This is a genomic window from Geitlerinema sp. PCC 9228 (assembly GCF_001870905.1).
Classification (GTDB): Bacteria; Cyanobacteriota; Cyanobacteriia; order Cyanobacteriales; family PCC-9228; genus PCC-9228.
On the sequence record NZ_LNDC01000022.1, the window covers coordinates 255 to 43379 of the forward strand.

39 protein-coding genes, 1 tRNA gene and 1 pseudogene are annotated in these 43125 nt (G+C 49.8%); 19 read left to right on the top strand and 22 right to left on the bottom strand.

The genetic code is table 11. The features are described from left to right. The 4 genes from AS151_RS22405 to ebsA all read right to left on the bottom strand — a co-directional run. Positions 1-194: hypothetical protein (locus tag AS151_RS22405; protein WP_211517488.1), on the bottom strand; the 194-nt coding region annotated here is incomplete at its 3' end. Positions 195-288: 94 nt separating this feature from the next. After that, complete coding sequence (locus AS151_RS01705; protein ID WP_071515347.1) at positions 289-792, bottom strand: DNA-processing protein DprA; 504 nt, start codon at positions 790-792, stop codon at positions 289-291. Positions 793-901: 109 nt separating this feature from the next. Beyond that, complete coding sequence (locus AS151_RS01710) at positions 902-1993, bottom strand: phosphotransacetylase family protein (RefSeq protein WP_071515348.1); 1092 nt, start codon at positions 1991-1993, stop codon at positions 902-904. A 125-nt stretch (positions 1994-2118) separates the two neighbouring features. After that, positions 2119-2499 carry a type IV pilus biogenesis protein EbsA gene (gene ebsA / locus AS151_RS01715; RefSeq protein ID WP_071515349.1) on the bottom strand — a complete coding sequence of 127 codons (381 nt, stop codon included), beginning with the start codon at positions 2497-2499 and terminating at the stop codon, positions 2119-2121. A 160-nt stretch (positions 2500-2659) separates the two neighbouring features. Here ebsA and AS151_RS01720 point away from each other — a divergent pair, with 160 nt between their 5' ends. From AS151_RS01720 to AS151_RS01730, 3 genes are all read left to right on the top strand, one after another. Continuing rightward, positions 2660-3286 (top strand): shikimate kinase, encoded by a 627-nt coding sequence (locus AS151_RS01720; protein WP_343327414.1) that lies wholly within the window; start codon positions 2660-2662, stop codon positions 3284-3286. 142 nt (positions 3287-3428) lie between these two features. Then, entirely contained in the window at positions 3429-4325 is an 897-nt protein-coding gene (gene argB / locus AS151_RS01725) for an acetylglutamate kinase (RefSeq protein ID WP_071515351.1), read from the top strand. 16 nt (positions 4326-4341) lie between these two features. Next, a complete protein-coding gene (locus AS151_RS01730) occupies positions 4342-5367 on the top strand; it encodes an alpha/beta fold hydrolase (protein WP_071515352.1) in 1026 nt (341 codons plus the stop codon). A 472-nt stretch (positions 5368-5839) separates the two neighbouring features. Here AS151_RS01730 and AS151_RS01740 read toward each other — a convergent pair whose 3' ends face one another. From AS151_RS01740 to AS151_RS01755, 4 genes are all read right to left on the bottom strand, one after another. Next, on the bottom strand, positions 5840-6301 hold the full coding sequence (locus tag AS151_RS01740; protein WP_071515354.1) for a pentapeptide repeat-containing protein: 462 nt from the start codon (positions 6299-6301) through the stop codon (positions 5840-5842). 459 nt (positions 6302-6760) lie between these two features. Further along, a complete protein-coding gene (locus tag AS151_RS01745; RefSeq protein ID WP_071515355.1) occupies positions 6761-7393 on the bottom strand; it encodes an SMI1/KNR4 family protein in 633 nt (210 codons plus the stop codon). Between the two features lie 15 nt (positions 7394-7408). Beyond that, positions 7409-8482: a hypothetical protein gene (locus AS151_RS01750; RefSeq protein ID WP_071515356.1), complete on the bottom strand. Its 1074-nt coding sequence runs from the start codon at positions 8480-8482 to the stop codon at positions 7409-7411. 123 nt (positions 8483-8605) lie between these two features. Then, positions 8606-9055 carry a hypothetical protein gene (locus tag AS151_RS01755; protein ID WP_071515357.1) on the bottom strand — a complete coding sequence of 150 codons (450 nt, stop codon included), beginning with the start codon at positions 9053-9055 and terminating at the stop codon, positions 8606-8608. A 963-nt stretch (positions 9056-10018) separates the two neighbouring features. Between AS151_RS01755 and AS151_RS01760 the strand changes: the two genes are divergently transcribed. Continuing rightward, on the top strand, positions 10019-10663 hold the full coding sequence (locus AS151_RS01760; protein ID WP_084639335.1) for a LuxR family transcriptional regulator: 645 nt from the start codon (positions 10019-10021) through the stop codon (positions 10661-10663). Between the two features lie 425 nt (positions 10664-11088). After that, on the top strand, positions 11089-12777 hold the full coding sequence (locus AS151_RS01765) for a DUF3352 domain-containing protein (RefSeq protein WP_211517489.1): 1689 nt from the start codon (positions 11089-11091) through the stop codon (positions 12775-12777). Between the two features lie 73 nt (positions 12778-12850). Here the strand turns inward: AS151_RS01765 and AS151_RS01770 are convergent, their stop codons facing one another. The 4 genes from AS151_RS01770 to AS151_RS21170 form a co-directional block, all read right to left on the bottom strand. Further along, complete coding sequence (locus AS151_RS01770) at positions 12851-13150, bottom strand: DUF3493 domain-containing protein (protein ID WP_071515359.1); 300 nt, start codon at positions 13148-13150, stop codon at positions 12851-12853. Positions 13151-13261: 111 nt separating this feature from the next. Continuing rightward, positions 13262-15055 (bottom strand): ShlB/FhaC/HecB family hemolysin secretion/activation protein, encoded by a 1794-nt coding sequence (locus AS151_RS01775; RefSeq protein WP_084639337.1) that lies wholly within the window; start codon positions 15053-15055, stop codon positions 13262-13264. A 447-nt stretch (positions 15056-15502) separates the two neighbouring features. Beyond that, a complete protein-coding gene (locus tag AS151_RS01785) occupies positions 15503-16045 on the bottom strand; it encodes a GNAT family N-acetyltransferase (RefSeq protein ID WP_071515361.1) in 543 nt (180 codons plus the stop codon). A gap of 565 nt (positions 16046-16610) precedes the next feature. Then, positions 16611-16883: a hypothetical protein gene (locus tag AS151_RS21170; protein ID WP_139240439.1), complete on the bottom strand. Its 273-nt coding sequence runs from the start codon at positions 16881-16883 to the stop codon at positions 16611-16613. 15 nt (positions 16884-16898) lie between these two features. On the opposite strand from AS151_RS21170, the gene AS151_RS01795 reads away from it, so the two are divergent. Further along, positions 16899-17615: a hypothetical protein gene (locus tag AS151_RS01795; RefSeq protein ID WP_071515385.1), complete on the top strand. Its 717-nt coding sequence runs from the start codon at positions 16899-16901 to the stop codon at positions 17613-17615. Positions 17616-17759: 144 nt separating this feature from the next. Further along, on the top strand, positions 17760-18617 hold the full coding sequence (locus AS151_RS01800; protein WP_071515363.1) for an alpha/beta hydrolase: 858 nt from the start codon (positions 17760-17762) through the stop codon (positions 18615-18617). Here the strand turns inward: AS151_RS01800 and tsaD are convergent. Then, the gene (gene tsaD, locus AS151_RS01805; protein WP_071515364.1) at positions 18580-19677 is read right to left on the bottom strand and encodes a tRNA (adenosine(37)-N6)-threonylcarbamoyltransferase complex transferase subunit TsaD; all 1098 of its coding nucleotides are present in this window, start codon (positions 19675-19677) and stop codon (positions 18580-18582) included. The genes AS151_RS01800 and tsaD overlap by 38 nt on opposite strands. A 564-nt stretch (positions 19678-20241) precedes the next feature. On the opposite strand from tsaD, the gene AS151_RS01810 reads away from it, so the two are divergent. The 7 genes from AS151_RS01810 to AS151_RS01840 all read left to right on the top strand — a co-directional run bounded on the left by AS151_RS01810 (position 20242) and on the right by AS151_RS01840 (position 27756). Further along, complete coding sequence (locus AS151_RS01810) at positions 20242-20727, top strand: Photosystem I reaction center subunit III (RefSeq protein ID WP_071515386.1); 486 nt, start codon at positions 20242-20244, stop codon at positions 20725-20727. A gap of 45 nt (positions 20728-20772) precedes the next feature. Next, the gene (locus tag AS151_RS21175; RefSeq protein ID WP_139240440.1) at positions 20773-20898 is read left to right on the top strand and encodes a Photosystem I reaction center subunit IX; all 126 of its coding nucleotides are present in this window, start codon (positions 20773-20775) and stop codon (positions 20896-20898) included. A 269-nt stretch (positions 20899-21167) separates the two neighbouring features. Next, positions 21168-22151 carry an alpha-ketoacid dehydrogenase subunit beta gene (locus AS151_RS01820; protein WP_071515366.1) on the top strand — a complete coding sequence of 328 codons (984 nt, stop codon included), beginning with the start codon at positions 21168-21170 and terminating at the stop codon, positions 22149-22151. 108 nt (positions 22152-22259) lie between these two features. Continuing rightward, positions 22260-23729, top strand: a complete 1470-nt coding sequence (secD, locus tag AS151_RS01825) for a protein translocase subunit SecD (protein ID WP_071515367.1) — start codon at positions 22260-22262, stop codon at positions 23727-23729. Between the two features lie 48 nt (positions 23730-23777). Further along, the gene (secF, locus tag AS151_RS01830; RefSeq protein ID WP_071515368.1) at positions 23778-24764 is read left to right on the top strand and encodes a protein translocase subunit SecF; all 987 of its coding nucleotides are present in this window, start codon (positions 23778-23780) and stop codon (positions 24762-24764) included. 69 nt (positions 24765-24833) lie between these two features. Further along, positions 24834-25271 (top strand): hypothetical protein, encoded by a 438-nt coding sequence (locus AS151_RS01835; protein ID WP_071515369.1) that lies wholly within the window; start codon positions 24834-24836, stop codon positions 25269-25271. A 475-nt stretch (positions 25272-25746) separates the two neighbouring features. Further along, the gene (locus AS151_RS01840; RefSeq protein WP_071515370.1) at positions 25747-27756 is read left to right on the top strand and encodes an ATP-binding protein; all 2010 of its coding nucleotides are present in this window, start codon (positions 25747-25749) and stop codon (positions 27754-27756) included. Between the two features lie 14 nt (positions 27757-27770). Here the strand turns inward: AS151_RS01840 and AS151_RS01845 are convergent, their stop codons facing one another. The 3 genes from AS151_RS01845 to AS151_RS01855 all read right to left on the bottom strand — a co-directional run bounded on the left by AS151_RS01845 (position 27771) and on the right by AS151_RS01855 (position 30049). Continuing rightward, entirely contained in the window at positions 27771-28223 is a 453-nt protein-coding gene (locus tag AS151_RS01845; protein WP_071515371.1) for a secondary thiamine-phosphate synthase enzyme YjbQ, read from the bottom strand. 44 nt (positions 28224-28267) lie between these two features. Beyond that, on the bottom strand, positions 28268-29425 hold the full coding sequence (locus AS151_RS01850; protein WP_071515372.1) for a glycosyl transferase: 1158 nt from the start codon (positions 29423-29425) through the stop codon (positions 28268-28270). A 114-nt stretch (positions 29426-29539) separates the two neighbouring features. Next, a complete protein-coding gene (locus tag AS151_RS01855) occupies positions 29540-30049 on the bottom strand; it encodes a hypothetical protein (protein ID WP_071515373.1) in 510 nt (169 codons plus the stop codon). A 47-nt stretch (positions 30050-30096) separates the two neighbouring features. On the opposite strand from AS151_RS01855, the gene AS151_RS22410 reads away from it, so the two are divergent. Both AS151_RS22410 and proB read left to right on the top strand, forming a co-directional pair. Continuing rightward, the gene (locus tag AS151_RS22410) at positions 30097-30315 is read left to right on the top strand and encodes a hypothetical protein (protein WP_211517490.1); all 219 of its coding nucleotides are present in this window, start codon (positions 30097-30099) and stop codon (positions 30313-30315) included. Positions 30316-30365: 50 nt separating this feature from the next. Next, the gene (proB, locus tag AS151_RS01860; protein WP_071515374.1) at positions 30366-31478 is read left to right on the top strand and encodes a glutamate 5-kinase; all 1113 of its coding nucleotides are present in this window, start codon (positions 30366-30368) and stop codon (positions 31476-31478) included. Between the two features lie 11 nt (positions 31479-31489). On the opposite strand, the gene AS151_RS01865 is transcribed toward proB, so the two are convergent. Beyond that, complete coding sequence (locus AS151_RS01865; protein WP_071515375.1) at positions 31490-32089, bottom strand: DUF3611 family protein; 600 nt, start codon at positions 32087-32089, stop codon at positions 31490-31492. Between the two features lie 136 nt (positions 32090-32225). On the opposite strand from AS151_RS01865, the gene AS151_RS01870 reads away from it, so the two are divergent. After that, positions 32226-32408, top strand: coding sequence for a hypothetical protein (locus AS151_RS01870; protein WP_071515376.1), 183 nt, complete (start codon positions 32226-32228; stop codon positions 32406-32408). A gap of 315 nt (positions 32409-32723) precedes the next feature. Further along, positions 32724-36962 carry a response regulator gene (locus AS151_RS01875; RefSeq protein WP_071515377.1) on the top strand — a complete coding sequence of 1413 codons (4239 nt, stop codon included), beginning with the start codon at positions 32724-32726 and terminating at the stop codon, positions 36960-36962. A gap of 576 nt (positions 36963-37538) precedes the next feature. On the opposite strand, the gene AS151_RS01880 is transcribed toward AS151_RS01875, so the two are convergent. Both AS151_RS01880 and AS151_RS01885 read right to left on the bottom strand, forming a co-directional pair. Further along, positions 37539-37611, bottom strand: a tRNA-Met gene (locus AS151_RS01880). A 189-nt stretch (positions 37612-37800) separates the two neighbouring features. After that, entirely contained in the window at positions 37801-40002 is a 2202-nt protein-coding gene (locus tag AS151_RS01885; RefSeq protein WP_071515378.1) for a peptidoglycan DD-metalloendopeptidase family protein, read from the bottom strand. Positions 40003-40321: 319 nt separating this feature from the next. On the opposite strand from AS151_RS01885, the gene AS151_RS21180 reads away from it, so the two are divergent. Then, positions 40322-40588: a hypothetical protein gene (locus AS151_RS21180; RefSeq protein WP_139240441.1), complete on the top strand. Its 267-nt coding sequence runs from the start codon at positions 40322-40324 to the stop codon at positions 40586-40588. Between the two features lie 45 nt (positions 40589-40633). On the opposite strand, the gene AS151_RS01890 is transcribed toward AS151_RS21180, so the two are convergent. From AS151_RS01890 to AS151_RS20485, 3 genes and pseudogenes are all read right to left on the bottom strand, one after another. Next, on the bottom strand, positions 40634-41101 hold the full coding sequence (locus AS151_RS01890; protein ID WP_071515379.1) for a tRNA (cytidine(34)-2'-O)-methyltransferase: 468 nt from the start codon (positions 41099-41101) through the stop codon (positions 40634-40636). Between the two features lie 163 nt (positions 41102-41264). After that, complete coding sequence (gshA, locus tag AS151_RS01895; protein ID WP_071515380.1) at positions 41265-42419, bottom strand: glutamate--cysteine ligase; 1155 nt, start codon at positions 42417-42419, stop codon at positions 41265-41267. Between the two features lie 232 nt (positions 42420-42651). Beyond that, a pseudogene (locus AS151_RS20485) lies at positions 42652-43125 on the bottom strand (TCP-1/cpn60 chaperonin family protein); the annotation flags it as partial.

The window sequence follows — 43125 nt, forward strand, 5'->3', positions numbered from 1 at the left end:
ACGGAGTCTGCTACGAGACCAAGGCTGGACGAACCGAACGCAATCAACACGAATGTCGATTTTTGTCCAGTGATTAGGTTAGTCGGGAATTTTCCTAAATGCGCCAATACCATTTTCTGCACAACCATACGGAAATTCTGGCGGAAAAATCTCAGTAGCAGCCACCATCGGAGTTGGGATTGAATGGCAGCCAAGTCGGGAATAGGCGATTCCGGTTCCCCAAACGGGGGCACGGCAAAATGAGAAAAACTGGCACACTTACCAGCAACTGCGAGATTGCTTGATTCCCTAGTCGAAATAAAAGAGGGTGACCACTTTTCTTTGTTCTTCCGCCTCGCGGCAAGTTTGCAACAGCGTGCGGCTGTCGTGAAAAGCAAAGCAAATCAGTTGCTGGCAGCGCGAAATAATTTCTTTATTACACAAAGAACTCGCTTCTGCCAACGAAAGTTGGTCGTTGGCGGGGTTTTCCACCAAATGCATCACCTTGGCAATTTGCTTGCGCGATTCTGCTGATTGACGGTCGAGGCTTTGGGGCAAAATCACCGTCAGCATGTTGGGATCGGCTCGCATGGCCCCTCGAATAGCTGCCGCATTGGTTCCTGTGGCACCCGAGGTGACAATGCGATTCCCCGCTAGAACCAGCGCGTAACTCATCATTTCGATGAGATGTTGGTGGGTAATGGGAACGTGGCGCGAACCCAACAAAGCGATTCTTTTGGAACCAGTTTGTTGGATCGTGGCCAGTTCCTGGGCGAGTTCGTCTATTTTAGGCAGGTCGATAGATTGACTCAAGGGCCGCCAAAATTTTGCTCAGAACAACCCATTTATTGTAACAGACACCTGGCGCAGAAAGTAACCGCTATGACTCGATTGTACCAAGCAATCTGCGTTTGGGTCGCCTTTAGATGCTAGTGGTGACCTGCAACAGGGTATTCAGGTCGAAATGTTTTGCGATGAGATGGCAGATGCATTCTACCTTGGCAGCGTTGCGCAGGCGCAGGCGCTCGAAGGCTCGTTCCAGATAGGAAACCGTTTGTAAAGTATCGTAGGCTACAGACAAAACGGGCACTTCCACATCTTCGGCCCGGCGCAGTACCATATCGGAGGGTTGAATGTTGCCGGTGAGAATCAAGCAGTGGGTAGAAGCTTCCAAAGCAGCGAGATGCAAATCCATGCGATCGCCACCAGTAACAATGGCCATGTTATGACCGGCATGGAAATACCGCATGGCCAAATTGACCCCCATAGCACCAATTTGCTGGCTTTCCACCAACAAATCCAAACGTTCTTCACAGCAGAGAACTTTAGCGTGCAATTGGTAGACCAACTCACCAACGCTGATGCTGCGCAAAACTCGGTGGCGGGGCAGCATGCCCAAAACTGGAATTTGATGGTTTTCTAAAAACGGCTTGATGGAATCTTGCACCAAATCCATCGCCTCTGTGGGAATATCGTTGATACAAACCCCAATTAAGCGATCGCCAAGTTGCTGGGAAGCCTGCAGCAAAGCTTCCACCGTATGCAAAGGTTGAAAGCGGGTCACCAATAACACCGGTGCATCAATAGCATGGGCCATTTGCGGCAGCGTCAAACCAAACAAGCCTCCGGTTTCTAGGGTTCCCGCAGCTTCTACGAGCAGCCAATCGCACTCATAGCCAGCCAGGGTTTGCTGGAGTTTGTCGCTATAATCAGTGACATCGACACCACTTAGCCGTTCTTTCAAGCTTCTCAAATTGGCACGTACATTTTCTGTTTCCACACATACCAGGGGTGGTTGCAAGCGTTGGGAGGACAATCCTAAAGTGTGCCCCAAAAACGCTACATCGCCATCGCGGTGATTATGGCAATCGCTGGTTAGGGTTTCCAAAGGCTTGCTGTAGGCAATATCCCATCCTTGTGCTTGTAGCTGGCGGGCAATTCCTAAAATCGTAGCTGATTTACCGCTGTAGTTCTCTGTAGAGCCGACGATCAGATGTTTGGACGATTGTGGCACATCCTCACTCCTATATTTCAAAGTTCGGACAACGAATCTTCCACGGCCATTGGTACTTCACCTGGGCGATATTCTGATTTTTGACCAGACCCAACCGACCGATCCAGATCCCTTCTTTTCCTATTCTATTCGTCCATGTGTAGCAACTTGCGATAAAAACCTTGAGGAAAATCGATGGTGCGAGATTTTTTGTACTGGATCAGCAGTTCGATCAGAAAATTCACAAACTCAAAGTTGGGCAGGCTAATCTCGTAACTCAATTCGGCGTTGCTGTCAAATTGCAAGCGACATCTGGTTAAATCGGAAGGTAAGGAGGTGGTGGTCCAACTGGCGATGAAGGGAATATCTTTGCCGCCTTCAATTTGACGTACCCCTTCCAAACTGCCCTGTTCGTACAGACTCAGTGCAAAAGGCAAAGCATTGCGTCGGTTTCCTTGGCAGTAGGGCACGTAGACCGCTACTTTACGTTGGTCTGCTGGTGCGAGCTTTTCCAATGGTGTACTCATTGTTTCAATGGTTGCGATCCCCTACTAGAATTTTGTCATGACTCGATTGGAATTGGCGCTGTTGCCAGCCTTTCCATGATAAACAGCTGTTGGCTTGGGAACAACAGGTAGCTGTTGCTTGGTGAGCAGCTAGATGACAAGCAATCAAAGGAGGGAAATCTTGACCGATCCACAGCGCGATCGCGCATCCAGCCAATTGTTGGCACAACGACTTGGTGGTGTCAATCTCTACTTAATCGGCATGATGGGTTCGGGGAAAACCACTCTCGGCCGCATTCTAGCGCAACGGTTGGGCTATAAATTTTTCGATACCGATGTGTTGGTAGAACAGGCCACTTCCATGAAGGTCAGCGATATTTTTGCCCAGTGGGGTGAAAACCAATTTCGGGAGTTGGAAACTCAGGTGCTGGCGGAACTCTCTGCCTACAAGAATTTAGCGATCGCCACTGGCGGTGGCATGGTATTGCGCCGGCAAAACTGGGGATACCTATACCACGGCATTACTGTCTGGTTGAACGTGCCGGTAGAAGCGCTTTACCAACGCCTGCAAACAGATAACACCCGCCCTCTGTTGCAAACTCCCGACCCCAAAGCGAAGCTAGAATCCATTTACCAGCAGCGACGGCAGCTATACGCCCAAGCCGACTTGCAAATCGTACCGCAAGAGAACGAATCTCCCGAACAGCTGGCCACCCGAGTGACTGAAGAAGTTGTCAATCGCCTAAAATCTCCCCAAAGCAACGCCGAAAATCAGCGATCGCTCAATACAGATAATGGAAATGTTTAAAGGCGCTTTATACCATTTGTGGGTTTCCTGCGGTTGCGATTTTGGCTGTTTGTAGCCGTTCTTGCAAGATACTATATTTGCCCATATGCCGAGGATGTCTCCCTCCCTTCGGTAAGTAGCAAAACTCCAGAAGGAAAAACCCATGCAAACGGAAGAAAACAAAAATCTCAGCCAAACTGAAGCCACCAGAGTTCGGGTTCTCAGCGAGGCGCTACCTTACATTCAGCAATTTTCCGGTCGTACCGTGGTCATTAAGTACGGTGGGGCCGCTATGAAAAATAGCAGCCTCAAAGCCGATGTGATTCGCGATATTGTTTTTTTATCTTGCGTGGGATTGCATCCGGTGATCGTGCACGGTGGCGGTCCGGAAATCAATACCTGGCTAACCCGTTTGGGGATCGAACCTCAGTTTAAAAACGGCTTGCGGGTCACCGATGCTTCTACCATGGATGTGGTGGAAATGGTTTTGGTGGGTCGGGTGAATAAGGAAATTGTCGATCTGATCAACCGTGCTGGCGGCGATGCGGTGGGATTGTGCGGCAAAGACGGTGCTTCGATCAAAGCACGCCCCCAAGGTGGCGAAGATATTGGCTTTGTGGGAGAGGTGAGTTCCATTGATGCCCAGTTGGTGGAGTCTTTGGTTCAGAGCAATTACATTCCGGTAATTTCCAGCGTGGCGGCGGATGAGAGCGGGCAATCTTACAATATCAATGCCGATACGGTGGCAGGAGAACTGGCAGCAGCTTTAAATGCGGAAAAATTAATTCTGCTGACGGATACGCCGGGAATTTTGCGCGATCGCGACCAACCGGAGTCTTTGATTACCAAGTTGGACATTCACGAAGCCAGAGAGGCAATTGATTCTGGTATCGTGGCAGGTGGGATGATTCCTAAAGTTACCTGTTGCGTGCGATCGCTGGCTCAGGGGGTGCGAGCTGCCCATATTATCGACGGTCGCGTTCCCCATGCTCTGTTGCTAGAAATTTTTAGCGATGCTGGGATTGGTACGATGATGGTAGCTTCTGAGTTCACAATCTAATTTTCTCCAACAGTACATGCAAGAAGAAACCCAGAAAAACTCACCCCAGTGGCTGCTATTTCGCCCCCAACAAGTCAGGGATGCCGAACGCACCCAAGGATTAATGGATGAGGGATGTTACTCTCAGTTTCTGATACATCCCCATCCCACCGAGCGGGTATTTTTATTTTTTCACGGGTTTACAGCCACCCCTGCCCAGTTTCTCCCCATTGCCAGAAATCTGCATCGGGAAGGGCATAATGTGGTCATTCCCCTCATGCCAGGTCACGGTCAAGCCGGTGAGTGGCATGCCAAACAACCGCCGCCGCTACCGATAAAAGCTCAAATTTACAAAGATTTTGCCAATAAATGGCTGGATCGCACTATACCTATGGGCAAACAGGTGGTTGTCGGGGGTCTTTCCGGTGGCGGTGCCGTGGCAGCGTGGCTGGCTTTTGCCCGCCCCAAAGAAATTAGTCGTGCTTTGTTGTATGCGGCTTATCTCAGCAGTAGCAGCCGTGTGGTGGATTTGTTGGTGCGTCGCTTGCGGGGCTACCACGAATGGACGGGCAAGGTGAAATTTGGCTATCATTGCTTTACGTTTCCCCAACTGAGCGTATTTTTGGAGATTGGCGATGAAGTTATGCGGCGATCGCGCCGGCAAAAACCAGCACCTTTATTTGCCATTTCCAGCGAAAGCGATCGCGCTGTGGGCAACCGCGACCATCGCACCTTATTTGAAAGAAGCGTGAAACATCAGCCTTTGTGTTGGTATCACTGTTTCGATCGCGTGTTGGATATTCCCCACACCATGCTCACGGAGACAGAAGGCAATCAATATCAAAATCTTTTGGTTTCCATGACCAAAGCTTACACCGAAAGTGAGCTCACTTGGCCCCAGGTGCAAGAAATTGCTTATCGCATGAGCCAAGGTAGAACCTTTGATGACGTGGTGGCTGAGTTGGGATGGCGCGATCGCGTTTCTCCTCACATGCCAGCGATGATGACGTTGGTAGACAAGCGTTCGATAGCGATGAAACGTCAGAAAAACTGGCGTCGATAAAATACCCAGGAGCGTTTTGATTTTTATTCATCCCACACCCGGCAAAATCTCTTCAATTATAGAACTAGAAGAGCGCGATCGCATTTCTTCCTACATACCAGGAATGATACCAAATCCGATGTACATAAACCCACAAAAATTTTGTAGGGTCGATTCGCGAATCGACCCTACACCAGGAAATTTCCATGGATCAAATAGCGAGGATGACAGCATTAGCAGCAAAACCGGTAATACCAACTTTTTCAAAACGACATCAAGCTGTAGATTAAAATTCTGTAGGAATACCAAATCCAACATGAAGAAACTACAATTTTTCTGTAGGGTGTAATACCATTTCCTTAATAGTCTGCAAGAAATAATAGGGGCATTTTTGTAGGGGCGCAACGCGTGAGCGCCCCTACCAGGGGAAGGAAATCCCAAAAAATCATTGTTTTTCAGAAATGGTATAAAGGTAGGCACGGGAGTCTTATCTCTAACATCGGGCTTCATATAAAATAAAACTGTATCCTACCCAATCCACGACAATAGTAGAATCTAGGTAGGTTTCCTTGAAAACGGCACCAAGTAAATGCGCACGACTAAATCGAACAGTATCTAAGTTTGTACCTTCCAATTCTATTCCAGGTAAAATTGCATTAGTAAAGTTAATTCCTCGCAAGCCAATATCCCGCCAAATCAAATTTGAATTGTCATTTTTTTCTAGCTGTTGACTATTTCCATTTCCGAGAATAGAAAAAATAGAATTATACCATTTCCTTAATAATCTGCAAGAGATAATATAGGCATTTTTGTAGGGGCGCAACGCGTGAGCGCCCCTACCAGGGCAATTTACCATACAATCGTTGTTTTTCAGAAATGGTATAATTTCTTCCTTTTCTCGCAATTTATTTTGGCGATCTTGTGCTTCTCTTTGCTGACTTTGTTCGTTAATCACTTGAATTTAAACTTTCCGATTTCTCTTGAACTCGGTTGTAGTAATATGCATCAAAAAGCTTCTCCATTTCTAGGAAAGAAATATTTTTATCCTAGATTAATTCTAGTAATTGATATTTTCAAGTTGCTGTATATCCATTTTCTTTTAAATAAATCAAATCTTCAAACTGTTGGATTTTGGCGATATGAGAAGCATTCCGATCGTTACTAGACTCTCCCGATACCGGCACAATCTCATTTTATTCGATAGGAGAAATTTCGCTATTCTCCCTAGACTTTTCTGACATAGAGAAACCCCCTCTTTGACAATTCCAGTAGTTTGTACGGCAGATTGCAATGGAAACGAAGGACTACGCGATCGCTTGTATAACACATACTCCCCAAAAACGCCTAAAGTAAAAAAGCATAGCGATCGCCACAAAAACCTTGAAATTCCCTCAATCTCAAGAGCCAACCGCCTCTAAAAGGAAGTATCCCTTAATTCTAAGAAATTTTGATACTCCGCCTGCATCATCTCACGAAAAGAACGATATCGGTCTGCACCAGGTAGCAAATCGCTAAAAAACCAAGCCTCCCACTCCCCCTCCGCAGTCACAATCCGGGGATTGAGTAGATAAATAGCAGATTCCCCCCTACTACTAATTTCCAAAGCCGTTTGCAAATACTCAACTCGTATCTGGCTGCAATCCTGCACCTCCCCATAAACCAGATATTCCTCATCCAGTATTGAGGGAATCAAGCGAGCCATATTTCCATTCGCCTCATTATTGCAATTGCTTTCGATAAAATCTTCAATCCAGGCTTGATGCCGCACCCGAAACCATTCAATTTCTTCCGTTGACCAAAGCCTGTGTATAAACGGCGTCGTCTGACGCCAACCGTTTGAAACTTTTAAAAACTCCCGATAAGAGGGTGGTAGAGTCGTACCGAGACGAGTTTCAGCGCGAGCAATTTGTGCTTCTGTGGCTCCCGAAAATCCCAACCAGCCGGATTCAATCACCTCCAGAGGGAGGTCTTCTCGCCAACTTCCCATTGACTCCAGTAACTCTTGACTCCACGTTCCCAAGAAACTTTCCCAGTTAAAAGAGTTCATTATGCCCCAGTTTGCTTAGACAACTTGAAGTAGTGGCACTTCAAAGTAGCCTGGAGTGGCAGGTATGCCTTGAAGCGTTACCAGCACCTGCAAGCGATACAGACCTAGTTGCTGTAAACTAGTTCCAGACAGTAAAACAATATAGGGTGGTTCGTCTTGACTGAGAACCTTAACCTCTGCATTTCCCAAATGAAGGGTTTCACCAGTAGACCAATGGCGAGCGTAAAACTGCGCCAAAGCAATTACCTGCTGTCGAGCCAAATCGATGGTATTCAACTCCGCCAGATCGAAAACCACTTCTAAAGCAAAAGACTCATCCCTTTTAATCGAGTCAGAAATTCCTTGACCTGCCTGTTTGACAACCATCGGTTGCTCGGTTCGAGGCGGCTGAAATATTCGTACTTGGCTGATATTGGTCGTGACAGGCGTTTTGGCGGCGCTTGGTTCCGTTCCCGCATCCGATGCTAAGACCTGGTTGACTCGCTCCAATATCCATGGTTGGAGTGCCTCGCTCTCAATCCCGAGCCATGTCTTGACAGCATTGGTTTGTACGTGTCGAACCGTCGTTTGGTGCTCTGTCATATCCGCGATCGCTCTACTTTGAAATTCTACTGTAAAGGAAGCCAACGGGATCCATGTTTCCTCAAAATTGGTAGGGGATGCTTCGGTTTCAGTCTCCGCTTCAGTATCTGTTTGCGCCTCATCCCCTGGGGAATGCACCTGGGTTCGATCTGGCTCATCTATTTCAGCTTCTTCTGTTAGGGAAGCCAAGCTCGTTTCCCTTTCTTCTTCAGAAGGAGATTCCGTAGATTGGTTAGTTTCGCTGGTTGGGAAGGAAATTTCTACTGCCAACGTTTGAGCTTGCGCGCGCCATTGCTCAATTTCGCTGGCAGATACATTGTCTCCCTGTGCTTTCAGCTGAGACTCCAATTCCTCAACCGAGGCATCCGCTAGTTTTTGAAAAGTGTCAATACCAATTAATTTCAGCCATTGTTCCCTGGTGGCAGCGATGCCTGTAATTCTGGTCAGGTCGTCGCCTTCTCCACCATTGCCATTGGGTGGTACTGGATTGGTTGTTGATGTCGTCATTTGAGTTCCTTCCTTGACCATTTAGAAAACTGGCAGGTAACTATAGAACCTGCCAGTTTTGGTAGCGCCTTTCTCAGTCGCTAGGCATCATTGCACTCAACCAATTGCGAGGAAAAGTTGCAATTAGGAATAAGTCTGGACAGTGAGTCCGTCGATAAAACCAGTTGCAATCGGATGGGAAAAAGCTACAGGAGCAGTAATGGTTACAACCGCTGCTACCTTGTAAACCGTGTTCCCAGTTAAGCCAGCACCGCTGGGGGTAATTGGTGCGGTTTTCACGGTATAATCGCTGGTACCGGGAACCGTGGTGATGGTGGCTGGTAGTTTGACTTCGCTGCCAGGACCAATAGACTCGCCGTAAAAGTCCACTTGAACTGTCAGAGGTAAGTGCATCAGAAGTTGTACCAACGGAGCGTTGCCGCTGAATTTGACTTCCGCGCTTAACTCAAATTGCTCGTTCATTTTCAGAATGGTTGCTGGCGCTGGTGCGCTAGGATCCAAACCCTGAATATTGAGACTGCCAAAATCAACTGCTAGCGGGGGAGCAAAGGGAATTTGGACTTGAGTAGCCATATTAGTATCCTCGTTTTTTTCTCTGTTAGGGAATTGGAATGGTTAGCAAGCCTGCGTAGAATGAGCTGTTGTTCTTCTTCTTTTCAGCTCTACTCTGTCTTAAGCTTGTTAACTGCTTGCATCGTGGCATGGGGATTTTGCGTTTGGCGTCACCCTGAGGGGGTACTCTTGTTTTCCTTGAGGAAGGGAATCAGTTTGAGGATGTTTGCTAGAATTTCTTTAAAAGTTTGCAATAAATAATTGAGGTGTTCCTGTAGGGGTGCCTTACGGAGTAGCCCCACAAGGAAAATTGGGATATTTCAGAAAAATCATTGTTTTTTAGAGATAGTATGCAATATTCCCGTACTGGCTGGTGAAAAGACAACTGACTGCCTTATCTACCCTGGTGGAATGGAGTTGCTTTTTACGTAAAAACACGCAAAAATAAAACTTTTAGCAAGAAAGCACGAGAAAATTTTGCGCAAAAATACGTGAAATATTGAAATATCCGTCAAAAAGTCAAATGAAAGCGAAAATTAAGTCGCTTCTGGTTTTTTCTAAGGTTCATCTTTCTAAGTAAGTTTTTGTTGCCGATGCTGACGGTCTAAATGCTTGATTTTAGGAAATTTCAATGGTTGGTATGTACTTGATTTTTATTTTGTCGCTCTTTTTGAGATTGTCCGGATGGCTGTAATTTTCACAGACAGACATAAATGTATGGTATGGCGAATGATAGCTTGAAGTTGCTTCTATACTGGTAAATCTATAAGTCTAGAGAATATTTGATGAATTTTTTGATTGATGAATTTTTCCAGATTATTTTCTTTTGTTTACATTTTGTCTTTATATAATATAAATGCCGCACTAGGACTGGATAGTACCCTTTTGGGGTCATGGCAAGAAGGAGATTATTTTGACATGATACTAGCAGGTATATAAGCAGATCGATTGCCCAAAAAAGAGGTTATCCCTGCTTGAAAAATCATGAAAATGCTTAGGGTTGAGGATATGTCCCAAACGCATGATGGCTTAAATTGGTCAAAAACCGCATTTGATTCTTACCAGATGGACAAGGTATGTTTGGATCTATCCAAAAATAAAAATATTTCTTTACAAGAAATCGTGGAAAGATTTGTAGATGGCTTGTTGATTATCACGGATAAACAAGAATTGGTTTATCTGAATGAAAGAGCTCGTCGGATTTTCCGCAAACTCAACCCCAACAGGCATCATGTTAATGAAATCCCTTCAGAGATTTGGCATCTTTCTCAGTTTATTTTGGAAAGCTACCGTCGGTTTCCCCATCAAAATTGGATGATGGAATCCCAGGTTTTTACGCAAAATTCTGTAGCCATTCGGGTGCGCGTTCAGTACATTCAACGGGAGTTGTGCGCATCTTCCTATTTGATAGTGACAGTGGAGGATCTTTACAAGCCGGTTGAAAAAATAGCACTTGCAGAGGCGGAAAAATATGGGTTGACTCCTCGTGAGAAAGAGGTGTGGATGCTCCAAAAAGAAAATTATACTTACAAGCAAATTGCTTCGGAACTTTACATTACGCCGAATACAGTCAAAAAACACATGAAAAGTATTTATTGCAAGCGTAAGGCTTATTTGGGAATTGAGTGATTTTGAAAAACGATGGGGTCAAACACAGCCGGCAATTTTATTTTACGCCATTTCTTTTACGTACGTAGGGACAGGCGCGATCGCTTTTTAGAAACAAAATCTATTTTTCCGATTCATACCCAACCCCAACTCCACAAAAATTTGCTGATATTCTCCAGCTCGCTGCGATCGCGCGGTATAAAAACAGCAAGAACATTCTACAGTATTTTTCTACTTGCAATCGTCGAGGGCGAGTCTCAAAAACTGATAAGATAACCTTTTGATGGCTTGGTGGCCACCTGCTAGCTCCTGGCTGTTGGGTCTTGGAAATACCAAAAAAGCCCAATACCATCCTTTTTGGGGCAGTTCCCACCAAAAAATCCAGACGATCGCACATTTTGAGTTACCCGTCGCGCATGATGAGCCTACGTTCGTTTTTTCTTGCCTTGGCTGTTGCCGCTCTGTCGCTGTTGCTGGTAGCAGGAAGTGGCGCGTATTGGTTGTACAACCACAGTCCTCTATCCATACTTGGTGGTACGACTTCCACCTATCCCCAAACCACCCTTTTTATTCCCAAGTCAGCACCCGCTATGGCTTCTTTGCTAGTGAATCCAGAACGAGTGGATAACTTACTGCGGGTTTTGGTGGCACCCGAGAACCGCCGCCAAATCCATCGGGAGTGGCAAAATTTAGAGCAAAACTTACTTTTTAAGACGGGATGGGAATACCAAAGGGACATTGCTCCTTGGTTGGGTGATGAAACCACCATTGCGGTAACCACAGCCGATATTGACCGGGATGCCAGCAACGGTCAAATGCCTGGTTATTTATTGGCGACAACCACTAAAAACAATGCCACCGTCCAAGATTTTTTACAATCGCTGTTGCGTCGGGGAAAATCGCCAGCATGGAGCGAACATACTTACAAAGGCGTACGCTTGTTTGCCCAACCATCTTTGGCAGCCGAATCGGAGGTTAGTACTCACCCTACAGAGCAAATGGCCGTAGCAACGGTTGCCAATCGCTTTGTTTTGCTAGCCAACCACCCGCAAGTAATTCGAGATGCAGTTGATAGCGCCCAAGTGAGCAATTTGAGTTTGGCAAGCGATCGCAATTACCAACAAACCCTGGCGCAGTTGGCACCTCAAAAAGTAGGGGTAGCTTTTGGGAATCTACCCCAACTAACAGCATGGTTGGGAAACGAGGCTGCTTTGCGTTCCTCTGCCGACCCTTATGAAAAACTGGGGTTGGCTTTAGAGTTGAAACCGGCAGGAATGATTTGGGAAATTGCCGCCACCGGTCCTTTAAAAACAGCCAGCCAGCAACTCCCCCTACTGTCGGAACCCGTAACGGCTTTGCAATATTTACCTGCCAACAGTAACTTGGCTATTGGTAGCCGGGATTTGCGCGCACTCTGGCAACAGCTACAACCCCTCCTACAAAGCGATAGTACCCTCGCAGAGACTATGCGTTCGGTGGTTGGAGATTTGCAACGTCGTTGGGGGGTGGATCTGGAAGAGGAAATTTTTCGATGGTATGAGGGAGACTATGCTTTGGGGGTGGCAAATTCCCATCGCCAAAACCAACAAGATTGGGTATTTGTGGCGCAAGCGGATCGCCAGCAAGCCGATACCATCGCAGAACATCTCAATGCGATCGCGAAAGCCAACGGGTATACTCTGGGCAAAGTAACTCTACAAGAACAACCAGTATATGCTTGGACGCAATTTGCTGTTGCGCAAAATCCCATCGATGGCACCGATCCAAGCAGAACCTTTCCCGTTTTATCGGCAAGGGAAGCTGGAGTTTATACGTATGTCGATGGCTATCAAATTCTGGCGAGTTCCTTAGAAGCGATGAACGCAGCCTTACAAGCACCGGGTAATTCTACCCTTGCTAGTCCAGAATTTCAAGCATCCATCGCCCCATTTCGCACGCCCAACCAAGGATATGCTTATATTAACTGGCAAACTATCCGACCCAACTTGGAAAAACAATTTCCTGCCATACGTTGGTTGGAAAATGCTGCCAGTCCAGTTTCCCAGCATTTGCGATCGCTCACTGCCAGCAGCTATGGTATCCAAAACGGTGTCTTCAAAGGGCGTATTTTTCTGCGACTTACCGCGGCGCAATAAATTTTAGCGTCTCGGAAAATAGGAAGAAAAAACCATCAACTCGACTTTTTCCCCTGTTTTTCCTACCCACCGACTACTTTAATTCTTTCTTCTCTTGCTTTTTCTGCTTCTTCTGTTCGAGACGAAACAGCCAAACCATCAAAGCAACCACGCCTACCTGGAGGGCAAAATTGGGCAAAACCGAGCTTACGGCTTCTCCTTGGGCAAATTTTGCTAGAAAAATAAAAGCACCCAAAAGACCGGAGGCAGCAAAAGTGACGTAAACAAACTGTCGCAAACCTCGGTAGGGTGCCTTCAATTCCGCACGCAGTTGCGCGTACTGTTCGGGGGGAAATTGCTGTCGCCGATCGCGATTGGAGTTGGGTGCAGGCATGAATGGGTCCTAAAATACGGCAAGGGAAAAATTTGGGCGTATTTTCATTATTTTAAAAACATTTTCCCATTCTTGCATACAAGAATCTACCAAATGCGATCGCCCAATTTCTCAGAAAGGATTCCACTGTAAGGAAAAATAAATCCCATTCTCTTGCAAACTATCCTTTTCGCGATCGGTATCCACTAAGGGAATTCCCCAATCAACCCTGCCAATCAAACCGTTGGTTTCCCAACGCAATCCCAATCCCGTTCCCACCAAGGTACTCGGATCGGGATGGTCAGCATCCACATTCCAACCAGTACCAATATCGAAAAAAGGAACCACTTGCAAAATACTCGATTCCGAAAAACGAACCACTGGCACTTGCACTTCTGCCGAAACCAAAATGCCGCTATCGGTGAGTAGGGTATCTTCGCGGTAACCGCGAACGCTGTTGAAGCCACCCACCCCAAAGCGTTCCGACGATAAAAGCGGATCGGCAGCCAGTTGGATATCGGAACGGACCAACAATAGCGTATCTTCCGCTAGCGATCGCAACCACTGCAATTGCGTATGCCAAGCAAAAAACTCGCTATCGGGCAAATTTTCGTTATCCGTTGCCCCCAGCCAATCTACCCCAAACCGAAACTCCGAACGCGCCGCAAAAATAAATTTCTCTCCCCGTTGGGTCCATTCTTGGAAAAAACGAGCGGTGGTAAGTTTGGTGATTCCTTCGTCGCTGGCAGCCGCCGACAGAGGAAACGATTCGTCAAGGAGATATGTAAAACTGCGTTCGTGAGCGGCACTCAGACCCACCAAAAATTCCCGATTGGGGGTTTCGATGAGCGGCTGCTCGAAGGTGAGTTCGTAGGTTTGGGTTTCGGCTTTAATATCTAATCGATCGAAGGGTTCCTCGATAATATTGCCTTCTTCTAGAGAAGCGCGCAGGCGAATGGTACTGTTGCGGGCGTTAATGGGGATGCTGTAGCTAGCATCGATATTATTGCTGCCATCGGTGCGCGTGTAGTTGAGTTCCAAGCGATCGCCATTGCCGGTGAGATTGCGGTTGACCAATTGGGTTTCTTGGCTGAAACTCCCTACGCTGGGGGATTGTCCGTTGTTGAGATTGGCTTGCACCTGCCAGGGGTTGGCTGGTTCCACATCCACCGACAGCAAGCTCGTACCTGGTTTGGTTCCCGCAGAAAGTTCCGCAGAAATATTTTCAATCAGCGGATCCAATAGCAATAGCTGCAAGGCTTCTAGCAATCGCTCTTGATGGAGGGGTTGGTCGGTAGCGGCGCGCAAGCGACTACGGATGTAACTGGGTTGTAGGTGTCCTGTGCCCTCGATTTCAATTTCGCTGAGGCGACCTTCTATAATGTGAATGGTGACCGTGTTTTCCTCAATTGTTTGGGGGGGAATATAGGCACCAGTGGTAATGTATCCTGCCTTCACGTATTTGTCGGTAATCGCCGAACGCGCCCGCAACAGGTCGGCAAAGGTTAGAGGGGTATCGAGAAAGTTATTCAGCTCCTCTTGCAGTTCTCCATCGCTATAAGCAGTATTGCCTTCAAATTTAAACTTGGTCACCGTAATGGTATCGGGAATGTGGGATGGTGATGGGGAATCCCTTTGCGGGTCCATTTCCGGTAGCAAATCTTCTAAGGGAGGCAGACGCGGCACTGTCTCCGGCAAACGATCGCGTTCTTGGGTGGGAAATACATCCTGAGTGGGAGGTAGTTGCGATCGCCAAAGTCGTTCCCCTGGGGGATTCGCCGCTTTTCGCAGGGGAACAGATACTTTGGTTGTTGCCACCCCCTCTGGCTGGATGCTTCCCCATACCACTTCTGCCACCAAACCAGGCAACAAAGACATGCTGCCAACCATCAAAAATCTCAATTGCTGCCATCCGAGTTGGTTCACATCAATCTCCCAGTCGATTTAGAAGCAAACAATAGCAATATTTTTTCCCAAAAACTGTCAAAAACTGCAATAAAATCGAACATCGATAGCACTAGTCCCTTTGTTAATAGGAACTGCCTATTTCTAATATTTTTCCTAGGCGGCCTGGTTCTATCGTGCCCCTTCCCTCGATCTTGCGCACGGTTGACCGCCAAACAGAAAAATTTGAGCGTTCGGCTGTTTTTCCCCTCCCGAATTGCAACGGTTTCTGCTATCCCAGTGGTTTGTGTTCTCACCCTCCCCTAGCGATCGCCAAGCTAGGAACAGCTCGTCGAACGCTTGCCTTCAAGAGCAACCGCTGTCCAAAATAAAATCGCAAAAACCCTGGTGGCGTATTGACAAACGCCCCTATTTCCTATCCGTCTTTCCCATCGCCAACCAGCGATTTCATAGCTCCATCGCAGGAAATCACCTGGGATACCAAAACATACCCTTAATTCCTTCCGGATCGGAAACAAATCCTAAATTCTTATAAAAATCTACCACGTGGGGGTCGGCAAACAAGGTAATATTGCTAATGTCTTCTTTTCGCAGTTTCTTAATTAAATACTGCATCAAAGCCTTGCCCAGACCTTTTCCTTGATAGTCGGGATGGACCACCACATCCCAAATGGTGGCATTAAAAGCGTGGTCGGAAGTCGCGCGCGAAAAACCAACCAGCCGTTTTTTGGCCCCTTGAATTTCCCACATCGTTACCACGCAAAAGCTGTGTTGAACGGCTTTTTTCACTTTACGTAGGGGACGTCGCGACCAACCGACGGCATCGCATAGTTCTTCCAAATCGTACAGATCGATCTCTCGGCTGGTGCTAAAGTAAACGCGGATTTCTTCGTTGCCACCAGCGCCATTGTTGCTTGTTGGTACCACGTATTCTTCTAGTTTAGGGGACGAAGTGGTCGTCGAGTTGTTTTCAGAACTGCTAAACAAATTTTTCCAAAAGCCTTGAGTCATGGAAAATTCCTGGGATAGTTGGACACCCCGGATGGAACCGGGACAAGGTTTTCAAGGCACGCCAAGAGCCAATTGGGCACTGAGTTCCCTTCAAAAAACCACCCAAGGGAATATATCCCTACACAGGAAAGCCATTGATGGGGTAGGAACCGGCGTAAAACCTGGCCCGCAGGCAAACATGGGGAGTAAATTGGCAGCCCTTCGACGGTATTGACATCGAAGTCGTACAACCAATATAGCTTTTTGCGGTATGGGAAAAAGAGGGGATTCGCGATCGCCCCAACCAAATTCCCTTCCTACCGCTAAGGTAGCTTATCTGGGAGAATTTTGATAGCAACCACAGAAGATTTTCTAGCTGCGAACCGGTCAAAATTACGAGTTGGCCAGCTCCAACTGTCCAACCAAGCAAGATTTGACCTAGAAAATCGGGAAGATGGGGTTTGTCTTTTCCCGATGGTATCTCCCAATTTCAGCGACCATAGAGCCAGTTAGCAAGTCCCCTTGTCAGAACCCAAACCTCCCCTCTAGGGCTACAGAGCCATCTATGCTTGTCGAACCGGCTAAGCTATATTGGATACGTAGTTGGCTGGCCGGCAATTGTTTTTCCCCAAGGGGCACCGCCATGCCCCAAAATATAGCTGCTGGTGGGGAAGCGGGAAACCGAACCACAGTCAAACAGTTGGTAGCCAGCGATAGAAACGGTTTGAAGGTCTGGGTTGCAGTGGGTAGCTATAGGTAGTTTCCTTCCCAATGGCGGTAGGAAAGCTCGTACACTTAAGATTATGCGATTCTCCTTTTGGGAGACGCTTTGCGATCGCGCAATCAAAATGGTAGTCACATCTGACCCTGAATGATGGCAACGGGTTTAAAATCTTCCACACTGGATCTGTTAAAGCGCTTCAATCGAGCTTTTCCCCAGTTTTACGAACAGTTCGTTAGCAGCGAAATTCAGCTGCAAAATCTGAAACTGGCTTACCAACTATATAAATCGCGACAGGCGGTGATCGAAATCAAACCGGAAGGCAACAAAAGTGCGCTACATTTTGCCTACCGCAATCAATCTTTCCTGCTCAGTGACATTTTCGGTGTGTTAGCCGCCTACGGACTAACCATCCACAGCCTGAGCCTCTACGGTCAGATTTACCCTCCCATGCTGGTTTTTATCAAGCTGGTGGTTTCCCGCAGGGGCAAAGCTCTCACCGAAAAAACCTCGGAAAACGTATGTCGCGCTATCCGAGAAGCATTAGCAGGGCATTTTGAGGTGGAAGAAATGCTGGCTGTGGAATTTAACCTAGATGCCGGCTTGGAAGATGTAGAAACCGAGTTTTACGTAGATCCGGTATTTCACTTACCGGCATTGCTCATTGAAGCCGATAACCAACCGGGACTCTTTTATAAAGTCATGTATGCCATTTGGCAGGAAGACTTGCTAGTGGTCAACGCCAATTTGCTGGTTTGGCGCGGACGCACTCGATTGATTTTATATTTGCTCGGTCCCAACGAAAATTTAATTCCCGATTACCTGGGGCAGAAAATTGCGGAAAGCGTTCGCCAAAGGCTGCTTGGCTAGAGGGACGTAGCTGGTTTCTTTCTCCAATATTGCGGAAAAACGAACAAATTTTCGCTAACGAAAAACGGAAAATGTACACTATTCCCTAGAGGTTTGCTATCCCACCGGCTACAACCTCATTCCGCAAGCGGTCCAAATGGCGATATGAGCAAGATCGATATTCGGGGCGTTGTCCACAAATACGAACTAACCCAAGCCACGCCGAATGCAAGCGTTTTGGTATTCCTGCATGGTTGGCTGCTGAGCAGTTCCTATTGGGAGTCGGTCGTGAACCAGCTCTCGCCCCACTTTCAATGTTTGACTTATGATTTGCGCGGGTTCGGCAACTCGCAATCCCACCACTCATCGGTTGAGGAAGATGCCTTGGGATATACACCCGCTGCCTATGCAGAAGATCTAGGCATTTTACTGGATAAGCTGGCGTTGTCGTCGGTTTGGCTGGTGGGGCATTCCTTGGGAGGTAGCATTGCTCTGTGGGCGGCGGCGCAATTTCCCCAACGGGTGAAAGGGGTGATTTGCGTTAATTCTGGTGGGGGCATTTACATTCAAAAGGAATTCGAGCGGTTTCGCCAAGCGGGGGCTTGGATGGTTCGCCAGCGTAGGTGGTGGTGGCACTACATTCCCATGTTGGATTTGGCGTTTACTAGGATGAATGTGGTACGCCCCATTGCCCGCAAATGGGGAAAACAGAGGATTGTTGATTTTTTAAATGCTTGTCCGCAGGCGGCGGTGGGGGCTTTGTTGCAGTCAACCACGGAGGGGGAGGTGCATCGCTTGCCCCATTTGGTTTCCCAGTTGCAGCAACCGGCTTATTTTATTGCTGGGCAAGGAGATACGGTGATGGAACCCAAGTATGTCCGCCATCTGGCCAGCTTTCACCCTCTATTTCAAAATGGCAAGGAGAATACTATTGAACTACCCGATTGCGGCCATTTGGCGATGCTGGAACAGTCGGAGTTGCTGGCTAGGGAGATTCGCCAGATTTGGCAAAAGCATCGCTAACCGGCTGGTTGGTGGTTGGCGGTTGGTACAGGTGCATGACTTCGGCTAGGGGCATGCGCGATCGCACGCCTAAATCTAACGGGGAAGTCCGTCCTTGGGCGAGGTGAGAGGCAGCAGCACAGCCAATCATAGCGGCGTTGTCGGTACAGAATTTTAAGGGGGGAAAGATAACTCGAATTTGTCGTTCGCTAGCTGCAGCTTGTAGGTGTTCGCGTAGGGCGCTGTTAGCAGCGACCCCACCGCCGACGACGATGGTATCCAATTGATAGTCAGTGGCACAAGCGATCGCACGCGAGGTGAGGGCTTGGGCGACAGTTTTTTGGAAGCTGGCGGCTAAATCGGCGACGGGTAAGGGTTCGCCGGTGGCTTCTAGTTGTTGCACCAACCGCAAAACGGCGGTTTTGAGACCGCTGAAACTACAATCGTACCGGTGGTATCCCCCTTCCGGTCGGGAAACTTTGCCTTCGGGGAAAGCAAAAGCATCGGGGTTACCGGTTTTGGCGGCTTTGTCAATGGCAGGTCCGCCGGGATAGCCGAGTTGGAGCAATCTGGCTACTTTATCGAAGGCTTCGCCGGCAGCATCGTCGCGGGTACGACCGAGGGAATGATAGTCTCCGGGGGCGCGAACGTGGATGAGGCTGGTATGGCCGCCGGAAACCAACAGGCAGAGAAAGGGGGGTTGCAGTTGTGGCTGGCTGAGGTAGCAGGCGTAGATGTGACCTTCTAAGTGGTGAATGCCTAAAAAGGGTTTTTGGTGGAGCATGGCTAGGGTTTTGGCGGCGGTGGTGCCCACCATGAGGGCCCCTACCAAACCGGGGGCACAGGTGGCGGCAATGCCGTCAATCTGATTCCAATCGCTGCCGGCATCGGTCAAAGCTTGCGCGATCGCGGCGTCGATGGTTTCTAAATGCTGGCGAGAAGCAAATTCGGGGACAATCCCGCCAAATTGACTGTGGGCGGCCATCTGGGAAGCCACGACATTGCTAAGGATTTCACAATTCTTAATTACAGCAACGGCGGTTTCATCGCAGCTGGTTTCAATGGCTAAAACCGTGGTCATTCTTCTACCAAATTCATGCCTTTCAAAGGTCTAGTATAGCGATTTTTTTGACTGGGGACAGGGGAATTGCTGGAGGGCTATCCAGCAAAATATATTGGAGAAGTAGCCCCCCAAGCGATCGCTAAGTATTTCATTTTGCGATACAAATCACAAAAAAAGTTTACATAACAAGCTTTACGCAGCCAATAGCAAGAGAGTATCATAGCTGGCAAACCTAGCCATCGTACTCATTGCGCATCCTAGGTCCGATCGCTGGCGATTGGCCCAGAAAATCTGGACAAATTAAGAAAAACAGCGATCGCGCTCAACAGCTGGTATCAAAACAAGGATAGTTGGATACTTTCCCCTGCCCCCAGGTCTTTGGGTTTCCCAGGAAGAGGGATTTTTCCTCGATGGTGGGCAGCCACCAACCAACACAGGGGATTCTAGTAAGTTGGATCGGTGTTGGTTGGGACGGGAAAATCCTTAGGGTTTCCCGTTTGGACCGTTCTAGCCATGCCCAGAAACGTTGTTTTCCGAGCCCAGCTAAAGCAGGGTAATTTCAAACTCGGAGGAGGTTTGTTCATGAAAAAATTGATAGCCACTTTGATGCTTGCCGTTTCGCTTATGTTTGCATTTGCGCCGGCAGCATCAGCAATTGAATACGGGAATTTAACCCGTTGTAGCGAAAATCCTGCTTTCCAAGCTAGAGCAGAAAGAGCTACCACCGAAGCCGATCGAGCTCGTTTTGAAAGATATTCTTCCCTACTATGTGGTGATGATGGATTGCCTCACCTAATTGCCGATGGCAATTTATCCCACGCCAGGGAATTTCTCATTCCCAGCCTGCTGTTCTTGTACATTGCTGGCTGGATTGGTTGGGTCGGTCGCAAGTACCTGCAAATGGCCCAAAAAGAGAAAAAGCCTGAGGATAAAGAATATATCATTGACGTACCAGCTGCCCTTCAATGCGCTTTCAGTGGGTTTATTTGGCCCTTAGAAGCCATTAAAGAAGCCACCAGCGGCGAACTCGCTGCCAAAGACGAGGAAATTCCGATTTCGCCTCGCTAAAAAGTTGTCTTTTGTCGTTTCACTGCCATTTTGGAGGTTTCGATCGTGGGAAATTTCAGCAAGTTTCTCTCCACGGCACCTGTTATTGCGATGCTCTGGATTATCATTACCTCGGTCATTTTAATTGTGGCCAACTATTACTTCCCCGATCGCTTGGTTTTCAGCCTGTAAACGAAGTGGGGCTGTCAATCGGCGATTGTTCCTGATTTCGAGCATCACCAGCATCGGATTCGATAGCAATTGGGGCGAGTGGTTGCGGGAGCATTCCTGAAACTGCTGGCCCCAATTCTCAATGGCGGCTTTTTTTGCATTTTTCATGGTACCGTTGCTGGCATGGGAATCTCTCTACAAAGCAAAAAAGCGATCGCTTTTCGCAACCAACCGCCACAAAAAAGGGTTAAGATAAAAGGCTGACTTTCATATTGGAAATCTAGAAACCAATGGCAGAAACGTTCTTTTTCAACGCTTTACGAGAAGCGATTGACGAAGAGATGGCGCGCGACGATACCGTATTTGTCCTGGGAGAAGACGTAGGACATTACGGCGGTTCGTATAAAGTAACCAAAGACCTCTACAAAAAATACGGGGAACTGCGCATTCTCGATACCCCCATTGCCGAAAACAGCTTTACGGGCATGGCGATTGGTGCGGCGATGACCGGCTTGCGTCCGGTGATTGAAGGCATGAACATGGGCTTTTTGCTGCTCGCCTTCAACCAAATTGCCAACAATGCGGGCATGGTACGCTACACCTCGGGCGGCAACTTTAAAATTCCTTTGGTGATTCGCGGACCCGGTGGGGTGGGCAGACAGCTGGGGGCAGAACACTCCCAACGGTTGGAAGCTTATTTTCACGCCGTACCGGGGTTGAAAATTATAGCTTGTTCGACGCCGTACAATGCCAAAGGCTTGCTGAAAGCTGCCATTCGCGACAACAACCCGGTTTTGTTTTTCGAGCACGTGCTGCTGTATAACTTAAAAGAAGACTTGCCGGAGTCAGAATACGTGCTGCCTTTGAACCAAGCGGAAATCGTGCGTGAGGGCAGCGATGTCACCATTTTGACCTATTCCCGCATGCGTCACCATGTTTTACAGACCCTATCCAGTTTGGAAAAAGAAGGGTACGATCCGGAAGTCATCGATTTGATTTCCCTGAAGCCTTTTGATTTTGAGACCATTGGCGCTTCCATTCGCAAAACCCATCGGGTCATTGTGGTGGAGGAATGCATGAAAACCGGCGGCATTGGTGCCGAACTGGTGGCTTCCATCAACGACCAATTTTTCGATGAGTTAGATGCCCCCGTGTTGCGATTGTCGTCTCAGGACATTCCCACCCCCTATAATGGAACTTTAGAGCGCCATACGATTGTGCAACCCCAGCAGGTGAGCGAAGCCGTGAAAAAAATGGTGGCTCTGCAAGTATAAGGGCGTTCCCGCGGGGGAGCTGACAAGCAAACAGCGGCTCCCTCCTCACACCATTGACCCTGAAAGCTGGGCTGGCCGACAATGAGCTAGAGGTATAGGTTAACTCCCATGCAAAGACAGCGATCGCTTTTGCTTTTAATTGTGGTATTGGTCTTTTCCGCCATCACCGTTCTGTTTCGGTTCCCCCTACCGTTGGGACTGGACTTGCGCGGTGGCGCGCAGCTGACCATCCAGGTACAACCCAGCGAAGAGGTTCGCAAAATTACCCCTGAGGTTATGGAAGCGACCGAAAGCGTGATCCGCAATCGCGTCAATGGGTTGGGGGTTTCGGAACCGCTGATTCAACGCATTGAAAACCAACAGCAGATCGTGGTGCAGTTGCCTGGGGTCAGCGATCCAGCCCAAGCCGAACGGGTTTTGGGAGGGACCGCCCAGTTAGATTTCCGCAAACAAAAACCGGGAACCTCCCAACAGTTGCAACAGCTTTTGGCACAAAGGCAACAGCTACGCCAGCAATTGGACGCTTTGCGATCGCAGCTTCAGGGGCAATCCACCTTCGAGCAAGCAGACGAGCAGTTGCAACAAGCGCTGGCCGAAACGCAACAACAGCTGCAAAACGTGCAAGAACAATTTCCCCAGCTCTTCGAACGCACGGGATTGACCGGAAAATATTTGGAAGATGCCTTTGCCAATCCGCCCCGGCAAGGGGGTAGTTGGAGTGTTAACCTGCGGTTTGACAGCGAAGGGGGCGATCGCTTTGCAGAACTCTCCAAAGATATCGCCGGAACCGGACGCACCATCGGGATTTTCCTAGACAATCGCCTGTTAAGCGCGCCGGTGGTCCGAGCCGAATTTGCCGAAACTGGCATCACCGGTGGCGGTGCAGAAATTACGGGGAATTTCGATGCTCAGGAAGCCAACAACCTGGCTATTCAGCTCAAAGGCGGTGCCCTGCCCGTCCCCGTAGAAATCGTAGAAAACCGGACCGTAGGCGCTACCTTGGGGCGCGATAGCGTCCGCCGCAGTATTTATGCTGCCTGTGGCGGTTTGGTGCTGGTGCTGGTGTTTATGGTATTTTACTACCGCCTGGCCGGCGCGCTCGCCGATGTGGCGCTGGTGATTTACGCCATTTTGACCCTCGCCAGCTACGCCTTTGTGGGCGTGACCATCACCTTACCGGGGATTGCTGGATTTATTCTCAGTATTGGTATGGCGGTAGACGCCAACGTCCTGATTTTCGAGCGTACCCGGGAAGAAATGCGCGCTGGCAAAAGCCTGTATCGTTCGGTAGAATCGGGCTTTTATCGGGCCTTTACCAGTATTTTGGACAGCAACGTCACCACCTTGATTGCTTGTGGGGCTTTGTTCTGGTTTGGTACGGGGTTTGTGAAAGGATTTGCCCTAACCCTGGGGATTGGGGTGTTGATTAGTATGTTCACGGCGCTGACCTGCAGCCGCACCCTGTTGTTTTTTACCATTTCTTTTCCCCAGTTTCGCCGTCGGGAACTGTTTGATCCCAACGCTCCGAAAATGGCCAAAGCCCCCAGAATGGTCGATCGCGCCGGGGAAAAATCCTAATTTGCGACCGTCGGCCAACCAACGAGTACGTGTTGTCAGGTAATCCATATGAAATTTAGCGTCACAAAACAGCGATCGCGATGGTGGACGGTTTCCGCCACGGTGATTCTCATTGGTCTGATTTCCGCGATTGTTTCCTTCTTCTCCCTGGGATATCCCTTAAAACCGGGATTGGATTTTGTAGGGGGAACGCGTCTGCAGCTGGAGCTGGATTGCACTCTCCCCAACAACTGCGATCGCCCCATTCAAATCGGCCAGGTGCGCCAAGTGGTCGCCGAACAGGGACTGGAAAACAGCAGCATCCAAGTGGTGGGAGAAGAAAGGAACGGTTTGTCCATCCGCAGCAAAGTCCTCGATACCCAAAAGCGCACCCAACTCATCGATGCCCTCTCAGCCGAAATTGGCGAATTCGACCGCAGCCAGATTCGCATCGATACGGTCGGACCCACCATCGGCCGTCAGATTTTTGTGGCTGGATTGCTCTCGCTGCTGGTCGCCCTGGCAGGCATTATTCTGTATGTCAGCATCCGCTTCCAGTTTGACTACGCCCTCTTTGCTATTGTGGCGCTATTTCACGATGTTTTGGTAACCCTAGGGGTTTTCTCCGTTCTCGGGTTGGTCGCCGGGCTGGAAATCGATAGCTTGTTTTTGGTGGCCCTGTTGACAATTATCGGTTTTTCTGTTAACGATACGGTGGTTATCTACGACCGCATCCGCGAAAAATCCCAACGCAACCCCAACGAGAGCATTGCCAGCTTGGTAGACAGCGCCGTCAACGAAACCCTCACCCGTTCCATTAACACCACCCTCACCAGCTTGTTGAGCTTGGTAGCCATTTTGCTCTTTGGCGGCGAAACCCTCAAAGATTTTGCCCTGGCTTTAATTGTAGGCTTTATCAGCGGTGCCTACTCCAGTATTTTCATTGCCGGTTCTCTGCTGGAATGGTGGCGTCAGCGCACGGGCAAACCTCTCACCGACCCCAAATTTGCCGATTCATCTGGCGGTAGCGATGCCACGTCAACGGCTTCCAAATAAACACAATCCCCCGATTGGCGGCTGTTGGGCTGGTTGATTTGCTGAATTGTCTTTCTCCTTCCCTTGGCGATGAACTTAGAAACCAATGACAGCGATTCCCGTTGGCAACCCTCCCGCGATCGCACCATCCAAACTCAAATTCAACGGCTGCATCGCCTCAAAGTATACCTGCGCTGGCTGTTCGTGGTCTTCCTGTGGTCCACAGTAGGCGTTTGGAGTTTGTTCCAACTGCGCGAAGAAATTGCCCTGTGGTTGGACTATTGGACCTGGGTAGCCCTGCGCTACGGCTTGGCTTACAATCGCTTGCCGGCGGTAGGCTTAGCACTGTGCATTGGCACCACCGTTTCCGTTTTAATTTGGCAAAGCCGCAACATCCTGCTAGGCATCCCCAAACAGGAACAAAAACGCATGGAAAAAACCGTCCGCCAAATTCAAGCCAAAGGCAGCAAACATCCCTTGTGGTGGTGGGTCGTCACTGACCAATCGACTTCTAAAAAATCCCGTTAGTCCGCCAACCAGCTACCCCAACCCCAGCATGTTGGCGATTTTTGCATTTCTCCCCCACTCAGAAATTAAGATAGCGCTACCGATAGCACTGCCCACTAAGTCCCGATCCCAAAGGGACCGCCTGTAGTTATACTGACAAAACCAGGTTGTATCGCCAGCAACCCATCGCCCGCTTGCTAGCTACCAAGTAAAGTAATACATCAAGGCTGCCAAATCCATTAGCATTAAAGCTAAACTAACGATTGGTAGTACCGGTGGTGAATTGCTCGCAATCGTTTCTGCGGTCCTCAGGCACCCCCTGTCAACATTGGCACGACATCGGCATCTATGGTCCGCAAATTGGGTAGGTGCGTAGACAAAATTGCAAAGGTAAAATTTTTCTTAACGAAATCGGTACGTTGTTCCTTCTTGTTGGAGTTGCTTCCGGATCTATCCGTATGTCGTTTTCTATCTTTCGTTTTCAGATGAGCTTTCTATGGCTAGGTTAGGTCAGGCCTCTTTTCGCAGTATTCTTCTAGGGGTCATTTTATTGCTGAGCATACCGACTTTGCTCGTGGGATTGAGCGTCACCCACCGCAAAGCTCGTTCTAGTTTGCTAGAGACAGCTCGCCAAAATCTTAAGGAAAGTGCGGTTCGTAAAGGAGACAGCGTACAGCGATCTTTTGGTTTCCTCAAAGAAAACTTGCTGCTTGCCAGTTCCCGGATTGGCAGCCAAGAGAATTCTCCAGAAGAACTGAAAAACTTCCTGCAAGAGCTACAAAAGGCTGCCCCTAAAAATATTCGCTGCCTGCAAGCCATCGATATTGCCAGCCAAACCCCCCTAGCCAGTACTTGCCAAAATTTAGACCTAGAAACCTCTGCACTCTTTCCTAGCCAAATCTGGCCCCAAAAACCGCCAAACACAGAACTAGATGCCTCTACCATTCGTACCAGCCTCGTTCCCCTACCCATACCGAAAAACCACACTACCTCATCCCAAGAAACCAACCAAGAAATGGGGGTAGTCCTCAACGCTCCTGTCTACGTTGTTCCCGAACCCGGCGCATCTTCCAACCAACAATTGCAGTATATTCTACGTGCTGTTATTCCCCTCAGACCCAACGAACCTTCTCAAGAAGAACCTGGCTCGCTAACGGGATATACGGTTCTCATTAACGAAGATGGCACCATTTTAGAGCATCCCAACGATCCCTCGCGAGTAGGCAAAAATATTGCCCAGCAAGCAGATTCCGAGCGATTGCGAAGTATTGTCAATGGTGCTTTATCGGGCAGGGAACATTTTGTTCATTTGTATCAATTTGACCGCAATAATAAAGAACTCATTGCTGGCTACACAGCCATTGAAAGCCCGGTCAATCCCGAAAAAAAGTGGGTAGTTTTGGCGGTGACGCGCTTGGATTTTGCGCTTTCTGGTTTGAACGAACTGCGTCAGGTTTATGGGGTGTTGCTGTTGGGGCTGCTGGCTGCCAATTTCTTAGTAACTTTGTATTTGGCACCGCGATTGCTCGCTCGTCCGCTGGAACGGCTTGGAGAATATGCTCTTAACGTGCAGTGCCATACTACCACCGAGCCAGTTCCCAACAATTTTCGGGTGCGGGAATTCAACCAATTGGCAGAAGCACTCAATACCATGGTTGACCGGCTCAAAACTTGGGCTGAGGAGTTGAATGCTGCTTGGCACGAAGCTAAGGTAGCCAATCGCTTGAAAAACGAGTTTTTGGCTAATATTTCCCACGAACTGAGAACGCCGCTCAATGCAATTATCGGTTCGATTCGTTTGATTCGCGATGGATTTTGTGACGATCGCGAGGAGGAAATGGGCTTTTTAATAGAAGCAGACGAAGCGGCGATTCACTTGTTGGATTTAATTAGCGATTTGCTGGATTTGGCGAAAATTGAAGCAGGAAAGCTTTCTATTCATTTGCAATCGGTTAATTTACAAGAGGTTTTAGACGAAGCTGTAGAATCTCAAAAAAACCATATTCAAGAAAAGGGATTGCAACTATACGAGCAAAAATCTTCCCAGAAACTTCAGGTCAAAGCCGATCCTTCGCGATTGCAGCAAATATTTTTTAATATTATCAATAATGCGATTAAATTTACTGAAAAGGGTAGTATTACGATTTCTACGGAAGTGAAGAAGTTGGGAAGCGAGACAAATAGTAAATTTCAAGTTTTGGTTACCATTCAAGATACTGGGATTGGTATTGACCCCAACTTGCAAAGCCAGCTCTTTCAACCTTTTGTGATGGTCGATGGTTCGACTACGCGCAGCCACGGCGGTACGGGATTGGGACTGGCGATTTCACGCAATTTGGTGGAGCTGATGGGGGGCAGAATTGTTTTGGAAAGTCCGGGGAAAAATCAAGGAACGACGGTGACGATTGGGTTGCCTTTGCTAGTTAACAATGGTTACAACGCCACCGGCGATCGCGCCCAAGCTTCCCCGGAGGAAACCAGGAAAACATCCCAAACGCAAAATTAGACGCTGGTGAAGGGTTAAGCGTTACCGCTTAGGTGAACGACCAGCTGGCGCGTTTGCGATCGCTGTCTGTGTTCCCAAATATAAATCCCTTGCCAGGTGCCCAAGGCCAATCTCCCTCGTACCACGGGAATTTGCTCGCTGGTATGGGTTAAAGCCGTGCGAATGTGAGCGGGCATGTCGTCAGGACCTTCGGTGGTATGGTAGTAAGAGCGGCTTTCCGGGACCAAGTCAGCAAAGAACGCTTCCAAATCTCGCAATACATCCGGGTCGGCGTTTTCTTGAATCAGCAAACTGGCGGAGGTATGGCATAAAAAGACCGTACAAAGACCAGTTTGAATACCTGAATCCCGCACAATGGGCTCGATTTGTGAGGTTATTTTGGTAAGGGGTTTACCTCGCGTAGGAATTTGTAAAACTTCTTGGTGGTGGTAAGTGGTTGGGGTGAGATTTTTAGTTTGATAAGTCATAGACGATATCCTTTCCAGGATGCCTTATCGAGCAATATACGATTTTATGGGCGTTGTTCGCGAGCGACGGTGGAAGGAGGAGGAACCTTTAGCAAGTAGCGAACCACCTGGGAGGCGATCGCTTCCGACCCGTTAGTGGGCACCGATGCAGCCGATTCTGGTGCCGACAAGGGCTGGCGCAAGAACTCCCACCCACCGTACATAAATTCATCTGGGGAAACAATTTGATGGTAAGCGTGTTGCCGCAATGCTTGCAACAACAGAGGCGATTCGGCAAACCCTTCCCGCTGCAAAGACACCACGGGAACTTGCAGGCGCATGGCTTCCGCAAAAGTACTGTATCCCGGTTTAGAGACCACGCGAGCGCATAGAGGCATAAAATCCACCGGTCGCAGCAGTTTGGCTTCGTTACCTCCCAACACTGGCAAATCGGGAATTTCTTGAGCGGAAACAGACAGTAAATTGGGCAGTTGGGGCGCTTGCGGGTCAAAGGTAATAAATTGCCAATCGGGAAACTGGGTGAGGTTAGCGTAGGGAATTTTTTGTAAACCCAATCCGCCAAAACTCAACAATACGGTTTTTTCCACCGGAGCGGTAATGTTGAACGCTTGGCGCAAGACTTCTGCCGGATAGTGCGGGGTTCCCCCCGTCAAGCCAGTGTCGGTGATGTGGGGAAAAGCACTCATGGGTTCGTGAAAAGGCAGGCGAAACAAGCGATCGCATTGTGCGAAACATTCCCCAATCCAATCCGCCAGGTCGGCAAAGGCACCTCCCCAAGGACGGTAAATAAAATCCCAACCGAAATTGCCCATCATCCAACAGGGAATGCCGGCGGCTTTCGCCATGGGAGCGACCAAAGGTGGAATATCGGCTAGAATCAATCCCACCCGGTTTAAGCGTAAAAAATCCACCTCGGAAGCAATTATCTGGTTTTGACGCCGGCGAATTTCTTGCCAAGCCGTTAGGGTGGCTTCCCGGTCCATTTGTAAGGCATCCGCTTGCACGACCCCCACATCAAAAGCCCGGGGACGGTAAATAAAGTCTTCCCCTACATAAGAAGCTAGCAACCAGCGCGGGGCTTTGGTGGCAAAAATGAGCAAAATTTCGGGATTCTGTTTTTGGATTTGCGCGGCCACCGAGGCAGCGCGTACGGCATGACCGAAGCCATGGTTGGTAATAGCAATATAAACCGCTGGACGCATAGATCGGCTCGATAAAATTGGACGATGAGAAGGGGTTGGGAAAAAAGACAAGATGGGGGTGTGAGTTGGCCCACCTCCGCCGCTAGCAGGAACTGACAAGACCCCCCTATTCAGCTACGGCAGTTGTTGTTTTAGTTGGTAAAGGGCATCTGCTTCTAGGGTAACTTTTACCTCCAACAGCTGTTCGGAGTCTCGCAAGGTTAGCAGGTAACGACCGCTAACCACTGACCCCTCGCATTCGGGATTGTTCATTTGATAGGTTTGGTAGGGAACTTGGGGAATGGCTACGCGCACCACCAAGTTTTCTTGGGATTGGGGATAGACGTACAGTTGCTGTTTTTTGGTATCTAAAATTAATTTTCTTGGGGTGGTGTTTTTTTCCTGGTTGTCGCCGGTTTTTTGCCAGTAGAGGGTAATGCCGCGAATTTGTGGTTGGGCCAGGACCAGGGTTTCGTCAAATCGTTGGCGTTCCCAGTCAATGTCTTCGAGGTTGCGACTGGTGGGAAGAACCCGTTGCTGCCAGGTAACCTCTTTGCCCTCTAGGGATTGCCACCACTGGCGAATTGTGTCAAAGTTGTTCCGGTTGTCCGCATGGTTGCTGCCATATTCCCAAACGACTTGCATAACTTTTTCTCCTTATGGCGTGCTCGTAGCGATCGCGATCGCAGTTGTTGGTAGAATCAATAAGTTCCCAGCAAAAGGGGCGTCCTGCCTGGGGAATTCTCTGGGGTGATGGGTTGCGAGAGCCCGAGATGGGAAAAGGATGGAATTCTTTTACAACCATAGCAGGTAGCGATCGCCATCTAGGAAATAGCAGCGAAAATTTTCTCTCCATCGGGCAAGATCGACCGAAAATTGCTGGGTATGCTCGGGGAAAAGAAAACCGCTAAAATCGACCCTTGCAAACAATTGCCCTTTTGAGCTTAGCCAAATTGCTTTCATGTCTCAAACCATTGTTGTCAAAATCGGTACCTCTAGTCTCACGAATACCGAAACTGGAGATTTAGCCCTCTCTACCATTGCACGCTTGGTGGAAACGCTAACGCGCTTGCGGCGGGCAGGCCATCGGGTGGTTATGGTTTCCTCCGGCGCTGTCGGTGTTGGCTGCGCCCGCTTGGATTTGCAGGAGCGTCCCCGTCAAATTGCCCTCAAACAAGCGGTGGCGGCGGTGGGGCAAGGAAGGTTAATGCGCGTTTATGACGATCTGTTTACTAGCTTACAACAGCCCATTGCCCAGGTATTGCTCACCCGCAGCGATTTTGTGCAGCGCCAGTCTTATGTGAACGCGAGTAATACCTTTAGCGAACTTTTGAATTTGGGGGTGATTCCCGTCGTCAACGAAAACGATACCATTGCTGTGGAAGAGCTGAGCGTGGGGGATAACGACACGCTTTCGGCGTTGGTGGCCAACTTAATCGAAGCGGATTGGTTGTTTATTTTGACCGATGTGGCGCAGCTGTACTCGGCCGATCCCAATGCCGATCCCAATGCCAAACCCATCTATGTGGTGGAGGACTTGCAAGAGTTGCAACAATTGCAGGTAAAAGCCAGCGATTCCCGCAGCGGTTGGGGCACTGGTGGTATGAGCACCAAAATTGAAGCGGCCAGAATTGCCACCGGCAGTGGTGTACGAGCAGCGATCGCCGACGGCAAAATCCCGGAAAATATTCCTAGAATCCTGCAAGGAGAAGCCATTGGCACCCGATTCGAACCGCACGCTGCTCCCAGTAGCGCCCGCAAACGCTGGATTGCCTACGGTTTGGTTCCCAAAGGCAAACTCTATTTAGATGCTGGGGCTACTAAAGCTATTTGCCAATTAGGAAAATCGCTACTGGCGGCGGGCATTACCAAAGTAGACGGTCGATTTATGCAGTCAGAAGCGGTGCAAATTCATAACCACGACGGCTGCGAAATTGCCCGGGGATTGGTAAATTACAGCAGTTGGGAATTGCAACAAATTCAAGGCTGTCGTTCCGAGGAAGTGCCTGCCATTTTGGGCTACCAGGGGGCTGATACAGTGGTGCATCGGGATAATTTGGTGTTGCTTCCCTAGGGGGCTCGCTTCTATTCGCGGGTGATGACCGATAGCAAGAGCAAAGCAGCCACCAAGCCGATAAAGTGGGCTACGATTGTATGGGTATTGGCTAGCACCACATAGATATCTAAGGGTTCGATCAGATCGTTAATTCGCCGCGGGTTGATGAAACCGGCTGTTTGCGATCGCAAAGACTTAAAAAATAAGATACCGGTAATTGACTCAGCCCCCATCAGGGAAACCCCCATGCCGATTAAATTCACGTACAGTCCGCGCCGTAGCAGTTGAATGGTATCCGCTTTGGTGGGGCGGCTGCTGCTATCGGCGGTGGCTAGCTGGCGAGCCAAGCGCGTATAGCGAAACGACCAAAAGATGCTCAATCCGAGAAACAAAAGACCCACAACGGCTAAAAAGAGCCCGGGTAGGGTGCCATTGCTCCCTTGAGTGTTGCCATTTCCCTCAGAGGAACCAAACAGCAGCACAAACAGAAAGATGACAGCAGCCACCACCCCAAGCACGACCTGTGCCCAAAAGCCAATCCAGCCTACCTTTTGAAACCAAGGAATTACGCGCTGGATGGTGGGTGGGAGGTTGTTGGGTAAAGCCGGGTCATCGGTTTTTTTTGGCATAGTTTTTGCTTTGAAAACCCACTTGATAGATATCTCGATAGCGATCGCCCGTTTGAAAGCGCAGTATGGGGAACAATTTGGTAGGGAATTTCCAGATGATTGCTGAATCCGGCCAGATTCTTCTCAATAATGGAAAATGAAACCAACCACCCTAGAGCTGCTACCCTCGCGATCGCCATTGGATAGCAAACGTATTTCAATTTTGCCAGATTTTTCCATGGGTGGAGAGCAGGTACAAACAGCAGCCGGCAATCGCCATTCCTCCCTTTCTAGGGAAAACCAGGAGATTCTGGTTATTTTGGTTGGGAAGCTCCCCTAACACCCAAAAGGCAAGATAAACTAGCTTTGTACCGGGTATACAACGATTTTCCCTCCCGTCCCTATGAATCGTTTTCCACATTGGGGTTCTTTCAAAGGCGAATTTCCTCTAGGACTGCAATTGACGGGCCTCCCTTCGGGAACACTAAACCAGAATGAGGATATCTGGCGCGCCGTCTGGAAAACGAGCAAAAGCCATGGGGAGAGGGAAGTAGGGGAGCTACGATCTGCGATCGCCTGGGCTCGCCGTTCCCAATCTACAGGCAAGCATTGCACTCCATCTTTCCTTCTCACAGCGCCATTGTAGGGCATCACCATGAAACTGCGGAGAAAAACTTTATTGATAGTCGGTATCGCCATTTTATGTCTAAATGCGGTTTTGTACGCCGTATCCGAGTTGCATTTGCTACGGAATTTTCAAAAACTGGAAGCACAATACATCCGCCAAGATGTCGTGCGGGCGCTAGATACCCTATCGAACGAACTCTCCCGTCTCAACACCATTGCCCAAGATTACTCCGAGTGGGATGCTACCTACCAGTTTGTCCAAAATCCAACGCCAGAATACATCAAATCAAACTTTGTGGATAGTACCTTTACCTATTTGCATCTCAACCTGGTAGCCATCCTAGACCGAGAAGGCAATATTGTTTTTCAAAAAGGCACTGCCCAGGGGGAAGCTCGCCAAGACACTACTACCCGCAAAAAAGCTGTTTATCAAACGGAATTTGTCCAAAAATCCGGTTTACAGCCCTACTTAGCTCAAAAACAACCCCTACGGCAACACGAAGCGTTAGATAGTGAAATTGCCGGTTTGGTTCGGTTGGGCGATCGCCCCCCACTCATGCTGGCTTCTCGTCCCATTGTCACCAGCGACGTCACCGGTCCCATCGCCGGTACCTTACTGGTGGGGCGCTATCTCAACCCAGAAGAACTCGACCGCCTCGCGGATCTCACCCAACTTTCCCTGACCCTGCAACCGTACGAACAGCGCCGCCAACTCATCCCAGAAAGCTGCGACACGACCCGAGACATTCCCACCGCCACCAACTTCACCGCCAATCCCGACAGCATTCCCATTTGTTCCCTCCCCACCCCCAACCCCGAAGACAGTGACGAACGGGTAGCCGGATACGTAGCCATTGCCGATTTGCGCGATCGCCCGGCTTGGATTCTGCGCGTGGACACCCCCCGCTTCATCTACGAACAAGGTCTCAATAGCCTGCATTACTTTTCCTTACTCCTAGTCGGTGTTGGCCTCTCCTTTGGTGCCCTCACCCTCTCAGTGGTGGAACGATTTGTCCTCTCCCCAGTAGCCGGTTTGAGCCGCAAAGTACTGCAAGTTGCGGGTAGTGGCAACCTATCGGAACGGGTGGCGGTCACCGGCAACAACGAACTCGACCGCCTAGCAGAAACCATCAACACCATGCTGGCGGCGCTAGAAAACTCCCAAAAAGAACAGCAAACCAGCGAAGAACGCTACCGTCTAATGGCGGAAAACTCCACCGATTTAATTGCCCGTCAAACCCCCCAAGGCATCTTTCTGTACGCCTCCCCCGCCTCCTATTCTCTGCTGGGATACGAATCGGAAGAACTGCAAGGGCGCTCGGTATACGAATTCGTCCACCCACAAGACTGGAGCCTTCTCAGCCAGTCCTATTCCACCGTCATGGAAGCGCCGGTCACCGCTACCATCACCTATCGTATTCGCCACAAAGATAATCGCTACGTTTGGTTTGAAACCAGTAGCCGCACGGTGCGCAATCCTCAAACCCAAGAAGTACAGGAAATCGTTTCCGTTTCCCGGGATATCACCGAACGCAAACAAGTCGAACAAGACCTGCGAGAAAGCGAAGCCTCCATTCGCAACTTATACCGCATCACTTCTTCCCACCAACTCACTTTTGAGCAACAGCTGCAGGGTTTGCTGGCCATGGGTCGCCGCAGTTTTGGTATGAACGTAGCCGTCCTATCCAAAGTAGAAGGCAATCGCTACGAAGTCCTTGCCGCCCAATCCCCCCACAACGCCATTTGCGAAGGGGAAGTCTTTTCCCTGGCGGACACCTACTGTACCGAAACCATCCACGCCAAGGAAACCATTTACTTTGAATCGGTACGGTTGTCAGGGTTGCCCGAGCGCCGGCATCCCAAAATCGACGTGAAAGCCTACATCGGCACCCCGGTCATCGTTGCGGAAGAAATCTACGGCACCCTGAGCTTTGCCAGTACCGTGGGGCGAGAGGAACCATTTCGCGCGGTGGACCGGGAACTGTTGCAGCTGATGGCGCAGTGGATTGGCGGCGAGTTGGAACGCCAGCAAACGGCGGAGGATTTGGCCAGAGCCCGCGACCAAGCTTTGGCAGCCACCCAAGCCAAAAGCGAATTTTTGGCGACGATGAGTCACGAGCTGCGTACTCCCATGAATTCCGTCATTGGCATGACCAGTTTGCTGCTGGATACGCCTTTGACCAACGAGCAGCAGGACTTTGTCTCTACCATTCGTTCCAGTGGCGAGGCGTTGCTGGCGATTATCAACGACATTCTGGATTTCTCGAAAATTGAATGCGGCAAGTTGGACCTGGACGAGCAACCTTTTGATTTGCAGGTCTGCGTGGAAGCGTCTTTGGACTTGCTGGCGTCGAAAGCGGCACAAAAACAGATCGAGCTGGCGTATTTTATCGACCCGCAGGTACCGCGGATGTTGGTGGGGGATGTTACCCGAGTGCGGCAGATTTTGATGAATTTGCTTAGCAATGCGGTGAAGTTTACTGATTCGGGAGAAGTGGTGCTTTCGGTTTGGGCCCGTTCTGCGGAGACAAAACCCACCGATGCGGCTGCGGCTGGTGGTGATGGGGAAACCGCGATCGCTCGTGCGGCGGATGGGGCTCGATATGTGGTACAGTTTGCAGTTCGCGATACGGGGATTGGCATTCCCAAGGAACGCATGCACCGCTTGTTCCAATCCTTCAGCCAGATGGATGCTTCGACGACGCGCAAGTATGGGGGGACTGGTTTGGGATTGGCAATTAGCCAGCGTTTGAGCGAGCTGATGGGGGGCATGATGTGGGTGGAAAGTGGCGGTTACATGTACGTGCCGCCCCGGGCTTTCGAGCAAAGCGAACCGGTACCGGGGGAAGGGGAAATTACCACGTGTATGATGCGTTCTGGGTTCGAGCACGGATCGACGTTTTATTTTACGATCGCGGCGGATGTTTCCCAGCCGACTCCTCAAAGCGAACGCCACTCCCAGGTACAACCTTTACTGACCGGACAGCAGGCGCTGATTGTCGATGACAATCCCACTACGTTGCAGCAGCTTTCCGTACAGTTGCAAACTTGGGGGATGGTGCCCTATGCCGTGCGATCGCCGCGAGATGCCTGCAAGTATTTGGAGGGGTCGGAGAGTTTTGATGTGGCGATTTGGGACGGACAAATGCCTGAAGACCGCGATCGCGACCGAGCTATGGCGCAGCTGCAGCAACAACAAGTTCCCACCATTTTGCTAACGGATTTGTGGCAGGTTCGGGAGACGGAAACCAACAAATCTGGTTTGGTACGTGCTTGTATTAACAAACCCATCAAGCAATCTCAGTTGTATAACGTTTTGATGGAGGTGTGTGCGGGGGTTATCTCTAACGAACCGCAAGTTTATAACAATTCCGTTCCCATTAATTCCCAAATGGCGGAAATTCTGCCTTTGCGCATTTTGCTGGCGGAAGACCATCCGGTGAATTTAAAGGTGGCAGTGCAAATGTTGGGACGGTTGGGCTATCGTGTCGATACGGCGGAAAATGGCAAGCAGGTGTTGGAATCCCTCCGGCGACAGCCCTACGATGTGGTGTTTATGGACGTACAAATGCCGCAGATGGATGGTTTGGAGGCAACGCGACGGGTGTGCGAAATTTGGTCGTCCACTTCGCGCCCTCGGATTGTGGCCATGACGGCGAATGCTATGCAGGGCGATCGCGAAGAATGTATGGCGGCGGGGATGGATGATTATATTAGCAAACCCATTCGCATTGACGAGTTGGTACAAGCCCTGCGCCGCTGCGAACCCCGCCGCTACGAACCCTTGGTGGTCGATCGGGGGGCACCTGCTGCTACCAGCCAGAAAACCAGCCATCCACCTCTAGCACGGTCTGCCGGCGAACTGGAAAAACTTCCCCCTGCCTCTGGCGAACCAAGCGATCGCTGGCCAACGGAAGACACGGAATCCCAGGATATGCCTCTAGATGCGGAAACTTTGCAAGCTCTCAAGGAAATTGATGCCTTGCAAGAGGTCATTGATATTTATTTGGATAGTGCCCCGCAATTACTGCAGCGCATTCAGGAGGCCGTACGCGCGGAACAAGCAGAAGAGTTGCGCGAGGCAGCCCATTCTTTGAAATCTACTAGTGCGGCGTTGGGGGCCTTTGAACTCTCGGAAATGGCTAAAAAAATGGAAATTATGGGACGTTTTGGCAATACCACGTCTGCCAGCGGTATGTTGGGAGAAATTGAAGCGGAGTACCGACGGGTGAAAAAAGCTTTGGACGAGGAAAATAGTAACTCTTAGGAAGGTTTGTATTTAGCCTCTCAGAAACCTCCAATCCCCAGTCCAAACAGTGAAAATTACCTTTGACCTAGGGGAGGGGGGAGGAGAAAAAAATACCTGTGGGGAGGGCAGTGCCAATTTCGCATCATTCGCTGCCCACCGTGCTGATGGTGCCTACCGCACCTCTCCTTCAGATCGTCGCAGGATAGGGATGGGGAAATTTTTGTGATGACTGGGGCTTGATTTTGGCGGAGGATTGACCTATAATTTAAATAATGGGAATAGTGACTTTAATTTGAAAATTTCGCATATTCCCATTATCTAGAAGCATCTACTACTAAAATACCATATTTGGAAAGATCTAAAAAAAAATTTCGTTTTTTTTAGATCGAGAATGATTTTCTGGAATTTTCCCATTCTCCTGGTAGGGGCGCTTCGCGTTGCGTCCCCAGCTTGGGAAACGCCCCTACAAAAATATCCTGATTATTTCCTGCAGATTTTTACGGGAAAGTATTTGCTAAGCTTTCCCCGAGAAAAACTCGATCGAAAAGAGGCAACCCCATTTGGGTTGCTTGCTAAAAATCAGATCGAGCTTAATGGCTCAGGGGTGATTTGAACACCCGACACGAGGCTTATGAGTCCCCTGCTCTAACCACTGAGCTACTGAGCCAGATGGCGTGCAAAAACCTCTTTTGCCTTTGCACCTTTGCTAGTATAACAGATTCAACTTGCGATCGCCAAGCAAATCTGGAAAAAATTTTAGGGGAAATTGCGATCGCATTCGGGGGAGGGAGACAGGGCCGTTGCGGCACCATCTCCCAACGAAACCAACATCCATAAAATACAGACAAGCGATCGCCTATCGGCCGCGTTTGGGAGGCAAGTACGCCAGCGGATCGACAGCTCCCTGGCCGGGGGGATGAATTTCAAAATGCAGGTGGGGACCGGTGCTGTAGCCAGTGCTGCCCATTTCTGCCACTTGTTGTCCCTGTTCCACGCGCTGGCCTTTACCCACCAGAATGCGACTGTTGTGGGCGTAAAGGGTCAAACTGCCGTCGCTGTGCTGAATTTCCACGAGATTGCCGTAGCCACCGGAGTTCCAACCTGCTTCCGTCACCACACCAGAGGCGGCCGCCACAATGGGCGTGCCAATGGGACCAGCAATATCAATACCTCGGTGCATTCTGCCCCAGCGCCAGCCGTAGCCAGAAGTAAGTACGCCTTTTGCCGGCCAAATATAGCCATTAAAGCTGGCTTCCCCTTCCGGAATCATGCGGTTGGGTTCGGGCAGGGGGGGCAGCTCCGGCGATACCATTCTCGGCGGCATCATCGGTGCGTAGTTTTCCACACCCAAAGGTGCCACGGCAACCGTTTCCGAGTCTCCAGCATTAGAGGAGCTAGCGGTTGGTGCTGTCCCTTCCTGAGCGCGATCTCTAGCAGTAAATTCGGGATTGAGGCGTTCCGTGCTAGCGGCGGGTTGGTTGCTTCCGTTGTTGCCGTCGCTATTGGACAAAATGGAAGGCAAGGTCGTCTCGCCGGTGTTGGTTGCCTCAGCAGCCAAAGAGGGAGCAGCTTCCTGCTGGGAGCGATCGCGCAGCCGCGAAATTTCGGCGCGCAATCCTTCGACGTAGGGTTGGTATTTGGAGGTCTCGTTTGTGGTGTTTGACTCTTGCGATAAACGATAGGCTATCGAACCGGTGGCTTCCAGATTGTCCACCATTTGGTTGGAGGGCATTTGTAGAGAACCGGTTTGCCTATCCACACCCACAATGGTGCTCCCCTCTGCTCCTACCAGTGGGGCTGTATCGGTTAGGGAATCGGAAAGCTGCAGGTCGGGCAAAACAGCAGCCGTGTTGCTCTGGTTGCTGTCTGGGGCAGAACCGCCGAGCAACGGAGCAATTGTGGAACCATTGGTGCCAACGTTAAATGCAATGGTAGGCTCGTTTTCCAATACCGGTTGTACCGGTTGGGGAATGGCGAGAACTTGCCCTACCTCAATTAAGTTGGGATTTTCGATCTGGTTGGCTTCGATAATCTCCGAACGGGAGACCTCGTACTGACGCGCCAGCGAATAAATGGTATCCCCAGGGCGAACCCGATGCTTGATGGCACCTGCTGCCAGAGGATCGAGCAGTGTTTGACTGGCGAGGGTGGGTAGCTGCGGTGTTTGTTTGTCCGCTGGTTCGTTTGCTGCTGGTGGAACCAACGACCTCGATAGCGGCGGTACGTCGATGGAGGAAGAGAGGGAAGGCACTTCCGGCAGTTGGGGGGTTCCTCCGTTTTCGCCGGCAGCTTTGGTGGTGTCTGTTTCCGCTTTTTTGGTAGCACCAGCAATGGGTGGGTTGGCACCGTTGCTTTCTGGGGATGCCTTACTGCTGCTAGGAGCTGGTACCGTCGCGATCGCGCCATTTTCCCCGGTGATTTTGTCCTCAGGCGTTGCTGTTGCCCTTGACAACGGGGTATTGGTGGTTTGGGTGTGGTCTTTCCTGGTACCTGCTGCTGCGGACTGGCTGGTGCTCTCTTGCCCGGTTGCTGGCGAGGAAGCGTTTGTGGTGGCAGCTTGCCATGGTTGGAGGGAGGCGGTCTGTGTACCAAACTGCGGTGGTTGGCTGCCTTTTCCCGAAGCGACCGTACGGTTGGCTGCTTCGGGGGCGGGATTTTGCGGGTGGGGAATCTTGAGTTCCTGCCCCACATGTAGCAGCACAGTCAACTGCAGGTCGTTAGCCTCCGCGATCGCCCGAACGGGGGTTCCGTACATGCGGGCTAGAGTCCACAGGTTCTCGTTCTCTTGAACCACGTGGGTAACGAATTCCGGAGAGCTTTTGGAAACGTCGGTAGTTGCTTTTTCTGCAGCTTCGGAGGAGGTGCGCTCGTCGGTTAGGGAAGCATCCCCCAACGCCTCATCAGCGATGGGTTCGGCTGCCATCACCCTTTCCCCTTGGCGCAGGACGATGAAGCTAGAAGTGCCCATCGCAATTGCCAATCCGAGCGTAGCGGCAGAGGTTCGACTGCGAACCTTGCGATCTTTTTCCGGAAGCGCCTGTCTTGAATTATCCATCATAGTGTCACGGCTAATTGCTTTAAAAGGAACCGGCTTGCTCCGAGGTACAAACGCACCTTTCAAACAAACGACCTCCAAACGACGAGTTGATATCCTGGTGGAGTCCACCGATCCATTAGAGTACCAAAGGTGCAATGATGTAAATCACTTTAGAGGGAAATCTACATCATCGACAGGGAACTGAATATATTTACTTAGGGAAGATTACCCCGATTGGCGGATTTATACAAGTTCTTAATTAGCAAAAATTGTAGAGAAACGTTGAAAAATTTGAAATGACCCGGTCGGCAGCGAGATATCCTGGGCATTTTTGAGGATTTTGCCCTCAAATCAACCAAATGTATGGCTTTCGCTTCTCCACGAGATACAACCCATTGAGCCAGTTCTCAATACGACTCTAGAAAACTTACAAGTTCCAAACAACCGTAAATTTACCAAAAAACAACTGCCGTTCGGGCAATTTGGCTACGTGAAAACCCACCCAGATTGCGATCGCCCCTTCTCCAGTCGTGCCCGTGCATTGAGGCAGCGTGCGGCTTTTGCCCCCAGCCCAGCCATGACCTCCCCCTCAGCGATCGCTGCGTAAGTTGCTCCAAACAGATAGAAATTTCTTATAACCACAATCCCACCATTATTCCCTTGGCAGCCAGCCCAACTGCCGCCTAGCCTCGAACAAACCGATGGCGACGCTAACCGATAAATTCAAACTACGCACCTGGGGATGGTCGATGGGAATGTAGGCAGTGACATCGCAGGTTGCCAGCACCTCCGAGGACAAGCCCACCGTTTCGCTGCCAAACAACAGCCAATCGGTGGGTTGGTAGGTCAGTTCGTGGTAAGCCATGCTGCCGCGGGTACTAAACCCAATCCAACGTCCGGATTGCTTTTGGTGGTAGGCTGCAAACGCTGCCATCGTTGGGTGGTAGTGCCACTGCAAATAAGGCCAGTAATCCAACCCAGCCCGTTTGAGAGCGCGATCGCTAATCTCGAATCCCAATGGTCCCACCAAATGCAACACCGTTTTGCTCGCCGCACAAGTACGACCGACACTCCCCGTATTGGGAGGAATTTGTGGTTCCACCAAAACGACTTGAGGCATAGTCTCCCAAAAGCAACCTACATCCCGATGCGATCGGAATTTGCACGATCGACCATCGCCATCCTACCGCACCCACTGCCAGGGAACATCCATGATTTTTACTTATCGGCCAAAAAAATCAGAATATCGAGAAAATATTCTGATTTTTATCCAGCAACCATCTTTAAGCAGCCATCATTTGGCACAGGGCATCTTCTAAGTCTCGTTCTTGCTGGTCCATTTCCTGAATTTTTTGCTGTACGACCTGCTGCAGCGACATGCCGGATTCGTACAGGCGCAGCCACTGTTGGGCTTCGTTGCCATCCTGTAAAATTTTGTTCACCGGCGACAGAAAACAATGGAAGCCTTTAGCCTTAGCAAAGGGTCGCACTTGCTGGAGCAATTCTTCAATCCACGCTTTCGCCGATAAAACCCGACCATCTTGCCAGTGGCGCAGTTGGGCATTCAAACTATCCTTAGCGACAGCCGCTTCATTTTCCCTAGTCAAAGCCACCAATTTTTCCTGCACCCGTTCTTGGGATTCCCCAACCGGAACCACCAACGGATCCAACGAGGGGTCCTCCATCAGCTGCAACAATCTAGCCTCCAACAACGCCGTAATCCCCAACAAAGACAGCGGATCTACCAACAAATCGCAAATTCTCAACTCCAAGCGATTTAAATTGTAAGGGCGGCGATCGCCATTGGGACGCACCGAACACCACAAATGGCGTACGTTTTGCATGGTGCCCAACGCCAGCTGCTCCTCCGTCCAGTGAATAAAATGCTTGTGGCTGGCAAACAAAGGCACCCAATCCGGTGTTTGGGGAAACACCTGCCAGCGAGTGGAATGATACCCAGTTGCCTGTCCGTCCAAAAATGGCGAAGAAGCACTCAACGCCAAAAACAGCGGCGCTTCCATGCGAACCAAACGCCCCGCCCGCATCAACAGTTCCGGATCGTCAATGCCAATATTGATGTGTACGCTTGCCGTTACCACCTTCGTACCGTAGGTTTGTTCGATGTAGTTATGGTAAGGATGGTTCGGGTCGGAACGATAAAAGCGATCGCTGCCCCCAGTGGACAAACTACTGCCAGGAATCAGCGTATAGTCTCCCAAACCGTGCAAATATTCCCGTAGTTGTTGGCGGGGGCGAACCAAATCGCACAGCAAGCGTTCGTAACTGCACAAGGGAGCCGTCGTATACTCTACATTGCGGCTATCGGGTTCCCGCACGAACCGATCCAGATCCGCCACAATTTTGTGCGAAAGTCCGACAATTTCGCCCGCTGGCGTCCCCGTATACACCTCTACTTCGTAGCCCTTGGGTAGCAACACGTTGGTCTCCTTCGTTGCAAATAATGCTTCGATCTTTCTCTAGTATCTCGAAAAACCATCCATAGCGGAAACTTCTCCAAGAAATCCCCCTGCTTCTTCAAGCAGGAGTATGCCCACGAAAAAAAAACCACCTTCCGAAGCTCAGAAGGTGGTTTGGTAATATTCTATACAGCGCTGTTCGTTACGCTAGAGCGAGCATCACCCAATCCAAACAAAACTGAAATCTAGCCAATTAGTAATCAAAATCGCCAGCACCAGCGCCAGCTTTATTGTCTTTGGGTTCGGGTTTGTCAACCACGATGCACTCGGTGGTCAAGACCATGCCAGCGATGGAAGCAGCATTTTGCAGCGCCGAACGGGTGACTTTGGCCGGATCGACAATACCAGCGGCAAACATATCTTCAAATTGGTCGGTGGCAGCATTGTAGCCGATGTTGAATTCTTTCTCTTTCAACCGCTCGGCAATCACCGACCCGTTTTGACCGGCGTTTTCCGCAATGCGTTTGAGCGGTGCGTATACAGGGCGCGAGCCACAATTTTCGCTCCGGTGAGTTCTTCCCCTTGGAGATTTTGGTTCGCCCAAGTTTCCATATCGGGGGCGAGATGGGCCAGAGTGGTGCCACCGCCGGGAACAATGCCTTCTTCTACGGCTGCTTTGGTGGCGTTGATGGCGTCTTCCAGGCGCAGCTTGCGGTCTTTCATTTCG

Bases quoted from the DNA above. Each gene is read 5' to 3' on its own strand.
- proB (WP_071515374.1), top strand. From the start codon at position 30,366: ATGTCTCAAACCATTGTTGTCAAAATCGGTACCTCTAGTCTCACGAAT.
- AS151_RS01885 (WP_071515378.1), bottom strand. From the start codon at position 40,002: ATGATGGATAATTCAAGACAGGCGCTTCCGGAAAAAGATCGCAAGGTT.
- AS151_RS01840 (WP_071515370.1), top strand. From the start codon at position 25,747: ATGGCTAGGTTAGGTCAGGCCTCTTTTCGCAGTATTCTTCTAGGGGTC.
- AS151_RS01795 (WP_071515385.1), top strand. From the start codon at position 16,899: ATGGCAACGGGTTTAAAATCTTCCACACTGGATCTGTTAAAGCGCTTC.
- ebsA (WP_071515349.1), bottom strand. From the start codon at position 2,499: ATGAGTACACCATTGGAAAAGCTCGCACCAGCAGACCAACGTAAAGTA.
- tsaD (WP_071515364.1), bottom strand. From the start codon at position 19,677: ATGACCACGGTTTTAGCCATTGAAACCAGCTGCGATGAAACCGCCGTT.
- AS151_RS01820 (WP_071515366.1), top strand. From the start codon at position 21,168: ATGGCAGAAACGTTCTTTTTCAACGCTTTACGAGAAGCGATTGACGAA.
- AS151_RS01845 (WP_071515371.1), bottom strand. From the start codon at position 28,223: ATGACTTATCAAACTAAAAATCTCACCCCAACCACTTACCACCACCAA.
- secD (WP_071515367.1), top strand. From the start codon at position 22,260: ATGCAAAGACAGCGATCGCTTTTGCTTTTAATTGTGGTATTGGTCTTT.
- AS151_RS01810 (WP_071515386.1), top strand. From the start codon at position 20,242: ATGAAAAAATTGATAGCCACTTTGATGCTTGCCGTTTCGCTTATGTTT.
- AS151_RS01785 (WP_071515361.1), bottom strand. From the start codon at position 16,045: ATGACTCAAGGCTTTTGGAAAAATTTGTTTAGCAGTTCTGAAAACAAC.
- AS151_RS01870 (WP_071515376.1), top strand. From the start codon at position 32,226: ATGAAACCAACCACCCTAGAGCTGCTACCCTCGCGATCGCCATTGGAT.
- AS151_RS01855 (WP_071515373.1), bottom strand. From the start codon at position 30,049: ATGCAAGTCGTTTGGGAATATGGCAGCAACCATGCGGACAACCGGAAC.
- AS151_RS01730 (WP_071515352.1), top strand. From the start codon at position 4,342: ATGCAAGAAGAAACCCAGAAAAACTCACCCCAGTGGCTGCTATTTCGC.
- AS151_RS01770 (WP_071515359.1), bottom strand. From the start codon at position 13,150: ATGCCTGCACCCAACTCCAATCGCGATCGGCGACAGCAATTTCCCCCC.
- AS151_RS01755 (WP_071515357.1), bottom strand. From the start codon at position 9,055: ATGGCTACTCAAGTCCAAATTCCCTTTGCTCCCCCGCTAGCAGTTGAT.
- AS151_RS01800 (WP_071515363.1), top strand. From the start codon at position 17,760: ATGAGCAAGATCGATATTCGGGGCGTTGTCCACAAATACGAACTAACC.
- AS151_RS01745 (WP_071515355.1), bottom strand. From the start codon at position 7,393: ATGAACTCTTTTAACTGGGAAAGTTTCTTGGGAACGTGGAGTCAAGAG.
- AS151_RS01850 (WP_071515372.1), bottom strand. From the start codon at position 29,425: ATGCGTCCAGCGGTTTATATTGCTATTACCAACCATGGCTTCGGTCAT.
- AS151_RS01865 (WP_071515375.1), bottom strand. From the start codon at position 32,089: ATGCCAAAAAAAACCGATGACCCGGCTTTACCCAACAACCTCCCACCC.
- AS151_RS01835 (WP_071515369.1), top strand. From the start codon at position 24,834: ATGAACTTAGAAACCAATGACAGCGATTCCCGTTGGCAACCCTCCCGC.
- argB (WP_071515351.1), top strand. From the start codon at position 3,429: ATGCAAACGGAAGAAAACAAAAATCTCAGCCAAACTGAAGCCACCAGA.
- AS151_RS01890 (WP_071515379.1), bottom strand. From the start codon at position 41,101: ATGCCTCAAGTCGTTTTGGTGGAACCACAAATTCCTCCCAATACGGGG.
- secF (WP_071515368.1), top strand. From the start codon at position 23,778: ATGAAATTTAGCGTCACAAAACAGCGATCGCGATGGTGGACGGTTTCC.
- AS151_RS01875 (WP_071515377.1), top strand. From the start codon at position 32,724: ATGAAACTGCGGAGAAAAACTTTATTGATAGTCGGTATCGCCATTTTA.
- AS151_RS01760 (WP_084639335.1), top strand. From the start codon at position 10,019: ATGAAAATGCTTAGGGTTGAGGATATGTCCCAAACGCATGATGGCTTA.
- AS151_RS01750 (WP_071515356.1), bottom strand. From the start codon at position 8,482: ATGACGACATCAACAACCAATCCAGTACCACCCAATGGCAATGGTGGA.